Source organism: Flavobacterium adhaerens, from assembly GCF_040045115.1.
Lineage (GTDB): Bacteria > Bacteroidota > Bacteroidia > Flavobacteriales > Flavobacteriaceae > Flavobacterium > Flavobacterium adhaerens.
On the sequence record NZ_JBDLZX010000002.1, the window covers coordinates 262,862 to 320,532 of the forward strand.

The 57,671-nt window shown below is 33.5% G+C and carries 52 protein-coding genes, 2 tRNA genes and 1 pseudogene (2 of these 55 running past the window's edge); 18 read left to right on the top strand and 37 right to left on the bottom strand.

The window, feature by feature from the left end; all coding sequences use genetic code 11:
- A protein-coding gene (locus ABEB18_RS03830) for a transglutaminase family protein (RefSeq protein ID WP_348797735.1) crosses the window boundary here: on the bottom strand, window positions 1-373 show its beginning. It extends 3,053 nt beyond the left edge of the window; the window shows 373 of its 3,426 coding nt (coding positions 1-373); it begins with the start codon at window positions 371-373; its stop codon lies off the left edge, out of view.
- A 371-nt stretch (window positions 374-744) separates the two neighbouring features.
- Here ABEB18_RS03830 and ABEB18_RS03835 point away from each other — a divergent pair, with 371 nt between their 5' ends.
- Window positions 745-1,302, top strand: a complete 558-nt coding sequence (locus ABEB18_RS03835; protein WP_348797737.1) for a sugar O-acetyltransferase — start codon at window positions 745-747, stop codon at window positions 1,300-1,302.
- A 2-nt stretch (window positions 1,303-1,304) separates the two neighbouring features.
- On the opposite strand, the gene ABEB18_RS03840 is transcribed toward ABEB18_RS03835, so the two are convergent.
- The 12 genes from ABEB18_RS03840 to ABEB18_RS03895 all read right to left on the bottom strand — a co-directional run bounded on the left by ABEB18_RS03840 (window position 1,305) and on the right by ABEB18_RS03895 (window position 13,703).
- The gene (locus tag ABEB18_RS03840) at window positions 1,305-1,712 is read right to left on the bottom strand and encodes an OsmC family protein (RefSeq protein WP_348797738.1); all 408 of its coding nucleotides are present in this window, start codon (window positions 1,710-1,712) and stop codon (window positions 1,305-1,307) included.
- An 8-nt stretch (window positions 1,713-1,720) separates the two neighbouring features.
- Window positions 1,721-2,005: a GNAT family N-acetyltransferase gene (locus ABEB18_RS03845; protein ID WP_348797739.1), complete on the bottom strand. Its 285-nt coding sequence runs from the start codon at window positions 2,003-2,005 to the stop codon at window positions 1,721-1,723.
- Window positions 2,006-2,115: 110 nt separating this feature from the next.
- A complete protein-coding gene (locus tag ABEB18_RS03850; RefSeq protein ID WP_348797740.1) occupies window positions 2,116-2,832 on the bottom strand; it encodes a pirin family protein in 717 nt (238 codons plus the stop codon).
- Window positions 2,833-2,984: 152 nt separating this feature from the next.
- On the bottom strand, window positions 2,985-3,560 hold the full coding sequence (locus ABEB18_RS03855; RefSeq protein WP_348797741.1) for a Crp/Fnr family transcriptional regulator: 576 nt from the start codon (window positions 3,558-3,560) through the stop codon (window positions 2,985-2,987).
- 139 nt (window positions 3,561-3,699) lie between these two features.
- Window positions 3,700-4,875: a sialidase family protein gene (locus ABEB18_RS03860; RefSeq protein WP_348797743.1), complete on the bottom strand. Its 1,176-nt coding sequence runs from the start codon at window positions 4,873-4,875 to the stop codon at window positions 3,700-3,702.
- A gap of 101 nt (window positions 4,876-4,976) precedes the next feature.
- A complete protein-coding gene (locus tag ABEB18_RS03865) occupies window positions 4,977-5,894 on the bottom strand; it encodes a bestrophin family protein (protein ID WP_348797745.1) in 918 nt (305 codons plus the stop codon).
- A gap of 47 nt (window positions 5,895-5,941) precedes the next feature.
- The gene (locus ABEB18_RS03870; protein WP_348797746.1) at window positions 5,942-6,664 is read right to left on the bottom strand and encodes an adenine nucleotide alpha hydrolase family protein; all 723 of its coding nucleotides are present in this window, start codon (window positions 6,662-6,664) and stop codon (window positions 5,942-5,944) included.
- A 75-nt stretch (window positions 6,665-6,739) separates the two neighbouring features.
- Window positions 6,740-8,134, bottom strand: coding sequence for a sensor histidine kinase (locus ABEB18_RS03875; RefSeq protein ID WP_348797748.1), 1,395 nt, complete (start codon window positions 8,132-8,134; stop codon window positions 6,740-6,742).
- Window positions 8,127-8,810, bottom strand: coding sequence for a response regulator transcription factor (locus ABEB18_RS03880; RefSeq protein WP_348797750.1), 684 nt, complete (start codon window positions 8,808-8,810; stop codon window positions 8,127-8,129). Before ABEB18_RS03880 ends, ABEB18_RS03875 begins: the two co-directional genes overlap by 8 nt.
- A gap of 163 nt (window positions 8,811-8,973) precedes the next feature.
- Window positions 8,974-10,848, bottom strand: a complete 1,875-nt coding sequence (locus tag ABEB18_RS03885) for a peptidase U32 family protein (protein ID WP_348797752.1) — start codon at window positions 10,846-10,848, stop codon at window positions 8,974-8,976.
- A gap of 539 nt (window positions 10,849-11,387) precedes the next feature.
- Window positions 11,388-12,578 carry a pyridoxal phosphate-dependent aminotransferase gene (locus tag ABEB18_RS03890; protein ID WP_348797753.1) on the bottom strand — a complete coding sequence of 397 codons (1,191 nt, stop codon included), beginning with the start codon at window positions 12,576-12,578 and terminating at the stop codon, window positions 11,388-11,390.
- A gap of 33 nt (window positions 12,579-12,611) precedes the next feature.
- A complete protein-coding gene (locus ABEB18_RS03895) occupies window positions 12,612-13,703 on the bottom strand; it encodes a fatty acid desaturase family protein (RefSeq protein ID WP_348797755.1) in 1,092 nt (363 codons plus the stop codon).
- 107 nt (window positions 13,704-13,810) lie between these two features.
- On the opposite strand from ABEB18_RS03895, the gene rsmG reads away from it, so the two are divergent.
- The 3 genes from rsmG (at window position 13,811) to ABEB18_RS03910 (ending at window position 16,671) form a co-directional block, all read left to right on the top strand.
- On the top strand, window positions 13,811-14,440 hold the full coding sequence (rsmG, locus tag ABEB18_RS03900) for a 16S rRNA (guanine(527)-N(7))-methyltransferase RsmG (RefSeq protein ID WP_348797757.1): 630 nt from the start codon (window positions 13,811-13,813) through the stop codon (window positions 14,438-14,440).
- Between the two features lie 45 nt (window positions 14,441-14,485).
- Window positions 14,486-15,163: a DUF2490 domain-containing protein gene (locus ABEB18_RS03905; RefSeq protein ID WP_348797759.1), complete on the top strand. Its 678-nt coding sequence runs from the start codon at window positions 14,486-14,488 to the stop codon at window positions 15,161-15,163.
- A gap of 92 nt (window positions 15,164-15,255) precedes the next feature.
- Window positions 15,256-16,671: an alkaline phosphatase gene (locus ABEB18_RS03910; protein WP_348797761.1), complete on the top strand. Its 1,416-nt coding sequence runs from the start codon at window positions 15,256-15,258 to the stop codon at window positions 16,669-16,671.
- Between the two features lie 300 nt (window positions 16,672-16,971).
- Here the strand turns inward: ABEB18_RS03910 and pruA are convergent, their stop codons facing one another.
- The 12 genes and pseudogenes from pruA to ABEB18_RS03965 form a co-directional block, all read right to left on the bottom strand.
- On the bottom strand, window positions 16,972-18,600 hold the full coding sequence (pruA, locus tag ABEB18_RS03915; RefSeq protein ID WP_348797762.1) for an L-glutamate gamma-semialdehyde dehydrogenase: 1,629 nt from the start codon (window positions 18,598-18,600) through the stop codon (window positions 16,972-16,974).
- Between the two features lie 99 nt (window positions 18,601-18,699).
- The gene (gene apaG / locus ABEB18_RS03920) at window positions 18,700-19,086 is read right to left on the bottom strand and encodes a Co2+/Mg2+ efflux facilitator ApaG/CorD (RefSeq protein WP_348797763.1); all 387 of its coding nucleotides are present in this window, start codon (window positions 19,084-19,086) and stop codon (window positions 18,700-18,702) included.
- Window positions 19,087-19,166: 80 nt separating this feature from the next.
- Window positions 19,167-20,414, bottom strand: a complete 1,248-nt coding sequence (locus ABEB18_RS03925) for a type IX secretion system plug protein (protein WP_348797765.1) — start codon at window positions 20,412-20,414, stop codon at window positions 19,167-19,169.
- Window positions 20,415-20,493: 79 nt separating this feature from the next.
- Window positions 20,494-23,400 (bottom strand): DEAD/DEAH box helicase, encoded by a 2,907-nt coding sequence (locus ABEB18_RS03930; RefSeq protein ID WP_348797766.1) that lies wholly within the window; start codon window positions 23,398-23,400, stop codon window positions 20,494-20,496.
- Window positions 23,401-23,507: 107 nt separating this feature from the next.
- Window positions 23,508-24,272 (bottom strand): methyltransferase domain-containing protein, encoded by a 765-nt coding sequence (locus ABEB18_RS03935; RefSeq protein WP_348797768.1) that lies wholly within the window; start codon window positions 24,270-24,272, stop codon window positions 23,508-23,510.
- A gap of 84 nt (window positions 24,273-24,356) precedes the next feature.
- Entirely contained in the window at window positions 24,357-24,731 is a 375-nt protein-coding gene (locus tag ABEB18_RS03940) for a GxxExxY protein (protein ID WP_348797770.1), read from the bottom strand.
- Window positions 24,732-24,792: 61 nt separating this feature from the next.
- Window positions 24,793-25,611, bottom strand: a complete 819-nt coding sequence (gene map, locus ABEB18_RS03945; protein WP_348797772.1) for a type I methionyl aminopeptidase — start codon at window positions 25,609-25,611, stop codon at window positions 24,793-24,795.
- A gap of 43 nt (window positions 25,612-25,654) precedes the next feature.
- Complete coding sequence (locus ABEB18_RS03950; protein ID WP_348797774.1) at window positions 25,655-27,046, bottom strand: TolC family protein; 1,392 nt, start codon at window positions 27,044-27,046, stop codon at window positions 25,655-25,657.
- Window positions 27,043-28,389 carry an HlyD family secretion protein gene (locus tag ABEB18_RS03955; protein ID WP_348797776.1) on the bottom strand — a complete coding sequence of 449 codons (1,347 nt, stop codon included), beginning with the start codon at window positions 28,387-28,389 and terminating at the stop codon, window positions 27,043-27,045. The genes ABEB18_RS03950 and ABEB18_RS03955 overlap by 4 nt, the downstream gene beginning before the upstream one ends.
- Before the next feature lie 5 nt (window positions 28,390-28,394).
- Window positions 28,395-29,039, bottom strand: a complete 645-nt coding sequence (locus ABEB18_RS17485; protein WP_438861432.1) for an ATP-binding cassette domain-containing protein — start codon at window positions 29,037-29,039, stop codon at window positions 28,395-28,397.
- Window positions 29,040-29,204: 165 nt separating this feature from the next.
- Window positions 29,205-30,053: pseudogene (locus ABEB18_RS17490) on the bottom strand (ABC transporter transmembrane domain-containing protein); the annotation flags it as partial.
- A gap of 8 nt (window positions 30,054-30,061) precedes the next feature.
- Window positions 30,062-30,736, bottom strand: a complete 675-nt coding sequence (locus tag ABEB18_RS03965) for a TetR/AcrR family transcriptional regulator (RefSeq protein WP_348797778.1) — start codon at window positions 30,734-30,736, stop codon at window positions 30,062-30,064.
- A 183-nt stretch (window positions 30,737-30,919) separates the two neighbouring features.
- Between ABEB18_RS03965 and ABEB18_RS03970 the strand changes: the two genes are divergently transcribed.
- Window positions 30,920-32,170, top strand: coding sequence for a DUF445 domain-containing protein (locus tag ABEB18_RS03970; protein ID WP_348797779.1), 1,251 nt, complete (start codon window positions 30,920-30,922; stop codon window positions 32,168-32,170).
- 73 nt (window positions 32,171-32,243) lie between these two features.
- Here the strand turns inward: ABEB18_RS03970 and gpmI are convergent, their stop codons facing one another.
- Window positions 32,244-33,761, bottom strand: coding sequence for a 2,3-bisphosphoglycerate-independent phosphoglycerate mutase (gpmI, locus tag ABEB18_RS03975; protein WP_348797780.1), 1,518 nt, complete (start codon window positions 33,759-33,761; stop codon window positions 32,244-32,246).
- 328 nt (window positions 33,762-34,089) lie between these two features.
- Here gpmI and ABEB18_RS03980 point away from each other — a divergent pair, with 328 nt between their 5' ends.
- Window positions 34,090-34,839 carry a murein L,D-transpeptidase catalytic domain family protein gene (locus ABEB18_RS03980; protein ID WP_348797781.1) on the top strand — a complete coding sequence of 250 codons (750 nt, stop codon included), beginning with the start codon at window positions 34,090-34,092 and terminating at the stop codon, window positions 34,837-34,839.
- On the opposite strand, the gene ABEB18_RS03985 is transcribed toward ABEB18_RS03980, so the two are convergent.
- Window positions 34,828-36,384, bottom strand: a complete 1,557-nt coding sequence (locus tag ABEB18_RS03985) for a L,D-transpeptidase family protein (protein ID WP_348797782.1) — start codon at window positions 36,382-36,384, stop codon at window positions 34,828-34,830. The genes ABEB18_RS03980 and ABEB18_RS03985 overlap by 12 nt on opposite strands.
- Window positions 36,385-36,753: 369 nt before the next feature.
- Between ABEB18_RS03985 and ABEB18_RS03990 the strand changes: the two genes are divergently transcribed.
- Together ABEB18_RS03990 and ABEB18_RS03995 are read left to right on the top strand one after the other, a co-directional pair.
- A tRNA-Gly gene (locus tag ABEB18_RS03990) sits at window positions 36,754-36,826 on the top strand.
- Between the two features lie 43 nt (window positions 36,827-36,869).
- A tRNA-Gly gene (locus ABEB18_RS03995) sits at window positions 36,870-36,942 on the top strand.
- A 104-nt stretch (window positions 36,943-37,046) separates the two neighbouring features.
- Here ABEB18_RS03995 and ABEB18_RS04000 read toward each other — a convergent pair.
- Together ABEB18_RS04000 and pepE are read right to left on the bottom strand one after the other, a co-directional pair.
- A complete protein-coding gene (locus ABEB18_RS04000) occupies window positions 37,047-39,476 on the bottom strand; it encodes an arylsulfatase (RefSeq protein ID WP_348797783.1) in 2,430 nt (809 codons plus the stop codon).
- A gap of 222 nt (window positions 39,477-39,698) precedes the next feature.
- Window positions 39,699-40,406 (bottom strand): dipeptidase PepE, encoded by a 708-nt coding sequence (gene pepE / locus ABEB18_RS04005; RefSeq protein WP_348797785.1) that lies wholly within the window; start codon window positions 40,404-40,406, stop codon window positions 39,699-39,701.
- A 159-nt stretch (window positions 40,407-40,565) separates the two neighbouring features.
- Between pepE and ABEB18_RS04010 the strand changes: the two genes are divergently transcribed.
- The 7 genes from ABEB18_RS04010 to ABEB18_RS04040 all read left to right on the top strand — a co-directional run bounded on the left by ABEB18_RS04010 (window position 40,566) and on the right by ABEB18_RS04040 (window position 46,887).
- Window positions 40,566-41,327: a carboxypeptidase-like regulatory domain-containing protein gene (locus ABEB18_RS04010; RefSeq protein ID WP_348797787.1), complete on the top strand. Its 762-nt coding sequence runs from the start codon at window positions 40,566-40,568 to the stop codon at window positions 41,325-41,327.
- Entirely contained in the window at window positions 41,324-42,046 is a 723-nt protein-coding gene (locus tag ABEB18_RS04015) for a carboxypeptidase-like regulatory domain-containing protein (protein WP_348797788.1), read from the top strand. Before ABEB18_RS04010 ends, ABEB18_RS04015 begins: the two co-directional genes overlap by 4 nt.
- A 160-nt stretch (window positions 42,047-42,206) precedes the next feature.
- The gene (gene bamP / locus ABEB18_RS04020; RefSeq protein WP_348797790.1) at window positions 42,207-42,959 is read left to right on the top strand and encodes a BamP family beta-barrel-assembly machinery protein; all 753 of its coding nucleotides are present in this window, start codon (window positions 42,207-42,209) and stop codon (window positions 42,957-42,959) included.
- 56 nt (window positions 42,960-43,015) lie between these two features.
- Window positions 43,016-43,459 (top strand): DUF6702 family protein, encoded by a 444-nt coding sequence (locus ABEB18_RS04025; RefSeq protein WP_348797965.1) that lies wholly within the window; start codon window positions 43,016-43,018, stop codon window positions 43,457-43,459.
- Window positions 43,460-43,524: 65 nt separating this feature from the next.
- Window positions 43,525-45,774 (top strand): M1 family metallopeptidase, encoded by a 2,250-nt coding sequence (locus ABEB18_RS04030; protein ID WP_348797791.1) that lies wholly within the window; start codon window positions 43,525-43,527, stop codon window positions 45,772-45,774.
- Window positions 45,775-45,919: 145 nt separating this feature from the next.
- Window positions 45,920-46,318, top strand: a complete 399-nt coding sequence (locus ABEB18_RS04035) for a twin-arginine translocase TatA/TatE family subunit (RefSeq protein ID WP_348797792.1) — start codon at window positions 45,920-45,922, stop codon at window positions 46,316-46,318.
- Entirely contained in the window at window positions 46,318-46,887 is a 570-nt protein-coding gene (locus tag ABEB18_RS04040) for a phosphatase PAP2 family protein (protein ID WP_348797793.1), read from the top strand. Before ABEB18_RS04035 ends, ABEB18_RS04040 begins: the two co-directional genes overlap by 1 nt.
- A 38-nt stretch (window positions 46,888-46,925) precedes the next feature.
- On the opposite strand, the gene ABEB18_RS04045 is transcribed toward ABEB18_RS04040, so the two are convergent.
- The 7 genes from ABEB18_RS04045 to ABEB18_RS04075 all read right to left on the bottom strand — a co-directional run bounded on the left by ABEB18_RS04045 (window position 46,926) and on the right by ABEB18_RS04075 (window position 53,354).
- Window positions 46,926-47,567, bottom strand: a complete 642-nt coding sequence (locus tag ABEB18_RS04045) for an O-methyltransferase (protein WP_348797795.1) — start codon at window positions 47,565-47,567, stop codon at window positions 46,926-46,928.
- Window positions 47,568-47,694: 127 nt separating this feature from the next.
- Window positions 47,695-48,249 carry a YceI family protein gene (locus ABEB18_RS04050; protein WP_348797796.1) on the bottom strand — a complete coding sequence of 185 codons (555 nt, stop codon included), beginning with the start codon at window positions 48,247-48,249 and terminating at the stop codon, window positions 47,695-47,697.
- 3 nt (window positions 48,250-48,252) lie between these two features.
- Complete coding sequence (locus ABEB18_RS04055; protein WP_348797797.1) at window positions 48,253-49,635, bottom strand: hypothetical protein; 1,383 nt, start codon at window positions 49,633-49,635, stop codon at window positions 48,253-48,255.
- A gap of 29 nt (window positions 49,636-49,664) precedes the next feature.
- On the bottom strand, window positions 49,665-50,228 hold the full coding sequence (locus tag ABEB18_RS04060) for a YceI family protein (protein ID WP_348797799.1): 564 nt from the start codon (window positions 50,226-50,228) through the stop codon (window positions 49,665-49,667).
- Window positions 50,229-50,825: 597 nt separating this feature from the next.
- Complete coding sequence (locus ABEB18_RS04065; RefSeq protein WP_348797800.1) at window positions 50,826-51,380, bottom strand: hypothetical protein; 555 nt, start codon at window positions 51,378-51,380, stop codon at window positions 50,826-50,828.
- 4 nt (window positions 51,381-51,384) lie between these two features.
- Window positions 51,385-52,767, bottom strand: coding sequence for a hypothetical protein (locus tag ABEB18_RS04070; RefSeq protein ID WP_348797802.1), 1,383 nt, complete (start codon window positions 52,765-52,767; stop codon window positions 51,385-51,387).
- A 17-nt stretch (window positions 52,768-52,784) separates the two neighbouring features.
- Window positions 52,785-53,354, bottom strand: a complete 570-nt coding sequence (locus tag ABEB18_RS04075; protein WP_348797803.1) for a YceI family protein — start codon at window positions 53,352-53,354, stop codon at window positions 52,785-52,787.
- A 558-nt stretch (window positions 53,355-53,912) separates the two neighbouring features.
- Between ABEB18_RS04075 and rlmN the strand changes: the two genes are divergently transcribed.
- Window positions 53,913-54,956 carry a dual-specificity RNA methyltransferase RlmN gene (gene rlmN, locus ABEB18_RS04080; protein WP_348797804.1) on the top strand — a complete coding sequence of 348 codons (1,044 nt, stop codon included), beginning with the start codon at window positions 53,913-53,915 and terminating at the stop codon, window positions 54,954-54,956.
- A 72-nt stretch (window positions 54,957-55,028) separates the two neighbouring features.
- Here the strand turns inward: rlmN and ABEB18_RS04085 are convergent, their stop codons facing one another.
- Window positions 55,029-55,889 (bottom strand): hypothetical protein, encoded by an 861-nt coding sequence (locus ABEB18_RS04085; protein ID WP_348797805.1) that lies wholly within the window; start codon window positions 55,887-55,889, stop codon window positions 55,029-55,031.
- Between the two features lie 334 nt (window positions 55,890-56,223).
- Between ABEB18_RS04085 and ABEB18_RS04090 the strand changes: the two genes are divergently transcribed.
- On the top strand, window positions 56,224-57,201 hold the full coding sequence (locus tag ABEB18_RS04090) for a polyprenyl synthetase family protein (protein WP_348797806.1): 978 nt from the start codon (window positions 56,224-56,226) through the stop codon (window positions 57,199-57,201).
- A 92-nt stretch (window positions 57,202-57,293) separates the two neighbouring features.
- Window positions 57,294-57,671, top strand: partial view of a DNA primase gene (dnaG, locus tag ABEB18_RS04095; RefSeq protein WP_348797807.1) — the start only. 1,599 nt of this gene lie beyond the right edge of the window; 378 of the gene's 1,977 nt are visible here — the first part of the coding sequence; the start codon lies at window positions 57,294-57,296; its stop codon lies off the right edge, out of view.

Consider the following 57,671-nt stretch of genomic DNA (forward strand, 5'->3'; position numbering starts at 1 on the left):
GACTTTCCTCTGTCAGTTTTAGATACGGAACTAATTCTTGTTCGAGTATATCGTCATATTTGAATGGATATTTCTGAGCATATTCTTCGACAAAATAATCGAAGGGATTGATGACTTGTAGTTTTGCGAGGACTTCGACTTCGACTTTTAATTCTTTGATTTTTTCCGGAAAAACAATTCTTGCCTGATAATTGCCAAAAGGGTCTTGTTGCCAATTGATAAAATGTTCTTCGGGACTGATTTTAAATGAATACCCTTCTATTTGTGTTCGGGAATGTACAGCTGGTCGAAGTCTAAAAACATGGGGATATAGGGTAACGTTGCGGTCAAACTTATAAATTGTTTTGTGCGAAATGGCTATTTTTATGGACATAAGAAAGGTTTTTTTATGACATAATTTTACATATACAAATATTGAAAAAAAATCATTGTTTAACGAATTTTAATGAAAATAATTTATTAAAAATATCTTTAAATACTCGTAAATAAGTAATTTTATGTCTTTTTATTGATGATTTGTTAACAATTTGGTTTTAATTTTTTATTGTTAAATTTTGAAATGCTTACTAAGATGCCAAATGTTTTATCTTTAGCCCCGACAGAAGTGGAAAACCTTATTGTTCGGGGTTCGAACAATAAGTTTGAAACGTATGGCGGGACTAATGTTTTGGAAAATGCCTTTTGTTTGCTGCTTCTAATAATTAGTAATAATCCAATTTGGATTTAAAATATCTATTCTAAAAAATGACTGAGAAAGAGAAAATGCTATTGGGCGAAATTTATTTTGCCAATGATAAACAACTTGTTGAAGAGCGTACCAAAGCCAAAAGGTTATTGCACAAACTGAATGTAACTGAATATTTGATGAACGGAAGAGCGCGTGCGATTTTGCGGGAGTTATTGCCCAATTCGCATAAACGATTGTACATAGAACCACCGTTTCATTGTGATTATGGGTACAATATACATGCGGGGGAGAATGTGTATTTTAATGTGAATTGTGTGGTTTTGGACACGATGAAAGTGACGATTGGTAATAATGTTTTTTTTGGCCCGGGCGTGCATATTTACACAGCGACACATCCGCTTAATGCTATTGAACGAAGAACAGTCGAGAGTTCTAAACCTGTTTCGATTGGTGATGATTGCTGGATAGGAGGGAATGTGGTGATTTGTCCAGGAGTTACTATTGGTAATTGTTGTGTGATTGGTGCAGGATCGGTTGTGACCAAAGATATTCCCGAAAACTCATTGGCCGTTGGTAATCCAGCCCAAGTGATTCGGAAATTGAATCAGGAGTAAAACTATATAGTAGTATTGATTACGATTTTATTTTTTAGAATTTTAGAAACGGGACATTTTTCGGCAATAATCAATAATCGGTTTTTGATGTCATCTTCAATTGTGTTTGAAAAAGTGATTGAACGTGTAATGGTTGTAGTGAATTCGGGATCATTTTCTTGAAAAGCATTCAGAGAAATATTGATTTCTGGAATATCCCAGCCTTTTCGGTCAATATACATTCGTAAAGTAGATAGTGTACAGCCTGCTAATGAGGCTAAAAGGGTGGTGAAAGGGTCTGGTCCCAGGTCATTTCCGCCAATGTTTTCAGGCTCATCCATCAACAATTTACCATTACGCCACGAAATGGAACACAAATATTTTTGAGTTCCAATTGTTCCTGTTATGTTGTTCTCTAATAAGTTTTCCATAATGCTAATTATAAAACGTCCTGAATTTCTGGAGTCTTGTCAAAAACTTTCTTAGCAAATGGACAAAGTGGAACAATTTTGATGTTATTTTCTCTGGCATATTCTACGGCTTTGGTTACCATTTTTTTACCAAATCCTTTTCCGTTATTGCCTTCGTTTACTTCGGTGTGATCGATAATGATTTTATCTGGACCTGCAAAAACAAAAGTCATTTTGGCTTCAGTTTTGCCATCAACATCAATATAGAAAAAACCTTTTCTGTCGTTGATTTCTAATTGTACTTCTTCGTTCATTTTTTTGAGTTGCTAAGTTACTAAGATATTAATTTTCTATGTTTTAGATTCTGAGTTCTTTGTCTCGGAGACTTAGAAACTCAGAATCTTAGAATATTTTATTTAAAAAATTATTGATTCATCGGAATTTCCATTACCAAAAATTTAGCAGCAGTATTGGCTTTAATTTCAATTTCGGCGGTATCCCAAATTCCTATCGCGTCTCTGGTTTCTAGTTTTTCGCCGTTTACTTCAATTTCGCCTTCGATGTTCATGATGTAAAAACCGTTTCCTTCTTTTTTTAGAGCCAATTTTTTTGAGAAATCAGTATCGAAATCGCTCATATAAAACCAAGCGTCTTGGTGAATCCAAACACCAGCATCGTCAGGATTTGGAGATAATATTTGGGCGAAATCATTTTTCTCCAATGATTTGTCTAAGGTAATTTGTTGGTAACGAGGTTCTACGTTTCTGTATTTTGGGAACAACCAAATTTGAAAAAGTTTGGTACGTTGATCTGCATTTGGGTTGAACTCGCTGTGTTGAATTCCAGTTCCAGCGCTCATTACCTGCACATCTCCAGTTTTAATGGTTGCGGCATTTCCCATACTGTCTTTGTGAGCCAAATCGCCTTCGAGCGGAATGGTAATGATTTCCATATTGTCGTGAGGATGTGTGCCAAATCCCATTCCAGCTGCAATGGTATCATCGTTCAAAACGCGAAGCATCCCAAATTGAATTCTATCTGGGTTGTACCAACTTGCAAAACTGAAGCTGTGATGAGCGTTTAACCATCCGTGATTTGCGTGTCCTCTTGTATCTGCTTTGTGAAAAACTGTAGTTGCCATGATTTTGTGTTTTATTGATTTTTATAGTACAAATTTACGTTCGATATAAACAAAAATCACTTAATGTAGATTAAGAAAAGTAGTTTTCAGTATTCAGTGGCCAGTATTAAAAAATATTAATTTCTGATTACTAATAATCTGAACACTGAATATTACTTCCTCAGCATTTTACTTTTCATCTTACTAAAAAACTCCGGTGTTACTCCCAAATAGGAAGCAATTTGTTTTTGAGGTACACTATAAATTAAATTCGTATGTTTTTTGCAGAATTTTTCAAAACGTTCCTCTGCGGTCAAGCTCAAATTATCCATTAATCGCTCCTGATGGGCGACCAATGAATTTTCGATTAGGATTCTGAAAAAGCGTTCTAGTTTTGGGATTTCCTTGTACAACGTATCTTGGTTTTCTTTGGTCAGTACAATTACTTCGGCATCTTCAATTACTTGAATAAAAAGATTTCCTGGTTTTTGCGAAAGATAACTATACATATCGCTAATCCACCAGCCACTACAGGCAAAGCTCAAAACGTGTTCTACAATATTGTCATTGATATTGAAACTTCGCAAAACACCAGAATTGACGAAATAGGATTCTTTGCAAATTTCACCAGCGTTGAGCAAAACGGTTTTGGCTTTGTACTGACGGGTTTCTGTTTTGGACAAAAAAAGTTTCTGTTCTTCAGGAGTCAAAGCAACGTGTTTGTGTATGTTTTCGAGAATAGCATTCATTTTCTAAAAATACAATTATTTTTGTTGATTGGCTTGTAATGGCTGTTTGGTTTTTGAATTTTTATGGTAAACATTCAAATGTTTTTTTTAATGAAATAGAAGTCTCAGTGAATAATTATTTACAAGAATTTATAGATTCTTAATAGTATAAATTTTTTAGCGGAATTCTAGTTATTTCAATATCTTCTTTGTTGGTGGCATATCCTATATATAGATAATCTCCAACGACAAAACTTTTAGGATAACTATATCCAATTCTTTTGTATTTTCCTTCGTATTGCATTGGTTGTAAGTCTTTTTCTTTGCCGCTTCGGATTATATACGCTTTGTCAAAAACATAACCATCTTTGCTTAGCGTAATAACCAATGGATATCTATTTTTATTTCCAGAAGGGTTATTTACCATGAATGCTGTGCCGTTTGGTAAATTACCAGCACTTTGTTTGGCTCTTGAGTCAGGAGTGTCAATAATGGTGGGAGTTGTCCAGGTTTTTCCATTATCACGACTAACGGAAGCTAGTTTTTTGAATGTGCTGTTTTGATCTCTAAAAAGCATTACAATTTCGCCATTTTTTTGATAAAACCAACTTGGTTCCAGTTCTCTGCTAATAGCTGAATCTTTTGACGGGAGATTTTTCATTTCACCTGCTTTCCATCCAGAAATTCCAGAGGTATTATCAGTATAAAAAGGTGTAGCAATTAGTCCTGGTTGCATATGAAATGCCGTTATTATTCTGCCATTAGATAAATTGCGAAGATCTTGTTCTATGATTCCTTGTATTGGTTCGTTATAGATATTCTTTACAGGTTTAGGAGCTTCCCAATGTTGACCATCTGTAGTTGTTATGAACATGGTTTGCCCTCCTTTTGGCGTGTTGCTTTGTGTTTTCCAAACATTAATAAAAGCAATTAGAGTATCGTTGTGACTCCACCAACCGCCACTTGTTTTTATAATTTGAGGTTCGATCGTAGTTAAAGATTTCGGTTTTTCCCAAATTTTCCCATCAGTACTTCTGCTAAAAAATACTTGTGTATCGTCTGCATCTTCATCGACAGATGAACTTTGCCATTGTGCATACAACACTCCTTTGAAAGCAAATAAAACAACGCCATGATTGTATTTGTTTTCGGTTTCTTTGGGTGAAAATAGGGTAAATGTTTCGGCTCCTTGAGCAAATTCTAATCCTAAAGTTTCAGGTTGCTTGAAATCAAAAAGTGAATTTACCGAAAAAGGCATATCTTTTTGTTGGGCTAATAAATTACTATTAGGTAAAACGAGAAGAAAGAGAATTATACTTTTAAAATTTTTCATCATCTAGCTAAAAATGGTACTCATGGTTCATTCAAATATATTAAAAATAAACCTGTCCAAATTTTCATCAGACAGGTTTTTGGGGGAATATAGAATTGTAGTAGTTATAAAATGTAATAATCTGCCGTTTTTATTTTGACCATTTTAGAATATTTATTCGACTCAAAATGATCTGATGTATTAGAAAATTCATCATTGTATTCGTTGACCATTTGCATCAAGTTTTTCTCAATATTTTTGGCAATTGTCGAAACAGGAGTGTCTGTGGGTTTATTCTCGAACGGGTCTTGAAGATGAATTGCCATTTTTTCGACCAAGAAAAAAGTAGCGGCTATTATGGTAACCAATGGTATCTCAAGAGAACGTAACATTGTTGGCAAACTAAAAGGTAACATCATAATAAATAGATAAATGGTCATATGGATGTATAAACCGTAAGTGGTTGGAAAAACGGTCGATTTGATACGTTCGCATTTGCCCATGTGGTCACAAAATTTAGTCAAAGTTTGATCTATTTCGATTTGTTGAAAGGCATTGATTTTGTTTTCTCTAAAAGCATCTTTTAAATCTTTAGCATGCAAAATTAGTAGGGCATTAGGGACATGCTTGTGCCTTTTTATATAATCATATTCTTCAACCGATAATAGTCCTTTAATGGGTTTGTAAACATTTTCGCCTCTAAGGGAGTTGCCTAAACTGTAGCACCAAGCAGCTTGTCTTTTGGCCATTTTTTCGATAAAATTATTGTTGTCAAAAAAAATAGCATCATTGTAATAGGTTGATATTTGACGGATTAAGGTTCTGGAATCATTAGTTATAGCTCCCCAAATAATTCGGGCTTCCCACCACCTGTCGTAGGCCTGATTGGATTTGAATGCTAATAATAACGAAATTACAGTTCCGATTACAGATGGGATAGCCAATGGAATTTCGGTATTTAATTCGGGGTTTAAACGATGAAACACATCAAAAAGGCAAGTGTAAATCAATACGATGAACAGTTCAAATTTAATTTTACCCAAAATATAGTGTATAGGTATTTTCTTTTTTAGCAACATAGTTTAGAGGATTAAACTGTTTCTTCGTGTAGTGATAAAACTGGAATGTCGATATGCTGATTAACTTCGACTTGTTTTTTGTTTTTGATTTTCGAACGCTCGGTACTACGGGTTTCAATTACAAAATCAATGTCGTTTTTAGACAATACTTCCTCTAATAAAGTGTCTAAAAATTCTGAATTCTCTGGTTCTTTTTTCAATACTTTACTAATTTGTTGTGACGGAAACTGATGCGACAGGTATTGCTGAATGTCGTCTATGTTTAAACGGGAATAAGTATTTTCTACATAGATGGCTTTGTTGAGCCTTGGCGTTTCGTCATTGATGAGGTGTAGAATTGGTTTTTTTTGTTTTTTGATGCTATTTACTAAGTGCGAGTGAACACTTTTGGGGCTAGTGATAATAGATTTAGTTAGCAAAATCAAATCTACTTTATAATACTGTATTAAGTTTTTTAGAAGAGGTGTGTTTATCCCAAATTGGTGTTTGAATTCGAATTTGCAATTGGGGAAATATTCGATAAGGTTTCGGCAGTTGTCCAAAACTTCCATTTCTTTTTTAGAGATTTGATAGTTTTGTTTTCTAAGATAGTGTACTGCTGCAAAAACATCAATTTCTTCAGAAACATATAGAAGAACGATTTTCGAATTTTCATTTTTAGAATGATGGATTGCAGTTTTTACTGCTGAAATGGTATCAGGGGTTAATCGAGTTGGAATTAAAAAGTTTTTCATAAGTACATATTTTGTTTATACTTACAAAGAAACTGTGGCTAGATTAGAGTCGGTTTAAAATGAAATTAGAAAATCTTAAAAATTTACATTAGAATTTTTAATATTGGTTTTCTTGAATAAAATGGTAACAATGGTTCCTTTGTCTTTTTCGGATTGAATCTGTAATTCTCCATTATGCATTCTGATGATTTTCATGGCTAGTGGCAAACCTAATCCGTAACCAATATATTTACTACTGGCTTCTTTTCCTCTAAAGAAAGGTTCATAAAGATGCGGAATATCTTCGGATGGGATTCCGATACCAATATCACTAATTACAATTTTGATAGTATCTTTTGTAGCGCTAAGATTGACAAAAACTTCCTTGTTGTCTGAGTATTTTACACCATTTGCTACAATGTTGTTTATGGCTAATTCTAATAAGTTTTTGTTACAAGGAATGAATAAATAATTACTGTCTTTTACCGATGCGTCCAGTTTGATGCTTACTTTATTGTCGGGGAAGAAATTGTCTAAATCAGTTTTTACTTCAAATAACAAATCGTCTATTCGAACCACATTTTGTACCTGCTTGGTTCCGTCATAACCAGTTTGGGTCAGTTTTAAAAGACTTTCTGTTAGACTTCCTAGTTTTGAGGATTGTCTGTGAATGTTTTCTAATGAAGCGACATATTCTTCTTTCTCACGATCTTTGAGCAACATGATTTCGGCTTCGGCAATGATGGTAGTGATTGGGGTTTTCAATTCATGCGAAGCATTATTGATAAAATTGGTCTGAATTTCAAATGAAGTTTCCAATCGATCCAACATATCATTAAATGTCGAAGTCAAATCGGCAATTTCGCCAGTATGGCCGTCCGTTTGTAATCTTCGGGACAAATTGGATGCACTGATTCTTTTAACCTCCTTTGCAATATTCGAAACGGGAATTATAACTTTTTTGGCTAACAATCTTCCTAGAAAGAACGAAAGAATAAAGAAAACAATTATTCCAAGTGTCATGATTCTTGAAATATAAACCGTTGTTAGATGTCCTTTTCTATCGACGGCAGCAATGATTACAATATATTTTTGGTTGTTTTCGGTAAAAATTTGGCCTAAATAATATTTGTTATCCCGTTCAAAGGATTCTTTACCATTTTTTAAGACATTGGTGTAAAACTCATTGGGTAAATTTAATTCAGTATTGTACTCAAAAGTATTCTGACTGTTTACTTTCAGTACAAAATCTTCTTCTTGAATTAACTCTTCTAAACCATTTTTTTTAAGTTGTTTGTAATATTTAATTTTTTCAGGATCTTTTTGAAAATGAATCGAAGCAACAATTTTCGCACGATCTTCCAATCGTTTCAAAAAATAATATTGATTATTGCTTCGGAATAAGTAGAAGACCAGTACACACAATAATATCGTGCTGATAGACGATAGAATAACGTACGAATAGGTGATTTTCTTTTTGATATTATTCATTTTCAGCTTGCAATATATATCCAAAACCTTTGATGGTCTGAATCATTTTGGTTTTATACGGTTTGTCAATTTTTTTTCTCAAATAATTAATATAGACATCTACTACATTGGTGTTCATATCAAAACTAATATCCCAAACATTGTCTAGAATTTGATTTCGTGAGACTATGGTACCCTTATTTTTGGCTAAATAATATAATAATTTAAATTCTTTGTAAGTTAAAACAATTAGTTCACCATTTATATGAACCAACTTGGTTTTACCATTAATTTCTAAATTGTTAATTTTTATTATGTCTGGTTTGTGAGTATCCAAATTGGCTCGTCTGGCCAAAGCCATTACTCTAGCATTGAGTTCACTAAATTTAAATGGCTTTACCAAATAGTCATCGGCTCCGTTTTCTAGTCCGTTTACAATGTTTTCAGAAGTTCCTAACGCAGTTAACAGGAGAATGGGAACAAAGTTTTTGATGCTTCTGAGTCTTCTGCAAATTTCAATTCCGTTTATTTTTGGAAGCATTACATCTAAAACTACCACATCAAAATCATTGTTTTGAATCATTTCTAGCGCCGTTTCTCCGTCTAGACAAACACTTACCTCGTAGTTATTTTCGGTAAATCCTTTTCGTAAAACAGATAACAGGTTAGGTTCGTCTTCAACAATCAATAATTTCATGGTGTAATTATTAGTTTCTACAAACTTATAAAAATGAAAATTGATTTTGTAATGAAGTTGTGTTTTCTAATGATTTTCTAATGCATTTCATAGAAATGGACAGCTCGCAAGCTGTCCACATTTATGACATTACGAAAAGGTTACGACCTGTCCCTACAAAATTTTAATGAAAATGATCTTCCTCGATTTCAAATTCGGCATCTTTTTCCCAAATTTCCATTTCACATGGTTTGCAGTTGAATTTGAGTTTGTATTCCAATTCGCCTTGTTTTAATACCAAAGGTTCTTTGACTTTCTTGTCCATGTTTTCTCTGTGGTATTTCGGACATCGTTCTAATTCGTATTTGATGCAGTATTTGGTAGTCATCACTCGCGATTTTCCTGGATCCCATTGTAATTCGAAGGCTTTTTCGATTTCGGTAACACCGTGGCGTTCGTAGAATTTGCGAGCCGTTTTGTTCGAAACGTTGTACATGAAATCCAATTTTGTTTCAGGAAATGGGTGTGAAGTTTTGACCAATTGGTGTTCTTCACGAACGTAGTTTGCCAAACGAATTTCGGATAATTGTTCGAAAACATTTCTTCGCATTTCGTTTATTTTTGAAATCGGAAGGAACCAGTTTTGCGAAAACATAATCGTAATTTCATCAGCTGTGTAAGGGGTGAAACCAGTTTTAGCTAATTGGGTTTTGATGTTTTCTTCGATAGATTCGCCTGTTTTAGTTTGCTCTTTAGCATGATCTAAAGTTACAATACTTACATTTCCATCCTCATCTGTAGCGATTAGTTCAAAACCGTTTTCATTTTCTGTCAATAACAAAGTTGTGCTGATTTTACGAACGGCACTATCTTCTCTTTCTACAAGTTTGATGAAAGCGGCGTCATTGTTTCGGTAAATAAATGTCCCTTCTTTAATTTCTTTCAAAACGTTTGGATAAGCCAATCCGTTTTCAACCTTGTTCACATAAATCCCTTCGGCTTCATTGTTTTCGTTGATGAAACAAAGTCCGTCACCATTATTGAGCCATTCTCCGTTTTCGATTTGGTAAGCGTTTCCAATGGTTTTTATCAATTTTCCGATATATTGCCCTTTTGATTTTGGACTTTCCCAAGAACCGATAGATTGGTGTCTTTCGTTGACGAAATAATCGGTATAACCACGATTGAAACTTTTGTTTAAAGCAGAATCAAAAAGATAGGTACATTTTCCTGATGAAGCTTTGGTGTATTTTTCACTTCCTTCACCTTCTAAAAAGTGATCTAATTTTTGACGCAGATAAGAAACATTGTTTTTGACGTAAACCACATCTTTCAAACGACCTTCGATTTTAAAAGAAACAATTCCGGCTTCAATCAAACTCGGAAGTTGATCGGATACATCCAAATCTTTAATAGACAGCAAGTGACTGTTTTTGATTAAAGTTTCTCCGTTTCCGTCGATTAAGTTGTATGGCAAACGACAGTTTTGAGCGCAAGAACCACGGTTGGCACTACGCTCTCCGTTGGCCACACTCATATAGCAGTTTCCGCTAAAAGACACGCACAAGGCACCCGTTACGAAAAATTCTAGTTCTACATCGGCGTGGTCGTAGATTTCTTTTATTTGATGCAAATTCAACTCGCGTGCCAAAACCACACGCTTGATTCCCGCATCTTTTAGGAATTTAATTTTATCGGCATCGCGGTTGTTGGTTTGTGTACTGGCGTGCAATACGATAGGAGGTAAGTCCATTTCCATAATCGCCATGTCTTGAATAATCAAGGCATCAACCCCAATTTTGTACAAATCCCAAATCATCAATCGGCAGGTTTCTAGTTCGTTATCGTACAAAATAGTGTTGATAACCACAAAAACCTGAGCATTGAATAAATGCGCATATTTTACCAAAGCCGCTACATCTTCGATCGAATTGTGTGCATTAGAGCGGGCTCCAAATTGAGGAGCGCCAATATAAACCGCATCGGCACCACTATTGATGGCTGCCATTCCGCCAATTAAATCTCTAGCAGGTGCTAATATTTCTATTTTCTTCTTCATTTCTAAAACGTTAGACTTTTGCGGTATTCCCGCAAAAAAAAGTGTGCAAAGGTCTGATAAATTATTTGAGTTTACTAACGATGAAGGGATTTTTTTGAAATTGTTAACGTAATGTGATTGATAGTAGTTGAGGAACCGAGATTTTACAATATTGTAGAATGGGAATTTTGAAATTTATATTTTGTTTATTTTTAGATTTAAGGCTCCAGCTTTAGCTGGAGGAATTTAAATTGATTAGGAATGGGCTTTAGCCAAATGTGTAGTTTGGCTAAAGCCTTTTTAGAGAGCTTAATTTTAACGTCCAGCTAAAGCTGAAGGTAATTAAATTTTAGTTCTTTTGAAAATAAAAGTTTTTTGTTTCTTGTTTTGCGTGAGGGATAGAAACGGCATCCTTTTGTGGTGGGGTTCACCACAAAAGATAGAGAGGATAGCCCGACCCGAAGGGGTACGCCCAAAATGAACACATAAAAAAAACAGCTTAAAGTAAAAAGTGATGAAACTTTGAACCTTAAACCGTTTTACTAAAACTTAGAATATGTTTATGCCGTCAAAGCTTCTTTGATTCTGCGTAATGCCTCTGTTAATAAAGCTTCGCTGGTTGCGTAAGAGAAACGGATACAGTTCGGGTTACCAAAAGCGTCTCCTGTTACGGTAGCAACATTTGCTTCTGCTAATAAATACATAGAAACATCGTTTGCATCTTTAATTTCTTTTCCTCTTAATGTTTTTCCAAAGAAAGATGAAACGTCTGGGAATACGTAGAAAGCTCCTTCAGGAACGTTAATTTTTACACCTGGAATTTCTTTCAATAATCCAACTACCAAGTCTCTACGACCGTGGAAAGCTTTTACCATATCGTTTAATACGCTTGGATCAGCATCTACAGCAGTAATCGTAGCTCTTTGTGCAACTGAGTTAGCTCCAGAGGTTACTTGTCCTTGAATTTTTGTACAGGCTTTAGCGATAAATTCGGGTGCTCCGATATAACCAATTCTATATCCTGTCATAGCAAATGCTTTTGCCACTCCGTTTACAGTTATCGTTTTGTCTAACATTCCTGGGATAGAACCGATACTGCAGAAAGTTCCTGAGAAATTGATGTGCTCATAGATTTCGTCAGCAACTACGTAAATATTTGGATGTTTTTCTAAAACTTTAGCCAAAGCTGTTAATTCTTCTCTGCTGTAAACTGATCCAGAAGGATTACATGGAGAAGAGAACCACATCATTTTGGTTTTGGGTGTGATAGCAGCTTCTAATTGCTCAGGAGTGATTTTGAAATCAGTATCTACAGAAGTTGGAACTTCTACTGGCACACCTCCTGATAATTTTACAATTTCGAAATAAGAAACCCAGTATGGTGCTGGTAAAATAACCTCGTCACCATCGTTTAACATTACTTGAGCAATGTTGTATAATGATTGTTTTGCTCCTGTAGATACTACAATTTGAGACGGTTTGTATTCCAATCCGTTGTCTCTTTTGAATTTTCTGCAGATAGCTTCTTTTAAATCTTGGTATCCATCAACTGGTGAATAAGTACTGTAGTTTTCATCGATTGCTTTTTTGGCTGCTTCTTTGATGAAATCAGGTGTGTTAAAGTCTGGTTCTCCTAAACTTAAGCTGATAATGTCTTTTCCTTGCGCTTTTAATTCACGTGCCAAAGCTGCCATTGCTAATGTTTGCGATGTAGCTAGATTGTTAATTCTGTCTGAAAGTGGATTACTCATTAAATTGTAATTTTTTAGTTTTTAGTTAAATTATTATAAAGCTGGTTTTAATCCCAGCGTTCTTAAATGTTTGAAATGTGCAATTACAGCAGCAGTCATCGTTTTGTATTCATAATACGGCAACTGACATTCTTGGGCTGTTTGTTTTACAATTTTTGCAATTTTTCCATAATGTACGTGACTAATATGAGGGAAAATATGATGCTCGATTTGATGATTTAATCCTCCGGTGTACCAATTGATGATTTTGTTTTTTGGAGCAAAATTAACGGTGGTAAATAACTGGTGAATTGCCCAAGTGTTTTCCATTTCGCCTGTTTCACTTGGTTGCGGATTGGCAGCTTCATCCACAACATGTGCCAATTGAAATACAATACTTAGGATCAATCCAGCGGTATAATGCATAACAAAAAAACCAACCAAAACTTTCCACCATGTGATTCCAATAAGCATTGGCAAAACCATCCAGATCATCAAATAGATAATTTTTGTAATGATCAATGTAGTCCAAAGTACTTTTGGACTTTTAGGTTCACCATAATATAATTTTCGTTTTAAGTAACGGCTCATTTGTTTAAAATCGGTAGTGAGAGCCCAATTGAATGTTAGCAAACCATATAGAAACACTGCATAGTATTGTTGGAATTTGTGGTATTTATGCCACTGAGCTTCTTTAGAAAAACGCATGATTCGACCAGCTTCAAGATCTTCGTCATGTCCAATAATGTTGGTGTAGGTATGGTGTAAAACGTTGTGTTGTACTTGCCAGTTATGAACGTTTCCAGCTAATACATATATGGTTCCGCCCATGATTTTGTTGACCCAAGTTTTTTTAGAATAGGAACCATGATTGGCATCGTGCATAACATTCATGCCAATTCCTGCCATGCCAAATCCCATAACAATTGTTAAAAGTAAATGTATCCAAAAAGACATGTCTAATGTTAATATTAAAAAATAAGGCACAAGAAATACCGTGAATAAAATCACCGTCTTTAAATGAATTTTCCAATTACCCGTTTTCTCGATGTTGTTTTCTTTGAAATAACTGTTTACTCGAGAATTAAGTGTCCTGAAAAATTTTAAATTGTCTTGCTTGGCAAATGTGGGAGCGGTGTTATTCATATTAATTTTAAATAGTTGTCAAAGGTAATTATTATAAATTCTCAATTTGCAAAAATGAGTTAAATATTTCAATCGTAAAGTAGTACTTTTGTTAAAAAATTAGACCAATGAATGAGATATTGAAATATTTTCCAGATTTGACTCCTACTCAAATCGAACAGTTTCAAAAATTAGACTTTTTATACCACGATTGGAACGAAAAAATCAATGTGATTTCTAGAAAAGATATTGATTCATTATATACAAAACACATTTTACATTCTTTAGCTATTGCCAAAGTCAATAAGTTCGAACCTGGAAGCTATGTGCTGGATGTTGGTACTGGTGGCGGATTTCCTGGTATTCCGCTGGCTATACTTTTTCCGGAAACCCGTTTTTATCTAATCGATGTTATTGCTAAAAAAATAAAAGTAGTCAAAGCTGTTGCCGAAGCTTTGGAGTTAAAAAATGTAAAAGCAGAACAAATTCGTGCCGAAAATGTAAAGGGAGATTTCGATTTTATTGTGAGTCGTGCCGTTACCAATATGCCAGATTTTGTATCGTGGATCAAGACTAAAATAAAAAAACAACACAAGCACGAGTTAAAGAACGGAATTCTCTATTTGAAAGGAGGAGATTTGACCGAAGAATTAAAAGATTTTCCTAAAGCTACCTTATATAATATCGCTGATTTTTTTGATAACGAATTTTTTGAAACCAAAAAAGTGGTGCATTTACCCTTAAAGTTTGTAGTGTAAAAACAATAAAAAGCCTGATTTTAAACCCTAATAAATAATATTATAATGAATAGAATACAATCATTTTGTGTTTTGTTGACACTTATTGTGTCTTTTAATAGCCATGCGCAAGATTCAGAAGTTGGAAATTGGTTTTTGTATTTTGGTAACCAAAAAATAAATAGCCGTTGGAATTGGCATAATGAGGTGCAATACCGAAATTACAACTTTGCTGGTGATCTTGAACAATTATTATTGAGAACTGGAATTGGATATAATTTGTCTGAGAATAATAACAACATCTTGTTAGGATATGCTTATATCAATTCGGAGCCTTATGTTCCGTTGACTGATGATAAATTAAGTGTAAATGAACATCGAATATTTCAACAATTTATTACAAAACAAAATTTTGGAAGAGTAAATATTCAACATCGATATCGTTTTGAACAACGATTCATAGAAGAGGATTTCAAAATGCGTTTGCGATATTTTCTTTCACTAAATGTTCCAATTAATAAAAAGGAAATGGATAAAAATGCCATTTACGCTTCAGCTTACAATGAAATTTTTATCAATACTGAGGCTGAACCTAATTTTTTTGATCGGGATCGTATTTATGGAGGAATAGGATATTGTTTTAATAAAAGTCTAAAAATGGAAGTTGGTGTAATGTCGCAAATTTTGAACAATTCTAGTCGAACTCAATTTCAAATTATGTTTTTTAACAGTTTGCCTTTTTAAATTTTTGTACGCTTAGGATGTAAGTATAATATTGTGATAATCAATAGTGAGTCTAATTTTTTTATATTTGAAAATACTTAAATAAAGTTAGGATGAATAGAAGGAAGTTTTTTAAAAACGGCTCGTTGTTTACAATTGGAGCTGCAATTGTAAATCCGTTTGAAGGAGCTGCAAATGTTTTGGATTTAAAGGCAGCAAATAAAAACAAAAAAGCAAAAAACATTATTTTTTTGGTTAGCGACGGAATGAGTACTGGAACACTTAATATGACCGACTTGTTTCTGAATAGAAAAAACGGAAAGACTTCCAATTGGATGCAGTTATATAAGGAAGGTAAGGTTACTAGAGCTTTGATGGATACAGCTTCTGCTAGTTCTATTGTAACTGATTCTTCGGCAGCGAGTTCTTCTTGGGGAGGTGGTTTTCGTGTTAATAATGGGACTCTCAATTTTAGTCCACAAGGAGAACCACATTTACCAATTTGGCAAAAATTTAAGCAATCAGGAAAAATGGCGGGATGTGTAACGACTGTTCCAATCACGCATGCAACACCAGCGGGTTTTTGTGTTAACAGTAAAAGCCGAAATGCTCAGGAAACTATTGCTGAACAATATTTAGAATTGGGTTTTGATATTATGATGGGAGGAGGCGCTAATTATTTTAGTCCGGAATTAAGAAAGGATAAGAAAGATATATTTGCTGCTTACACTTCAAAAGGATACCAAGTTGTAAAAACAAAATCCGAAATGGACGGGGCATCAAATTCAAAACCTATTTTAGGGGTATTTGCAGATGATGGACTTCCGTATTATGTGGACCGAAATAACAATGAAAATTTAAAAATGTCCGTTCCAAGTTTGGCAGAAATGGCTCAGAAAGCAATCGACAGAATGAAAAATCATAAAAATGGTTTTGTTTTGCAGATTGAAAGTGGTAAGGTAGATTGGGCAGCTCATGGTAATGATATTGCTGGTTTGATAAATGATCAGATTGAATTTGATGAAGCAATAAAAGTGGCTATTGATTTTGCAGAAAAAGACACAGAAACGTTAGTAATTATTACCACCGATCACGGTAATGCCAATCCCGGTATCATCTATGGAAAAAATGCTAATGACAATTTTGATAGCATCCAGAAATATACACAGACGAACGAATGGATCCTGAATCAGATAAAAAAGGATACTTCTATTACTGAGGTAAAGGAAATTATCGAAAAAGCAAATGGTCATGCTGTTTCAGATCAGGAAGCCAAAACCGTCTTGGGCTATTACGACGGACTGTATAAAGATGAAGGTTTGTACAATTACAAAAAATTGCCTTTTAAAGCATTTGCAGAAATGCAGGGGAAAGTAAATTCCGTTGGTTGGATTAGTATGGATCATTCTGCTGATTATGTCGAATTGGCAATGTATGGTCCAGGAAGTGAGCTTTTAAAGCCTTTTGTAAAAAATACCGATTTGCATTATCTTATGTTACAAGCGGCAGAAGTAGAAAATAAGTTTTAATATTTAAGTAAATCCGTTGGGTGTAATTTTTAAAAAGTGTCAGTTCGAGTATTTTTTGTGGAGAGAAACAGAACAAAACTTCTCGATGCGTTCCGTACTCGAAGTGCCCTGTATTGAGAACCTTTTTTAATGATAGTTTTTCTGTTCTTGATACAATTTTCTATCGAAAACTACTCGAACTGACGAAAAATCATCATCAAAAACTATCTCACAAACAAGGTTTTACATAAACTAAAAATAAGTAAAAGCCGAATCTTTCTGAAAAGATTCGGCTTATTATATTAACAAAGCCCTTTAAGACTATTCTCCTAAAAATGGGTATCTGTAATCTACTGGAGTTACAAAAGTTTCTTTGATTGTTCTTGGTGAAACCCAACGCAATAAGTTCAATGCAGAACCTGCTTTGTCGTTTGTTCCAGAAGCTCTTGCTCCACCAAAAGGTTGCATTCCTACGATTGCTCCTGTTGGTTTATCATTAATGTAGAAGTTTCCGGCAGCGTTTTGTAAAGCAACTGTTGCTTCTTCGATAGCGTAACGGTCTTGGCTGAAAACTGCTCCAGTCAATGCATACTCGGAAGTAGTATCAACTAGTTTCAGAGTTTCGGCCCATTTAGCATCTTCGTAAACGTAAATAGTAATTACTGGTCCAAATAATTCGGTTTCCATTGTAGTGTATTTTGGATCTGTAGTTACGATAACAGTTGGTTCTATAAAATACCCAACTGATTTGTCGTAGTTTCCACCAACGATAATTTCGGTATTTGCATCTTTCTTTGCTTGATCAATATAACTAGCCAATTTATCGAAAGAACCTTCGTGAATTACGGCAGTAATAAAATTTCCAAAATCTTCTGGAGATCCCATTTTCATTGATTTTACATCAGTAATTAATTGTTCTTTAACAGCAGGCCATAAACTTTCTGGGATATAAGCTCTAGAAGCGGCAGAACATTTTTGTCCTTGGAATTCAAATGCCCCACGAACAATACCTGTGGCAACTTGTTTTGCATTTGCGCTTGGATGTGCAATGATAAAATCTTTACCTCCAGTTTCTCCAACAATTCTTGGATATGTTTTGTATTTGTGAATATTGGTTCCAATTTTTGCCCAAATGTCTTTAAACACATGAGTAGATCCAGTAAAGTGTACTCCAGCAAAATCAGGACTTGCCAAAACTGTATCGGTAATCATTAAAGCATCTCCAAAAACCACATTGATAACTCCGTCAGGAACTCCAGCTTCTTTGAAAACATCAATAATTACTTTTGCAGAGAATACTTGGCTATCACTTGGTTTCCAAACCACAACGTTACCCATCATGGCTGCACTTGCAGGTAAGTTGGCAGCAATAGCTGTAAAGTTAAATGGCGTAACGGCATAAATGAAACCTTCAAGAGGTCTGTATTCTAAACGGTTCCACATATCTGATGCAGATTTTGGTTGGTCTGCATAAATTTGAGTCATAAATTCTACATTGAAACGCAAGAAGTCAATTAACTCACAAGCGGAATCAATCTCAGCTTGGTGAATATTTTTAGATTGACCAATCATAGTCGCTGCATTTATCTTTGCTCTATAAGGCCCTGCAATCAATTCAGCTGCTTTAAGAAAAATAGCTGCTCTTTGTTCCCAAGCCATATTAGCCCATGCAGTTCTTGATTCTAAAGCATTGGCAATGGCTTTTTCTATATGTGATTTTTCAGCTAAATGATATGATCCAACGATGTGTTTGTGATCGTGTGGAGCTGTAATGTTTTTGGTGTTTCCTGTTTTGATTTCTTCACTACCAATGTATAACGGAACATCAATTTTAGAGTCCCACATTGCTTTGTAAGCTGATAAAACAGCTGCTTTTTCGGGTGAATTTGGTGTGTATCCTTTTACAGGTTCATTAACCGCTTTGGGCACATTAAAAAATCCTTTTAACATAACTTTGTATAATTAATTAGTAAGCAATTATATAATTTGATGCAAAAGTACAAAGGAATGATTTAAATTATGCTAAAAATGTCATAATAAAAGTCAATTTTAATTAAGAGCAAAGGGAGCACACATTCTAAAAGTAGGAACAATTACTCTGAATGATTTTGTAGTGGTGAAGTTTATCATGTTGAAATATCCTTTCATCGCACCGTAAGGGGATGATAATAAACAACCTGAGCTATATGTGTGTCGTTCTCCTGGTTTTAAAACGGGTTTTTTCCCAATAACGCCTTCTCCATCTACAAATTCTAAATCGTTTAAGGAATCGTAGATTTCCCAATGACGTGAAGTCAGTTGTACTGAATCTTTACTGTGGTTTTCGATGGTAATTTCGTAACTAAAAGCAAAATGGATTTTGTAGTTTTTGAAGTACGTGCCTTCAAAACTAGTCAAAACTGAAATTTTAATGCCTCTAGTTATTTGAGTAACCATGATAATGTGCTAATTAAGTGCTATTTGAAAGCAAATCTACGAAAAAAATGAATCATTTATGTTAAAATAACCAAAGTTTTCTAATTTGTAATATTTAATGAATTGGCTGTTCCTTTTCCGATGACTTTTTCATACCGATCAATAGAATTTTTGTAATATACCAAAACCGTATAGTCATTCTCGGTTTGATAAAAATTTCCGTCTGGAGCATTCTCAAGATCAATGATTCCTTTACTATTTACAGTTAGATATTGATAATTTGTAAATCCTTGTTTGATCAAAATGGCTTTCTCGTATTGCCCTGTTTTGGTATTAAAATCCATTTTGTTTTCTGGAGTCATGCTGTAGTTGTTGAACATTCCAACCACATAAATAGACGAACTTGGACTGATTAAAGGAGCAGACAACGTAAAATAGACCCAAGAATAATCAGATTCAGTAATGTTGTTTTCGGCATTAAGCTGTCTTACACTAAAGTTTCCATTAAGATCCTGATAAGTAGAGTATGGAAAACTGGTTTTGGCTTCATTTCTAAATAAATGGGTGTTGTAAATACCATTGTCTGAATTAACAAAACTCACATAATTATTGGGGCTTTTGATGTCTTTTGAATCAAAATTTAAAAACTCATTTCCTGCCCAAAATTGCGTTTGTTGATCGTACTTGTAAACATAGACATTCCCAAGGTTGTATTGCGGAACAATGTTTTTGATGGCGGTATTAAAATTACTGTTTTGCAATAAAACCACTTTTAGATTTTGAGTTGGATTTTGAAGCAAAAGTTGATCGGCATTGATTTCAAAATCTAAATTGTGTTTCGTATAAATGTTTTTTACAGTTCGGGGTCTTTTTATTTTTAAACTTACAGAGACTTGTTCTTCGTACAAAATAAAATAGCGTTTCATGACAATTTCTTTGTCCGAATTTAAGATCGTTAATACGTAATTACCACTAAGTTTTATTGTGGTAAAATTATTAGGAAGTGTTAATTGATAGTGTGTAAAAATTTGTAAAGTGTTGAATGAGTTTTCTAGTGTCTGAATTTTCTGCCCATCAAAACCAGATAAATATTCACTTTTAGGAATGTCGGTAGGAACCCAGTTGTAATCGCAATGGGTGATTTCGTAATAATAGTCGGCTTCGTTGCCAAATAAATCGTCAAATTCGAAATTGAATGTATCGCCTAATTTGAAAACAGGGACAATATTACTACTGTTTTGAGTGAAAGAAGCTGTTTTGATGTTATATGGCGGAGCTACTTCGGTTTGGATTTGTGCTGAAATGGAAAGGCAAAATAAAGAAAGAAGTAATATAGCTATTGATTTCATTATAGATTCTCGTTGATGTGGGGTAAATATACAAATTATAGAAGACCTAACAGGTTTTTAAAACCTGTTAGATCTAAAACTATTCTAATATAAATTCCAAATTCTCCTCAATTTCATCGCCAATGAAATTTTCATCTAAAAGCGAATCCGATAATAGTTTTTTGCTTTCTTGTAATCGAATGATTTTTTCTTCGACCGTATTTTTAGTGATAAATCGAATCACGTTAACTTTGTTCATTTGTCCAATTCTATGCGCACGGCCAATTCCCTGTTTTTCGGCAAAAGGATTCCACCAAGGATCTAGGAAGAGCACATACGAAGCTTTGGTAATATTGAGACCGACCCCACCAGCTTTCAACGAGATAAAAAACAACAAAGGTTTTTCCTGATTCTGGAAACGATTCACTTGGTATTCTCGCTCTTTCAAGTCTGTTTCGCCAGTAAGTTCACAAAAATCGATTTTGTTTGCCGCGCACCAGTTTTTGTAAAAATTCAAGTTAGAAACGAACGAACTGAAAACAATCGTCTTTTGGTTGGATTGTACCAAAGTCTCCAAATATTGAGTTACCGCAATATATTTTCCAGAATCCATTTCTGATTTTGAATCCACCATTTTTGGGTGGTTGCTCAACTGTCGCAAACGCATTAGGGTATTGATAATACTGATTTTATCAACAGCATTTCCATCGGTTTTCAAGAGTGAATTGCGGGCTTTGGATTTTTCCTCTTCGTACAATTTCTCTTGTTCGGGTTCCATTTCGCAATAAAAAATCTGCTCGGAAAGCTCGGGCAGGTCTTTTAGAACCTGTTCTTTGGTTCGTCTTAAAATAAAAGGAGCTATCAGATTTTTTAATTCGGATAAAGCATTTTCATCTTGTTTTTTCTCAATCGGGACTTTATAATTTTCGGTAAAAAAAGAATGGCTTCCCAAAATATTTGGATTGATAAATTGCATCTGCGACCACAAATCATCTAGCGAATTCTCTATGGGAGTACCGCTTAACGATATTTTATAACTCGCTTTGATTTGATTAATTGCTTTGAAAATTTTAGAGTTTTTGTTTTTGATGTATTGGCTTTCGTCTAAAATCAAATACCTGAAATTGTATTTTTCCAAAATCGAAATGTCTCTCGAGATGACTGCATAACTCGTGAAAACCAAATCGTATTTTTCTAGTTTTTTGGCAATCAGTTTTCGGTCGTTGCCAATGTATTGCACTCGGCGAAAATGCGGTGTGAATTTTCGAGCTTCGTTATACCAATTGAAAACCAATGACGAGGGAAGTACAATTAGCGCTTTGAAATATTCTTTTGGCATTGGAATTTCGTTGCCGAACAAATCCAACTGAACGTTTTCGACTCTTTCAAAATCCAATTGCTCTTGTACCGCAACCAAAGTTGTCAACGTTTGCAATGTTTTTCCCAATCCCATATCGTCGGCTAAGCAGGCGCCTAATCCGTTGTTAAAATGTTCTAAAAGCCACTGGACTCCCTGAATTTGATAAGGGCGTAATGTTGCTTTTACCAATGGCGATGGCTGATATTCTAGTGTGGTTGCTGTGGTATTTGTGCTTTTGAATTCGGATATGTTCTCCAAAACAGCAAAATTGCTTTTGAGCAACATCAGATTTCTATTTTCTACTTTAGCCAATTTTACCAACGGACCGTATAATGTCATCCATTCTAATGGAATTAAAAAATAACTTCCATCGGGTAACAAAAACAACCGATTTCTGTTTTTGATGTTGGCAACAATTTCACTAAAGTTAAATTCAAATGAATCGCAAACTACTGTCATTTTAATATCAAACCAATCATTCTTTAGTTCATTTGAAAATTGAATAGTTGGTTTTTGAGTGTTGATTTTTTTACTGTCAATTTGTAATTCATTTGTCGAAAAACCTAAAGAGTTTAAAACTTCCTGATTTTCAATTATCCATTGAATATTGCTGTATGGATCTTGTTTTTCATTCTTTGGCGAAAGCCCAAAAAAACCATTTTCTGTTTTAGATAAACCTAATTCTATTAGCTTATCAGCAAATGAGGATTCGGCTTCACTGCGTTTGTATTGGGTAAGTTTGATGTTGTTCAAATCATTCAAATCAATCGCAGAATGTGTTTTTTTTGTTGAAATTGAATCAAATGCATAACCGTTATAATCAAATCGAAAATTGAGATAATAACAGTTTTTGAAAAAATCCAAAACCGGCTGAATCGAACAGGAAACGATTGTGTTTCGATTTTCGATTTCAAAACCAGTTGCCGAAATTGTTGACTTTTTGGCAATATCCTTAATGAACTTTTCAAAAAAATCTGGAATCAATTTTGATGGAATCTCAACCGATTTTTTGGTCAAAAAAGGAGTGATTTTTTTGGTGTTAATGTCTTTTAATTGATACAATTTATGGTATGCTACTAGCCATCCTGGCTCATCTAAAAGTAATGTGATGGCAGTATTTGAGGGATGAAATACGGTTGTTTCGTCTTTTAAAAGTAAGGTGTACGTAATTCCGTTTTCGTGCTTGTCAAATTGAAGACTAGTTTCTAATGGTAAATTTTTAGTAGAAATTCTACTAATACGGAAATCTTTTTCTTTTCCTAAATTCAACGAAAGTGGAAAATCTTCTTGTGTGATTAAAGTATAAAATTGTTCTAAATTCGTTTTAATGAATTGCCGAATTCCAAATTCTAATTTGCTGTCTTTAAATAAATCTTCAATTGTTTTGGCAGATTTACTGTTTTTTCTGAATTTCTTAAAAATGGCTTCAGGTTTGAGCACTTCACAAACGGATAAAATCTTTTTGGTGTTTGTGTCTAAATTTTCAACAGCGATACCAAAACTTTCAAGTACCTCATTACTCGCTTTCTTGTCTAAATAGGTTATAGCTTCAGAATGTTCGACAATATAAGCTGTCGGAATATAGGTGTTTAGTTTTTTTTCTAAGCTGATGTCAAAGCAGAACTGAAAGGAGTTTTTAGTTTCCAAAAGCAAAAGTAGGTTTAATGGTTAGGGGATTTTAAAACACGAATTTCACTAATTAGCACGAATGAATTAGTGCTAATTAGTGAAATTCGTGTTTATTTTTGAACTGTTTATTTAAAACAAACGGGAATGATTTCGCCTTTTGCCAAACAATATTTTTCTACCAATTCGGGAGCGATTTTGTTGGTGTAATCTTCTTCGACAACTGTAAAACCGATACTTCTTAGTTTGTCAAAATAATCACGACCGTAAATACGAACATGGTCGTATTGCCCGAATATTTTGGCGCGTTCTTTTTGGTCGGTAATCGTGTCATCTGCAAAAGTGACTTCTCTTTTTAAATCCTGTGGAATCTGAAGAATTGCCATTCCGCCCGGTTTCAAAACGCGGTACAATTCCTGCATTGCTTTGGTATCATCTGGAATGTGTTCTAATACGTGATTGCAAAGGATTACGTCGTATTGATCGTCCTCGAAAGGTAAATTACAGATGTCTGCTTTTACATCTGCCAAAGGGGAAAGCAAATCAGTCGTGGTGTAATCCAGATTTTTTTGCTTGCGAAACAATTTGTAAAAAGCCTGCTCTGGCGCAAAATGCAATACCTTTTTTGGTGCCGTAAAAAAATCGGTTTGTTCGTTTAAGTACAGCCAAAGCAAACGGTGTCTCTCTAACGAAAGCGTACTTGGCGAAAGCACGTTGTTGCGTTGTGTTTCGTAGCCATACGGCAACATCGATTTGAAACTTTTTCCGTCGATAGGATCTGTGAATTTATCTCCTTTTAATGAAAATGCGATAATGGGTCGCGCCACATAACTCAAACGAATTAATAAAGGACGAGGGATTGTATTGAGTACTAGTTTAAACACAGATTTCATTTGATAAAAATTTAAACACGAATTTCACTAATTTACACGAATGAAGAGTGTGTAAAAAAAAGAATTTCACGAATTATGATATGATTAAAGAATTATTCTTTTGTATTTTAGGCTGTCTTCCCCAAAATTGACAAGTAATCCTAGCTTGTTTTGCGATGCGGCAAGATAGTTTAATGTTTGTTTAATTTCACTACTTGAAAGTTCTTGAATTGCTTTTATTTCTAAAATAATTTCATCAAAAATTACAAAATCAGCAAAATAATAAGTTGGTAAAATAATCTCTTTATATTCGATGTTGAATTTAGACTCTCTTGAATAGGGAATATGGTTTTTCTTAAATTCATATTCTAAGGCATCTCCATAAACTTTCTCACTATGGCCTTTTCCAAGGATTTTGTGAACCTCCATACAAAGTCCAATAATTGTATAAGTCTCTTCTTTTAAATATAAATCGTGCATTTTTTGTAGTTAGTGAAATTTTAATAGATTCAGAATTCGTGCTAATTCGTGAAATTAGTGTTTAAACCACCAACGGCACTTTCCTAAATTCATCCTCTTCGTTACTCACGATTCCTAACTCTTTATAGATATAGTAGAAAGTCGAAAGAATCTCTGGTTTTCCATCGATGATGGCAACGTCGTGTTCGAAATGAGCAGATGGTTTTCCATCGGCGGTAGTAATTGTCCAGCCGTCTTTATGTTGTTTGATGTTGCGAGTTCCCATATTTATCATCGGCTCAATAGCAACTACCATTCCTTCGATTAAAAGTTTACCACGACCTTTTTTACCATAGTTTGGCATTTCTGGGTCTTCGTGCATTTTTTGACCAACACCGTGACCAACTAGTTCACGAACAACACCATAACCGTGTGCTTCTGTGTATTTTTGGATAGCATTCCCAACGTCTTCTACTCGGTTTCCAGCACGCAATTCGCGGATTCCAACGTATAAAGATTCTTTGGTAACCTGAAGTAATTTTTTGGTTTCTGGAGCGACTTCGCCAATTTCAAAAGAATAGGCATGATCTCCGTGAAAACCATTTTTGAAAGCCCCACAGTCAACCGAAATGACATCACCACTTTCCAGAGGTTTGTTGTTTGGAATTCCGTGTACTACCTGAGAATTTGGACTCATGCAAAGTGAATTTGGGAATCCATAAAGTCCTAAGAAACTTGGTACAGCGCCGTGGTCTCTAATGAATTCTTCGGCTCTTTTGTCTAGATATAATGTAGTGACTCCTTCTTTTATTTCAGAAGCAATCATTCCTAATGTTTTTGATACGATTAAGGCACTTTCGCGCATTAATTCTATTTCCTCGCGGGTTTTTTGAATAATCATGTTTTCGAATTTTCAGAGTGCAAAAATACACTTTTAAAATTATTTAATTTGGATTTGCAATAATTTTAAAAAGAAGTGAATTCGAAATAAAATATCTGTTTTCTAAACTGATTTCTGCCAATTTTGCACTAACCGAATTATTTTCTCTAGTATTAATTAAAAACAAAGAACTTTCGCCAAAAGAGAATAAACGTTCTTCTGATTCCAACATGGTTTTGTTGTCTTTTGATAACGCTTTTACCAGTTGAAGTTGTTTTTGAAGAGAAGTAATTTCTGTTTTTTGCGCTGTTATTTTATTACTAATCTGTACTTTTTCTAACCCCAAAGTATATTGTGATTCTTGAATTTTAAATTTGGTTAGCTTTAGTTTGCCTCTTTCTTTTCTTAAAAAAATGGGAAACGAAAAGTCAACACCAATTTTGTAATCATCATTGTTAAACTGATTTAAATAATTTGATTCGGTTAAATAAGAATACCCCAAATTGATTTTTGGCAATAATTCGTTTGCACTTAATTTTCGTTCAACATCCAGAATGTCGATTTTGTTTTGAAGTGCATTTATTTTGGGGTGATTTTCTAAATCAAAATTAGAATCAGTAAGATTATTAGTTTGTAATGTAATTTGAATGGTGTTTTCTAAATTGGTTTCAGGTATCAATTCATCCGAAATTTCCATAGGAATAGCATTGTCAAGCCATAAATAATTGGATAGTTCTAGTTTTGCTTTGACCAATTTCAGGTTTGAATCTTCTAAACTTAATAGGCGATTTTTTACATTGATTCCAGCTTCAATACTATCAATTGCGGGTTTGTCTCCATTTTTGATTAGAGACAAAATTCCTTCGTATCTTGATTGCGCATTTTTGGTGTAGTTTTTATACAGTTGGACTTCGTCGTAATTTTTTTTCCAATTAAAATAAGCCACCGAAGCATCATAAAGTATAGCAGCTGCTTCGAGTTGGACTTCGGATTTAGTTTGTTCGATTTGCATTTTTGCTTTGCGCAAATCGGCCATTCTTTTATTGATCCATAAACCTTGCCCAACAGGAATGCTGATTCCTAAAGATGTTAAACCATCTGTTGGAGTAGTGTGTTCTGGGTTGAGGTAGTAACCGTCATTGTTTTCGAACCCAGCTTTTACCTCAATACCATACCAAGTTGGAATTTTGAAACTGCTATTCAACAGCGAATAATATTCTTTCCCTTTAAATTGTTTTTCGGCATAATCTAATTCAATTTTTGGGTCAAAAGCACCACGCGCCATCATCAAATCTGCTTGAGCTTTGTTGAGTTCTAATTGGGCGTTTTTTACCAGTGGGTGAAACTTTTTTACAAATCCTAAGAACTCATTATAGCTCAGTTCTTTTGAAATCGTTTGTTGCCCATTTACTCCTATTGTAGCAAACAAAATTAGGTATAGAAGCTTTTTTATCATTTTTTATCTTTTGATGTTTTTGTTTCTTGTTTATAGTAATTTGGTGGGAATCCGTTTAAAACCCTCCAGATTTCGAACCAAATTGGCACATTGTCTAATAAGGCCAATGTTTGAGCACCAGAACCAATGCTCAGTTCTTTAGGCCATTTTGCTTCGTCTTTGTCGGGAGCAATTAGAACTCTGTATTTTCCGTTTGGACTAATGAAATTTTCGATAGCAACAATGGTTCCGCCAAAAGTTCCGTAGGAGATATCAGGCCATCCTGAGAATACAATAGTTGGCCATCCATCAAACCACACACGAATTTTTTCTCCTTTATGTATTAAGGGTAAATCTATTGGATCTACATACGTTTCAACAGCTATTTCATATGAAGCTGGCATTATGGTTGCAATTGCAGTTCCTTCCTTGATGGTTTCGCCAATTCCGGATTGTAATGCTCTATTGATGTAACCGCTTTGTGCTGCCTTGATATAGTACATGTGATTACGAATACTGTAGTTGGCATGTTGATTTTCTAGTTTGTTAACTTGTGCTTTTGCATCGTATTGGCTACTAAGCGCAGTGAATTTATCACTTTGTGATTTTGATACTTTCTCGGAGTATTCAGCATTTATACGGCTAATTTCGACTTTGGCATTGATTAAGTCATTTTTGCTACTCAATAATTTATTTTCTTGATTGATGATTTTAGCTTCAACTTCTTGGAGTTTTAATTTTTTTTCTTCAACATCTGTTAGGGGTTTCAAGCCTTCTTTATTGAGTTGAATGGAACGGTTAAATTGTGTATTGGCGATTTTTAATTGTGTGTTTGCTGCAACCAAATCAATGCTATCGCTTTTTATTTTTAGTCGGGCTTGTCTGATTTTGTTTTGAGCTTGCTCTAATTTCAGTTTTTTCTCGGCTTCAATAGCTTGTAATTGATTGTTTAAACTAACCACTTTGGATTCATAGGATTCGACAGCACTTTTCTTGGCCTCTACTTGGTTTTTGGTGTTTTCAACCAAATTCGGATCCATATAATCTTCTTTGATCTCGGATATGTATAAAATAGTATCGCCTTTTTGAACAAAATCTCCCTCTTGTACATACCATTTTTCTATTCTACCCGAAATTACACTCTGAATAGACTGAGGTCTTTGGTTAGGTTTTAAAGTTGTTACAGCTCCAGAACCCGATATGTTTTGGGTCCAAGGCAAAAACAAAATCGCTATGGTAAGTATCGAAGTGCCCACGATGATTTTATTTAAAATCGTGTAATGCGTTTTATTCTCTAGGGATCGAATCGTTTGAAACTGATCTAAAGATTGTTTGGGTTTATTATTATTTGAAATATTTAGCATCTTTCTTAATTTTTTGAGTCTGATATTATTTTACCATCTTCCATCGTTATGACACGATTGCATTTTGTTTTCCAATAAGGATTTTTAGACGAAACAACAATAGTCCAACGATGCTCTTTAGAGGTTAAAAAATCAATAATTTCGTTGGCCACATTTTCGTCCATAGTATCGGTAGGGTCTTCGTAAAAAAGAATTTTTGGTTTGTGAATAATACTGCGAGCCAATAGTATTTTTTTGACATTTGATGAAGAAATTTGTTTGGCTTCTGGATAAATAGACGTTTCTAATCCATTTGGTAATGATTTGATAAAACGGCTCATTTGTAATCCGTTAATTGCCCATTTTAAATTATCCGAATCGATGTTTGGGTTGTTAAAAGTTATGTTATCTCGTATAGATCCTTCAAACGGTGTTTCTCCATTAATAATACACCCAATTTGTGAGCGGTATTGTTTTAAATTTATTTTTTTGAAACTGTCATCGTTTATATAAAATGAACCTGCGGTTTGTTGCAATAAACCTGAAAGAATTCGGATCAACGTGGTTTTTCCAGAACCATTTTTTCCGTCCAAAAAGATGTGTTCTCCTTGTTCGATTTTTAGATTGATCATACTCAAGGTTTTTTGTTTGGATTCAGGAAACCTAAACATTAAATTATCAGTTTCTATACTTATATTGGTATAGCAATTATCGTACGGATCTGTAGTTTCTTCTTCTAAACTCATATCCGAAACTTGTCCGATTTTCTCAGTAGCAGTCAGTACATCATAAAATGTTTCTAGACCCAAAATGATTTTTTCGACAGAGGTGATGACCAATAGAATAATGATTTCGGCTGCCACAAATTGACCAATATTCATTTCTTGTGAAAGAACCAAATAGCCACCAACTGAAAGCAAAGTTGCCGTAATCAAAATTTTGAAACCAATCAATTGGATAAATTGTTTCTTGATGACATTAAAATGTTTTTCTCTGTAGTCTAAATAGCCCGTAACAATTTTGTCGTTCTTTTTCAACGCATAACTGTAGTTCAATTCACTTCGGAAACTTGAATTGTTTCGAGCAACTTCTTGTAGCCAACCCGCTACTTTGTATTTGAATTTGGATTCTTTCAAACTGGTTTCGATTCCAGTTTTGTATGAGAATTTGAATATGAAATATAACAAGAAGAATAACAAAATACCGAATACGATAAAAAAAGGATGGTATAAGGATAAGAGTATAATTCCGAATGCGATTTGTAGTATGGCAGCCGAAAAATCGATTAACAATTTTGAAGTCCCTTTTTGAATGGTTAAAGTGTCAAAAAAACGATTGGCAATTTCTGGAGGATAGGAGTTGTATAGCTCTTCAAATCTAATTTTGGGTAATCTAGTTGCAAATTCAAACGAGGAACGAACAAATATTTTTTGTTGTAAATTTTCGGTAATTCGTAATTGCATTAACGATAATAATCCAACCAAAGCCACTCCAATAAGAACAATAATTATCAATACAATCCAAGAAACGCTGGCATGCCCAGATTGAATAAAGTTGATTATCGCTTGGATTCCCAAAGGCAAAGATAGACTAATGAATCCAGCAAAAATGGCATAAAAAAATATTTGAATAACATCTTTTTTATCCAATTGGAGCAAATTATAAAAACGTTGTAATGGTGTCATATATGAAATTATTTTTTTAGAATTCGGGTAACTAAATCATTATAGAAAGAGGTTACAGTTTTGGTTTCATTGCAATCCGTTATTGTTTTTAAATGGTCATTCAAAAAATGTTGATGCAAACTACCTTCTACTATTGTTGATGCTAAACTTTTGGAATAAGAATATTCGGGATTTACTTCCAGAATGAAACTAGCCAAAAGGTTAATGATGCTTTTATAAACCAAAAAATAACCGTATTTGTTATCCTCATCTACATCTTTGGTGTATAGCGCTTTGTTGAATTCGAATATGATTATTTTGTTTAAGATTGATTCGTTAATGTGTTTTGTGCTATCATCATCAATAATTTTTTCGGTAACAACTATCAAAGCTCTTTTTAATTTTTCGGTTGGATTTTCAATAGAATCTGTTGCCTGAATGAGTTTGTTTTCTATCCATGACCAATACCAAGTTGATAAATAAATTACCAATTTGTGTTTGTTTTCAAAATACCTGTAAATAGAACTTTCGTTGGATTGTATTCGTTCTCCAAGTTTTTTAAAAGTAAAATGCTCTAATCCGATTTCGTCAATTAATAAGATACTGTTTTGGATTATTTTTTTACCCAATTCTGAAGTTTCAGGATCTTTTAGATACAACTTTTGGTTTGTTTTTATTTTTGATTTTTCTGTCAAAATGCTCATTTTTAGTGCGTTTCTGTAACAAAGTTAATAGTATTACTTTTAGTATTTTAGTTTTAACATTAAATTATGCAAAATGAGAATGTTTTCTAATGTTATTTTAATGTTGGAGTTGTTTAAGAGACATTCTGCGTGTAATTACTGATAATTCTTAAAAGAAATTGGTAAATTAGCTAGAAAAACACAATGAATATTTCTACCGATACTACAGTCAAAAAAAGAAGTTTGGCTAAAATGAAAAGTCTTGCTCTAGGCATTTTAATTTTGGCTATAGTTTGTTTTTTTGTAGCCAATCATTATAAAATTGGGTGGTTGAAAGCAATGAGCGAAGCTGCGATGGTTGGTGGTATAGCCGATTGGTTTGCAGTTGTTGCTTTGTTCAAACATCCATTAGGAATCCCAATTCCCCATACTGCTTTGATTCCGAGTAATAAAGATAAGATAGGGGAGAATTTGGGAAGTTTTGTTTCGGATGAATTTTTAACTCGCGAAAAATTAGAGGTAAAAATAGAACAATTCAATGTTGCTCAGAAATCTTCGGATTGGTTAATTGATGAAAAAAATGCTGTCCTTGTAGCTGATTTGATTGTGGCTAATGTGATTCCTCGAGTTTTAAAAACTATTGACGATGAACAGGTGAAAAATTTTATTCAAAAACAGTTTAAGGCTAAATTAAGTAAAGTGAATTTTGCCGAATGGATTGCTTTGGGTTTGGAATCTTTGGCAAAAAGCGAAAAACAGGAAATGTTGGTTACCAATGTTCTTAAAACGCTGATTGTAGAATTGGAAAATAATAAACATTTGATAGAAGAAAAAGTAAAAAAATCTACACCGTTTCTTTCTTTTGGATTGGCTGATAAAAAAATAACGGAAGGTGTTTTTAACGGCTTGTATGATTTCTTGGTTCAAGCCAGTATGAAAGATAGTAGTATTCGATTAAAAATTAACGATTATGTAATGGGCTTTATTTCTGAGTTGGGAGAATCTCCAGAGATGCAGCAAAAAGTGAATGATTTGGTGGTGGGATTTGCCCAAAAAAATGAAGTTCAGGATTATATTGCAGGGATTTGGTTGGAAATAAAAACAGCCATCGAAAATGATTTGGCCCTACAAGAGGGATCTTCTATTAGAAATAGTATTTCTAATATGATTCAAAGTTTTGGTAAGGGAATTCAAGATGATGAGGTTATGATGACAAAAGTTAATGATTTTGTTAAGAATGATGTTTTGTCTGTATTGATTAATAATAAAAAGATGATTGGCGATTTAATTTCGTCAACCGTAAAAAGCTGGGATACCGATGAGGTTTCTCAAAAACTAGAACTTGAAATAGGGGGAGACTTGCAGTTTATTAGGATAAACGGAACGTTGGTGGGAGGTTTGGTTGGACTTTTGATTTATGCTTTTGAATGTATATTGGCACAATTTATTCGATAATTTCAGAAAAGGATTAAAATAAAAAAAGGCTATCTGTAATTGGATAGCCTTAGTTTTGTATAGAAAAAGTTTCTTATAATAAAGAATGACTGGTCATTGCTGCTGGTTGTTCAACTCCCATTAAGGCAAGAATTGTTGGAGCAATATCTCCTAAAACACCATTGTTAATGTTTTTCAATTCTTTATCTACCAAAATAATTGGCACCGGATTAGTAGTGTGAGCTGTGTTTGGTGAGCCATCAGGATTAATCATTGTTTCGCAGTTACCGTGATCCGCAATGATGATGGTAGTGTAATCGTTGGCAAGAGCAGCTTCAACCACTTCTTTTACGCAAACATCAACAGCTTCACAAGCTTTTATTGCAGCCTCCATAACACCTGTGTGACCAACCATATCTCCGTTGGCAAAGTTTAAACAAACGAAATCAACTTCCCCGTTGTTTAATTCAGGAACCAAAGCATCTTTCAATTCGTAAGCACTCATTTCTGGTTGTAAATCGTAAGTAGCTACTTTTGGGGAATTTCTCAAGATTCTGCTTTCGCCTTCAAATGGTGTTTCTCTACCACCTGAAAAGAAAAAGGTTACGTGTGGATATTTCTCAGTTTCGGCAATACGGATTTGTTTTTTTCCAGCTCTCTCTAAAACTTCCCCTAATGTTTCAGTGATGTTGTCTTTGTTGTACACTACTTTTACATTTTCATAAGTTTCATCATAATTAGTAAGCGTCACATAGTACAATTTCAATTTATGCATGTTTTGCTCATGGAAATCTTTTTGCGAAAGCGCTTCAGTCAATTCACGACCTCTGTCAGTTCTAAAGTTGAAAAAGATAACAACATCATCTTCTTGAATAGTTGCTAGAGGTTGATTTTTGTCATTAACCATTATTATCGGGCTGATGAACTCATCAGTCACTTCTTTTTGATAGCTCTCTTTAATACTAGCTACAGCATCGGTAGAGTGTGTTCCCTCTCCGTTTACCACCGCATCGTAGGCTAATTTTACTCTTTCCCAGCGTTTATCTCTATCCATTGCATAATAACGACCTGTGATAGAAGCTAATTTTACAGTAGTTTTTGAAATGTAATCTTGTAAATCTTGTACGTATTTTTCACCTGACTTTGGATCTACATCACGACCATCTGTAAAGGCATGTACAAATACATTTTCCAATCCATACGATTGTGTGGCATCAATTAATCCACGCAAATGGGAGGTGTGCGAATGAACTCCACCGTCTGAAAGTAATCCTAAAAAATGTACTTTTTTGTTGTTTCGTTTTGCGTATTCAAAAGCATCAATAAGTACTTGTTCTTTGGCTAAGGTTTTATGTTCAACAGCAAGATTTATTTTGGCCAAATCTTGGTAAACAATTCTTCCTGCTCCCAGATTCATGTGTCCTACTTCACTATTACCCATTTGTCCATCAGGAAGTCCAACATTTAATCCATCTGTACGAAGTTGTGCATTTGGATATTTTGTATAAAGGCTATTTATAAATGGAACATTTGCATTGTCAATTGCAGAAACTTTAGGGTCAGGTGATTTCCCCCAACCATCTAAAATCATTAAAATTACTTTCTTATTCATGATGTGAAATTTTTGTCAAAGATAAAATTTTCTAAAAAAAGATGTTGCTTAAAACTACGATTAAATAGGAAAATAATAAAGTGCAACAAATCATCAAAATTGTGTTGTAAAAATCAGGTTGCGATTTGCACTGTTTTAGATATACAGAGTCTTGAGAGTTAGATACAATGTCTTTTTTTGGTTATTAACTTTCTTGTTTTAGTTTGAATTTTAGGAATTGTCAAAACCGAAAACACCGATGAAATGTTAAAATTTACCGACAAAGTGCATTTTTTTTCTTTATGGGTTGATATTCTTTGTATATTTGGCGCAAATAAATATTTAGGTAATGGGTAGATATACAGTGTTTTACAAGTCAATTCTTGCAATGGGAGTTGTATTTGTTTTATTTGCATTTACTGCAAATTTTACTAGTGTTTCAAAAGTAGGTGTAGAAAAGAAAATTGTAAAAAAAGAAACAGTCGTTGATGAAAACACGGTTGTTGATGACAAAATTGAAAAAGCCTATAAAGAGTTGTTTGCAAACAACTACGAATTACCTAGCCATGAGTGTTTCGTTGAAGGTGTAAAAGGATTTTATTCGTTAAAAGATAAAGGAATCTTTAAACAAGATGTAATAACTTTAATCGATTTTAGTTTGGCTTCAAGTCTCAAAAGACTTTGGATTGTCGATTTATCTAATAATAAAGTTTTGTTTCAAACCTATGTAGCGCATGGTATAAATACAGGCGATGTATTTGCGACAAATTTTTCAAATGCCCCTGAATCCTTCAAAAGCAGTTTAGGTTTTTATGCGACAGGAGAGTCTTATAAAGGAACTCATGGACTTTCACTTAGATTAGATGGTTTAGAAAAAGATGTTAATGATAATGCCCGTAACAGAGCTGTTGTACTTCATGGTGCTAAGTATGTGTCTGAGTCCTATATTAAAAATTATGGAAGAATTGGCAGAAGCCTTGGTTGTCCTGCAGTTCCTGTAGAATGTGTTGCTAGTATAATTTCGATGATAAAAGGAAAGTCTTGTCTGTTTATTTATCATCCTTCCACTGTTAAACAAGATGATAAGCTAGTTTCGTAACTGATTGTATAAACCAGCATCTAGGTTATAGATGTCGTTTCTAAATATTAATTTATTATTTTCACTCCACGCTGTCCAATACCAAAGGTAAATTGCATAGCGTTTTTTTATGCCTATAAATAATGTTTTTTTGGTAGCAATAATTGAGTCGATTTTTGCTTTCGAAAATTGTTTTGGGTTGTCTAATAATAATTCAACTAATTCTAAAGGGGTTTGTATTCTAACACATCCAGAACTCAAAGAGCGATCGTTTCTGTCAAACAAGTTTCTGTGATTGGTGTCGTGCAAATAAACGCTATGGTGATTTGGAAAGTTGATTTTGACAACTCCCAATGAATTGTAATAGCCAGGTTCTTGAACATATCGATAACCATTGGGTCTTTTTTCGTTCCATTTTAGAGGATCAACTTTTCTGTTTTTATAATCGTAGATGGCAATGTTTTTGTTTTTTAACGAATTTCTGTTTTTAATAAATTCGGGTAATAGGTCTTCCTTTAAAATTGTTGGAGGTACTGTCCATGTAGGGTTAAAAACAATGGTTTGTAATATAGAAGTAAGGACTGGTGTTTTTCTATCGGCCTTTCCTGTTATTATTTTTTTGGTCATGACCTTGCTTTGATTTTCAACAACATTTAAGTTGAAATCTGGAATATTGATTAAGACATAGTTTTGAGCAAAAGGTCTAGAAAACCATCTCCAGCGCTCCAAATTTGCAATAATTTGGTGTTTTCTTTCTTCTTTGGTAAGGTTTAAAGCTGTGATTGTGTTTTTGTTAATAACTCCATCAGGTTTTATCCCATGACGAACCTGAAATTTTTTGACAGCATCAATTGTTTTTTTATTGAAATATGGGCTAATACTGTCTGTTTTATTTAAATCTCCCCAATACATTAGTTTTTGTTTTAATGTGATAATAGAAGGATTGCTGGTAAAAGGCTCAATTTTTTCACTGCTGTTAATTGAATCAGTTTTGTCATTTGGCAATTGATTGATAATAGACAATGCTTTAATTAATTTTTGATACGTTAATGCTTTTGGCTGGCAGTTCTTTATTTCATTTGATAATGAATTGTTTTCTAAAGCATTTATTAAAACAGTTTTAGTATCTAGTTTTTTAATTTTTAAATCCCAATTATGATAGAGTTTTTTTGGATTCAATTTTCCATTATGAAGGTGGGCTAGGTATTTTTGAAAGTTGTACGTGAGTGCCAAATCATAATGGATGAGCTCTTTTTCGTCAAGATCATCTATTTTCCTCTCTAATTTGAGTAATCTTTGAATGTTGTAATCGTCAGGATTTAGTCCTTCAATGTCACAATTACGAATGGTTTCTAAAATTGTGTCTCTGTTTTTTTTAGATTTCCAAACCGTTTGATTGTTTTTGAAATTATAAAAATCAATGAATGATTTGTTTTTGTAAAGACGTATTATTGCTTTGTTGATCTTAATAGTTTCAATTTCCCCATTGTTAGTGTTTACTATGGTTTCTTTTTTACAACCAAATAGTATGATAAGGATAATAATATTTAAATAATACTTTTTCATCTCAATCTTTTATTGCTTCAATTTGAATTCTAATTAGAATTTCATTCGATTTTTTAAAATGATTTCGATTTGGGTTTGCAAAGATGTTACTAATATTTTAATTACGGTATAATTCTTACTAATTTTTTTTTGGTTTTTTTAATTGAAATGAAATTACGTCCGAACTATTCTTTATAATTGATTATTCATCGCTTTTTGAGTCAATTTGTAATGTAAAAACGCTGTGATAAAATAAAACATGAAATCATTTAAAAGTATAACGTTTTAATATTAAATTGGTTGTGAGTTTGGGAAAAAAAAAGGAAATATTTTTTTGAAAAAAAATTTGCAATTAACTGTTTTTATTATTTATCTTTGCGCCACAGTAATGCGAAAGTAGCTCAGTTGGTAGAGCTCCAGCCTTCCAAGCTGGTTGTCGCGAGTTCGAGCCTCGTCTTTCGCTCTAAAATCAAAATTTTGATTTAAAGGTTATCTTAATTATTAATGCGGAAGTAGCTCAGTTGGTAGAGCTCCAGCCTTCCAAGCTGGTTGTCGCGAGTTCGAGCCTCGTCTTCCGCTCATAAAACCTCAAACATTGTTTGAGGTTTTTTTATACAAAAAAGTAAATAAAAAAAAGAGGCACTATAAAATTTATAATGCCTCTTTTGTGGTTTAGATAAGATTTATTGGCTTTTCATTATTCTTTGAGCCTCTTTATTTAAGTCTTCATAGCTTTGTTCGCTAATGTCCACTCCAACACCTAAGATCTCTCCACCTTTGAATGTTCCAGGAGTTGTATATTGACTACTAACAGCATCTCCACTATCAAAACCTACGCAAAGACCATCTCCTGAAAGTGTGAATTTGCCTGGTTGGGTTTTCATAGGGCCGCTAGCCACTTCTTTACCATCGATATACAAATGGCCAGTTCCTATTTGTTCTCCGTGTTCCCCTGTTTTTTCTCTAATAAATTCAAAACCTAAAGCATGTTTTCCTTCTGTAAGTGTAGAAGAGGAAACAAAAGTTTGCTCTGGTTTGATTCCTAAGAAGTTATATACGTAGTACAATTTGTTGTCTTTGATGAATAAAGAGTGCCCTCCAAATCGAGATCCGTGTGCAAAAATTACTCCGGAAGCTCCTGATTTAATATCTACATCACCCACAATTTTGTATGAACGTCCACGAACATTTACCGCTACACCTTCTGGTACCGCTGCCGTTCCAGGGTAGTAAATATATCGTGTTTTAGGTTTTTCTTGAGAAGGACGTTCAGCACCAATGATTTCCATTGCAGAACGATCATCTAATGGTAATACTAAGTTTTTATCAGCCTCTGCAAACCAAACGTCAACTAATTCTTTTAATTTTTCAGGATTCTTTTTAGCCAAATTATTAGCTTCAGCTCTGTCCACATCCGTATTGTAAAGTTCCCAAACGTCTTTGTCAAATTTGCCAGTTCCTGTTAATGGAGCGTGTACAGCTACTGCTTTCCAACCGTCTTTCCAAATCGCTCTGGTACCTAACATGGTATAGTATTGAACGTGTTTTTGAGTTGGTCCATCTGGTTTGGCATCAAATGAGTATTTCATAGAAACACCTGATAGTGGATATTGTTCGATACCATTAACGACTTTAGGCATTTCAATTCCGCAAATATCTAAAATAGTAGGCACAATATCGGTAGAGTGATGGTATTGGTTACGAACTTCTCCACGTGCTTTAATTCCTTTAGGCCAAGAGATGATTAATGGATCACAAGTACCTCCTGCATAATTACTGTAACGTTTGAACATTTTGTAAGGAGCAGAGAAAGCAGCAGCCCATCCAGTTGGGTAGTGCTCATAGGTGTCAGGACCTCCTAATTTGTCAATGTACTGTAGGTTTTCAGATAACTCATCTGGGTAACCGTTAAAGAATTTGTTTTCGTTTACCGATCCAGTAGGAGAACCTTCTCCCGAAGCACCATTATCAGCAGCATACATTACCACTGTGTTTTCTAACTGACCTGTTTTTTCTAAATAGTCAATTACGCGACCTACTTGAGCATCAGTATATTCAGAGAAAGCAGCATATACTTCCGCGAGTTTGCAGAATAATTTTTTCTCATCAGCACTTAGTTTGTTCCAAGGTTTTACATAATCATCTGGATTAGATATGTTTGGAGGTAAGAAGTTAAAATTTGTATTTTTTGTTCCAGCTGGTAAAATGCCTTTAGCAATCATACGAGGTAAAACCCATTCGCGGTACGCATCGTAACCGGCATCAAATTTTCCTTTGTATTTGGCAATGTAATCCTCTGGTGCATGGTGTGGTGCGTGGTTTGCTCCTGGACAATACCACATATACCAAGGTTTAGAAGGGTTGGTTGCTTTTTGATCTTTGATGTATTCAATAGCTTTATCGGCTAAGTCTTTGGATAAGTGATACCCTTCTTCTGGGCTGTATGGTGCTTCAATAAAATGATTGTCCTCTACTAAATCTGGATACCATTGGTTGGTTTCACCACCTAAGAATCCGTAATAGCGGTCAAATCCCATTTGAGTAGGCCATTGTGCTTTAGATCCTCCAGAAGAAACATCTTGTTCTGGAACATTATGATTTTTTCCAATCCAGAAAGTACTCCATCCCGCTTGTTGCAATACTTGACCAATAGTTGCACATTGCGCAGGAATTTGTCCGTTAGCACCAGGAAAACCATCTGCAGTTTCGGTGATGGATGCCATACCATTTAAGTGGTGGTTACGACCCGTTAATAAGGTAGAACGAGTTGGAGAACAAAGTGCGGTTGTGTGCCATTGGGTATAGGTCAGGCCATTGTCTGCTAATTTTTGCAGCGTTGGCATATTAATGGCTCCTCCATAAGGTGACCAAGCAGCCTGTCCTGTATCGTCATATAAGATAAACAATACGTTGGGCGCCCCATCTGGAGCTGATTTTCTAGTGTAGGCACTCCAGTCTGATTTTGAATTTCTGATGTCAAGTTCGATGACACCTTTGAAATTCTTTTTTACATCTTCCCGAGGGTCGGCTTGTGAATATGCTTTCTGAGAGATATTCGTCAAAAAGCATGCTAAAATCAGTAGTGGGGCTTTTTTTAGCAGTAATTTTTTCATTGCTTTCATTGTTTAAAGTTTACTTAAATTTTAGGAATTAAGTTTGTTATTAGTTTTATAATATTACTAATGATAGTAATAAATACTTACTAATTTAAGTAAAAAAAACAAATGATTTGTAAAACTGATTTTTTTTTTTTTTTTTTTTAAAATAATTGTTAATTAGTTGATTGCGTGTAAGTAATGTAGGGGGTTGTTTTATAGTTTATCCGTTTTGTGTGCTTATTTTAAGTTGCTTAAATCACTTCCGGGTTTTAGTTCTTCTGGTGTGTAATTTTGTCTGAAAAGACGGGCGGACAGTTCTCCTTTGAGGGTTATGCTATTTCCTTTTACTTCCAGCCAACTTCCTTCTCTAAGTCCTAATACAGGTAAGGAATTGAATGCGTGAAATTCTTTTATCCTTGTTTCTCTCGTTTCTCCCATATGTTTGGATTGGTCGTCAGCATTCAGATAATGCGGATTTAAATTGAAGGGAATAATCCCTAAGGTTTGAAAACTTGGAGGATATACTATTGGCATATCATTGGTTGTTTGCATCGTTAGGCCACAAATATTACTCCCTGCGCTTGTGCCCAAATAAGGAACACCTTTTTTTACTGTATTGGCAAGAGTATTCATTAAGTCATTTTTATATAATTGAGAAACCAATAAAAAGGTATTGCCTCCTCCAGTAAAAATTCCTTCTGCGTTTTGAAGGGCTTCTTTTTGGTTTTCAAAGGTGTGAATTCCTTTTATTTCAATGTTTATTTTGTTAAAAGCTTCGGTAACTTTTGAGGTGTATTCATCATGACTGATTCCGCTTGGTCTTGCAAATGGTAGGAATATAACAGTCTTGCAATTCTTGAAAAGGATCTGTAATTCAGGTAACAAATATTCTAAATAGCTCCCATTGTATAGGGTTGAAGTACTGGCAATAATGCAATTTTTCATGTGTTCAATATTTTAGGTAAAGGTATGAAATGATTACCCTTTAATTAACAAACTTTTACAAATGCCTTAGTAATAAATTAGGATGGCTTTGAGATATTTTTACAATCTGTTGAAGGGATTGTCTTTGGATGCTTTCTTGTGATAATAGATTGATTGCTTATGGGATGTAATTTTACTATTTTCTTTGTTTCCTTTTTTATGGTTCAGTTGGTAATCGCACAGTCGGGCGACGTTAAATTGATAAGTGGTCAAGTAACTTCTGGTAATTTATCTTCTATTGAAGGTGTAACTATTACCAATACTTCTAGTAAAATAATGGTGGTTTCAGATCAACAAGGGAATTTTTCTATTTTGGTCAATGAAGGTGATATTCTTAGCTTTTCAGCAATCAATTATGAAACGTTGCGCAAAATCATCAATAAGAAAGATTTTGAAGTTGCACGTATTGTTGCTGATTTAACTCCTAAAAACATCGAATTGAAAGAGGTAATTGTGAACCAGTACTCTACTATAACAGCTAAAAATTTAGGAATAATTCCAAAAGATCAAGTTTCATTGACAACTGCCGAGAGAAGATTGCAAACTGCTGGTGATTTTAAGCCGATTCATTTGTTGGGGCTTTTAGGAGGAGCTTTGGCGGTAGATCCGATTTTGAATGCTATAAATGGGAGAACCAAAATGTTAAAGAAAGAATTAGCAGTCGAAAAGAAAGAATTTTTAATGCAAAAATTAGAACATTTATTTGAGGATAAATATTATATCGAAAAACTGAAAATTCCCGAGGATATGATAAGAGGGTTTCAATATTATTGTGTCGAAGATCTAGATTTTGCAAGGTCTTTAAATGATAAAAATAAAACAATGAGTATGTTTTTGATTGTTGGATTAGCATCAAGATTTAATGAAAATATAAAAAAATGATGAAGAATAATTTAATAATTATGTTTGTTTTTTTTAGTCAATATCAATTCTTGATGGCTCAAACAAATCCTGAAAAAATTATAAAGGGGACTGTTTTTTCTGACTCTACAAAGCTTGAAGGTATTAGTGTAATCAATTGTATGAATAAAATGATGGCCGTAACTGATAAAGAGGGGTGTTTTTCTATTCAAGCCAAACAAGGTGATATTCTTAATTTTTCGGGAATCGATTATAAGTATTTGAAAAAGTTTATTTATAAACACGAATACGCAGCTGGAACATTAGAGGTTTATATGATTTTTAATAGCGTTGAGTTGGATGAGGTGGTTGTCAATAAAGATTCAGGTATCAATGCTGTTTCTTTAGGAATTATTCCAAAAGCGATAAAGAAATTTACACCTCAAGAGCGAAGGTTATATTCTAATTCTGGCGGATTTATGGGGGTAATTAGCACTCTTTCTGGGCAGAAGAGTATTCTAAAGGAGAATGTAGAACTCGAAAAAAAAGAAATAATATTAAAAAAGATGGAATATTCGTTCAAGGATGTATTCTATACAAAAACTTTGAAAATACCTGTCGAATTGATAAAAGGATTTCAATATTATTGTGTCGAAAATTCCGAGTTTGTAAAATATATGAATCTCCAAAACAAGGAGATGTGTATGTTTTTGATGACGAACTTAGCATTGGTTTACAATAAGAATAGAATTGAAAATTAACTAACTAAAATAGATGATTTTTTAATTTAGTTGTTAATCATTTAAAATTACAGCGTTTATACGGCTTAAGTTGCTAATAAAATTGTAAATTTATTAATTATTAAAGTGTAGTTTTGAGTATAAATTCTCATAAGTCTAATAATCTTTTAAGTAATTGTAAATGAAAACGCTATTAAAAATATTTATTTTACTGTTCTGTAGTCAGTTTTGCTTTGGTCAAATGTTAACACGCAAAGCATTGCATGGAAAGTTGCTAAATGAATCTGGTCAGCTCGAAAGTGGTTTGGTTTTTAATATAAATTCACAATCTGGAGATGTTGTAGATGGTAGAGGGAATTTCAGTATTTTGGCTAAGGTAAACGATACTTTATTAGTAACGAGTTTAGGATTTAAGAGTGAAAAAATTGTACTTAAAGAATCTGATTTTTCATCTCCCTATTATTCAATCAAACTTAAGTCTGTAGCCAATGAGCTGATGTCTGTTATTGTTTATGCAAAGCATGTTCCGCAATTTGGCAATACTCAGTCTATCGTAGATACCCAGTTTTATGATGATGCTCAATCAACACCTAACAATGTATTGATGATGCCTACTGGGACAGGAAATCCCAATGCGATGGATGTAATACGAGTTTATAACAAAGTATTTAAAAGTTTGTTCAAAGATAATCCTGGTAAGGAAGATTTTGTAACCGAAACCAGTTTTACTGATGTGGCTATGCATAGCGTGAGTTATTCTTTTTTTACAGATACCTTGAAAATGGAAGATGATAAAATAGCTCTTTTTTTGATGTATTGTGAAAATGATCCCAAATCAAGAAATTTTGTAGATACGAAACAAAAAATTGAAATAATGGATTTCTTGATAAATAAATATGATGTTTTTAAAAATATTACGACCATAGAGAAATGAGAAAAAAAGTAATTCTTCTATTTTCAATTTTTTCCTTTGGTTTATTTACTAGCTTCATGGTGCATAAGTTTTATATGGCTATTTATCAAATAAATTATGCTTCCGAAAAGAAAATGCTTCAAATTACAACTCGAATTTTTGCAGATGATTTGGATAAAGCGATAGAAAAAAAATACAATAAAAAAACTTTTTTAGGTACCGAAAAAGAATCGAGTGAGTCGGTCGAACTGCTTAAGAAATATTTGTCTCAAAAATTTACACTTCAAGTCAATGGACAAGCTAAACCCATGATTTTTATTAGCAAAGAAATGGATGGTGATGTGTTAGTTTGCTATTTTAAAATTACAGATATTTCAAAAATTAAAACAATCGAAATTTACAATTCGGTTTTGACCGAATGTTTTGCAGAACAACAAAACATTGTGCATGTTTTGGCATTAGATTCTAAAAAAAGTATTCTTTTTACAGAAAGTTCCACTAAGCAAATGTTAAATTATTGATAAGTAAATGCGGATTTGTTATAAATTCCTATTTTCACCGCTGAAAAACAATTCCGTTTTATTATATGAGAAAATTTTTATTATTCGCTGTTCTTCCAACATTTTTATGGGCACAAGAAAAAACAGAAACGCCTGCAGTTAAACAAGCTGGTAAAACTGATACTAATAAATTTAGTCAAATGTATGATTTATTGGCTACGCCCAATATGTTTCGTACGGCAGCTGGTGCGCCTGGTCCTGCTTATTACCAGCAACAGGCAGATTATAAAATTGATATAGAACTAGACGATAAGAATGCTAAGTTAAGTGGTTCTGAAACCATTACTTATTATAATAATTCTCCTGATGTTTTAGAGTATCTATGGCTACAATTAGATCAAAATCAAGGGGCTAAAAATTCTCAAACACCATTGGCTGAAAGCGACAAAATCGAATCAGTTTTAACTCCAGAGAAATTTTCAAATGAATATTTAAGACCTGCTTTAGAACGCGGTTTTAATATAGAATATGTAAAAGATGCCAAAGGAAATCCGATGTCTTATACGATTAATCAGACCATGATGCGTATCAATTTGGCGACTCCTATGAAGCCAGGTGATAAAATTACATTTTCGACAAAATGGTGGTACAATATCAATAATTATCAAAAAGAAACCAGTAATAGTCGTTCAGGATACGAATTTTTTCCAAAGGACGGAAACAGGCTCTATGTAATAGCACAATTTTATCCTAGAATGGCGGTTTATAATGATGTCGAAGGTTGGCAAAATATGCAATTTTGGGGAGGAGGCGAATTTGCTCTGCCTTTTGGGAACTTCGATGTAAATATCACTGTGCCAGCCGATCATATTGTAGATGCAACTGGAGAGTTGGTTAATAGAAGTGAAGTGTTTACGTCAGAACAAGTAAAAAGATACGAAAAAGCTCAAAAATCTTTTGACAATCCGGTGGTGATTGTGACTCAAGCAGAAGCAGAAGCAGCAGAAAAAGGTTTTTCGGATAAGAAAAAAACATGGAAATTCAGTGCTAAAAATGTTAGGGATTTTGGGATAGCTTCTTCTCGTAAATTTATTTATGATGCAATGGCTGTACAATTAGAGAGTAAAGTGGTTATGGCAGAGTCGGTGTATCCAAAAGAAGCCAATCCGCTTTGGGGCGAAACTTCAACAAGAACCGTTGCTCATACTCTAAAAAGTTATTCTTCTCATACTTTTGATTATCCGTATCCAAAAGCGGTATCGGTTTCTGCAGAAGATCAAGGGATGGAATACCCAATGATTTGCTGGAACTACGGTCGTCCTGATGAAAATGGAGTAACAACTACTCAAATAAAAAACGGAATGATAGGCGTAATTATTCACGAAGTGGGACATAATTTCTTTCCAATGATTGTAAATTCTGATGAGCGCCAATGGACTTGGATGGACGAAGGGTTGAATTCTTTTATGGAATATATGGCGGAGCAAGAATTGGGGACTAATTTTCCTTCTAGACGTGGCCCAGCCAAGAATATTATTCCTTACATGAGTGGGGATCAAAAAATGTTAGAGCCTATTATGTCTAATTCTGAAAATATCATTCAATTTGGAAACAATGCATACGGAAAGCCTGCTACAGGATTAAATATTTTAAGGGAGACTATTATGGGGCGTGAGTTGTTCGATTATGCTTTTAAGATTTATGCTAACAGATGGAAGTTTAAACACCCAACTCCAGAAGATTTTTTTAGAACAATGGAAGATGCTTCGGCAGTAGATTTGGATTGGTTTTTTAGAGGATGGTTTTATACTACAGACTTTGTGGATATTGGTATTAATAATGTGAAACAATATTTTGTAACCGAAACGCCTACTGCAGCTTTGAAAAATGCTAAAATAAGAAAAGGACGTTTTGGATTTGAAACAGGTCCTTTTGTTTATCTAGTTGATGGTGAAAATAAAGAGTTGAATCCAGCTGATCAAAAAGGACTAAAACTAGAGGAAGTAAAATTACTTGCCGATTATGTTAGTCAAAACCTATCTCCTGAAGAAAAAGCAAATTTAAAAAACCCTAAATATTTTTACGAAGTAGAATTTAATAAACCAGGAGGAATGCCAATGCCTATCATTGTTCAGATCACTTATGAAGACGGTACGATTGATGATTATAAATATCCAGCTCAAATTTGGAGAAGAGGGAATGAAACGGCAAAAAAAGTATTTGCTACTTCAAAGGCTATAAAACAAATTCAAGTTGATCCTAAATTGGAAACCGCAGATATTGATGTAACTAATAATTCATGGCCAAAAGTAGAGGTGAAATCAAAATTTGATTAAGAAATAAGGATTATATATTCTAAAGTAGTAAGTTACTAAGCTAAAGGATGCTAAAATTTGGAAGTTAAAAAAAACTTAGAATCTTAGAATCATAGAAGCTTAGTAACTTTTTTTAATATCTTTGCCCATAATAAACACAAAAATTATGTTTGGAATAGGAGGAGGCGAATTAATTTTTATTCTGTTCGTTGTATTAATGCTTTTCGGATCTGATAAAGTACCTGAAATTGCTAGAACAATGGGGAAAGCAATGGCGCAGCTTAAAAATGCAACCAATGATATTAAAAGCGAAATTCAAAAGGGGGCCGAAGAAAATGGTTTTGATAAAGCATCATTGGATAATTTAACAGGTGGAATCAATTCAGAAATTAATAAAGTCAAATCAAATCTTTTGGGAGACACTACTAACACACTCGATAATATTACCGAAACATTCAATTCTGAAGTCATCAAGACTAAAGAAAGTGTTGCTAGTGGAGCCACAAATCCAGATGGAACTACAATCCTAGATGATTTAACAGGTCCTATAAAACGTCATAGATAATGCTCGAAAAACTACTTTCTCTTGATACTCAATTACTAATTTACCTTAATAGTTTCGGTTCCGAAACTTACGATGGTTTATGGGGTATTATTACCAAACAGGAATATTGGACTCCAATTTTTTTGTTTTTATTGTATGTTATTTATACCAAAATTGGACTTAAGCAAACGCTTTATGTGTTGTTGTTTATTGGGGTTTTGGTTTTTGTAACGGATCAAATTACCAATTTTGTTAAGGACACAATTCAGCGCCCTAGACCATGTAATAATCCAGAAATCAACACAATCATTAGAGCAGTTCAAACACGTACCTCTTTTAGTTTCTTTTCTGGACATGCAGCCAATTCATTAGCAGTAACTACTTTTTTATATCTTATTTTTAAAGATAAAATTAAGTATTTCGGATTGTTTTTTATATGGCCATTAGTGTTTGCTTATAGCCGAATATACTTAGGTTTGCATTATCCTTTGGATATTTTTACTGGGTATGTGTGTGGTTTTATACTAGGTTTTATAACGTATAAAGCATATCAATATACTTTTAAAGAAAAAATCCCGAACAACATTTAGTTGATTCGGGATTTCTTTATAAAGTCATAATTTGTATATCACAAGACTCTACTTACGGTAAGTCCATCACGAATAGGTAACAAAACAGTTTCTACTCTCGGATCATTTTTGAGCATCAGATTGTATTCTACCAGTATCTTGGTGCTAATATCATTTGGATGTATTGGTTCAAGAACTTTACCGCTCCATAAAACATTGTCGGATAAAAGGATTCCTCCTTTGTTCATTTTTGGTAAAATCATTTCAAAATAATTGATGTAATTTTCTTTGTCGGCATCAATAAAAACTAAATCAAATTTTAAATCTAAAGTTGGGATAATGTCAATTGCTTCTCCCAAATGTTGTGTGATTTGTTTCCCCCAAGGTGATTTGTCAAAATGCTTGCGCTGAAAGTCAATCAATTCTTCTTTGATGTCAATTGTGTGTAATTGCCCGTTTTCTTGTATTCCTTCGCATAAACATAAGGCAGAATAGCCAGTGTAGGTTCCAATTTCAAGGATGTTTAATGGTCGAATCAGTTTAGAAAGCATACTCAGAACTCTTCCTTGAAAATGACCGCTTAGCATTCTAGGTAATAATATTTTCTGAAAGGTTTCTTTGTTAAGAGCTGCTAATAATTCAGGTTCTTTTTCAGAATGTTGTTCGATGTAATCTTCTAAATCTTGAGAAATGAAATGCATTTTTGATGAATATTGAATTTTGTGCAAAGATATTCATTTGATATTCAAAAAAGAGGTTTTTGTTTTTTGGATTTAGACTTGCTGGCTTAGATTTGGAAAATGATATGCTGAATGTAATAATCGTGAACTATGACTTGTATAAAGTGAAGTGAATTACAAATTCGTTCTTTACTTTTATAACGCCACCCATTTTGGTTGGAGGTTCTAGCGCTAAATCCGAAAATTTTACGCTTACTGTACCTTCTAAGGAATTTTTAGTATTTTTCAATGCCAAGTTGTTGTAGCTAAGAGTTTTGTCGGTTATTGTTAATTTCAAATTGCATTTGTAGTCAACCCCAGAAGACTTAATGTTGGTTATCGAAACTGTACTTTTAGGAAATTTGGTTACTTTGATCGTGGTTTTTAAGTCTTTATTCATGACTCTGTTGCCGCAATCAAAATTGTTAGTTGCGATTTCAGATTTTAAACTATTCTTGGTATGGGAATTTAAATCAATTGTATCTGTAAAAGTGTGAGGACAATCGCATCGATATTTTCCAACTGTTGAGTTACCCAGTATTTCAATTTTAATTTCCTTAATAACGATAATGTTTTGAGGAGGATTTAGTGAAATAGGTTTAGCACTTCCTGCTAAAAACGAAAGCGCTAAACCTATTAATGTAATAAGAAACTTTTTTTTCATACTTTAGAATGAAATTGCAGCTTCAAATACTAAACCATTGAATTTACCTCCATAAAAATTGTTTGCGTTTCCAGTTGGTACGTTTCCAATAAATTGTGTGTAGTTTTTGTAGCTTTGATTAACGTAATCTAATTTGGCAATTATGTTTTTAGTCATAAACCAACCAATGCTTGATTCGAATCTTTCTACAGTAACTTTTTGAGCATCCGAATTTAATTGTTTTCCAGATACGGTATTGTATTTTCCAGCAATATAAAATTGTTCTTTTTTTCCAAATCTGTAAACAAGGTCTCCAGCATATTGGTTAGCAGTACGTTCGTCATCATAACCAGCTTTGTCTCCTCCAGATGCTATTTCTACTGTTCCAAAAAATTCAAGACCTTTGTATTTTACAAATGGGTTGAACATATAGGAAGTAGCCCAATTTTTAAAGTTTGGATTGAATGTCGCTTCTGGTGTAGAAGTTGAACTAAAACTTGTAGGAACGTCAACTCCATTATTTTTATAGGCACTATTGTTCAATACTCCCCAAAAACCAAATCCTGATCTAGAAGAAGCATATAGGTTTGAGTTGCCTAAGTTTGCATTATGATAGAGAGAACCTGTAAGTCTGACTCTCAAATCTTTATTAAGTTGTTTGTCGTAACCCAGTTTAGCTAATATTGTTGGGCTCACTCCAGTATTGGTATCTGGACCAGTCGTAAATGTAACTTCATTGGTGCTTTGATTTAAGTTGCCGTTTGTGGCACCAATCATACTCACTAATCCATTTCTGTTATAGTACACTTCAATACCCATCTCTGTAGTAAATGCATTCATAATGTTGTTACCAACGAATGGGTTTCTAAGTGTGGCACCGTTGTCTGAACTTCTAAAATGAGCATCTCCGAAGTTGTTTTCCATTTGTCCAATTTTAATTGTAGCATATTGCATTATATCAGACAAGAAACCTTTTTGGATGAAGTCTAGCTTATCAATTTGTAAGTATCCACCTCTTGCATACGTATTATTGTGATGTCTTGATGCTAAATAAATATCAAGGTTTACTCTTATACCATCAAATAATTGTGCTCCTATGGTCAAATCGGCGGCAGGAAGGACAAAGTTGTTTTCAGTATTCATTAAACGATATCCTGTAATTTGCGAAGGAGCTGGGAAATCTGTTGGTTGGTCATTGAATGAATTTATTGCTTGGAAATCCATATTAAATGCACCTCCGATATCAATGCTAAGACCTTGGAATTCTACATCGTCTTTTACAACATCAAATACATTGATTCCATTTTTATCTCTAGGTATTCTGTTTTGAATGTGTCCGAAAGATACTTGTGCTTGTGCAATCGTAATTGAAAAAAAGGCTATTATTAAAAGTTGAAATTTTCTCATAGGGTTATAGTTTTAGTTGTTGTTTGGATCTATTTGAATTTGATTGAAAACGTAATAGTCAAATCTTCACCCGTTTTTATGGTACCTAACATTGCGGTTGGTGATTTCATTCCAAACTCTTTAAAAGTAATTTTATTAGTTCCTTGCATCGAAATAATACCATTGGTAACTGTTGTCTTTACTTCTGTTTTTATTTCTTTTGTAACACCAGCTATTGTGTAACTTCCTGTTAGGCTCCATGTGGTTTCGTTGATTTTGGTTGCTGATTTGAGGACATACTTAATGGTTTTGAATTTGTCTGTTTTTAAAGCTTCATAAGCTACTTTGTCCATAGATTTTTTCTCACTTTTAATGGTTTCTGCGTTGAGAGTAACAGTCAAACTTGTGATTTTTTCGAGTTTAGAATTTGTTACAGTTAGATTGGCAGAACCAGTTCCAGATGTAGATTTCATTGTCCAATCATGCATAGTGGAAGTACCTGATACCGAAAAGCTAGGGTTGGAGTCTAAGGTGTAAGTCTTTTGAGCGTTTGAGGTAAACGCTAAGGTAAACATCACTAGTACTGTCAAAAAATTTTGAATAATTGTTTTCATAGTTTGTTAATTGAATTAGTTAAAAATGAATTAAAATTTATTTCATATAGTTTTTCTGTGGGTAAGCTAAGAATGTGTTTGTGGTAATTATTGATACAAGCGTATTGGGCAATGATTCTTTTCTTAGTTGTCTTATTTTTTTTAAAAGGCTATTATTTTTTGAGAATTTAGTTCAAATTTTATTTCGATCTCTTAAAGCTTTGTTTCTTTGAGTATAAATGTAATCTTGTTTGCTTTTTTAATTAATTTTTTATTTTTGTAAGTGTTTGATGTTTAATTATTCAAGTGAAATTTAGTAAAAGAATTTTGAATAAAAAAATGTTCTGATATTTTTATTAAAGATTCTTCGGTGTATTAACAAAAACATTGATTATTTGTTTGTGTTTTTGTTTTTAGTTAAAAATATTCGATATAATTAATGGTTTAGTGTGTTTTAAGTTATTTTATTGTAAATTTTTTGAATGATAAAGTTTTCATTTTTTGATAAATCGATGTAGTAAAAGTTGTCTCGATTATAATTAAAAAAAAACGAATCGTATAAGCATTTGCATACGATTCGTTTTGAGTTGAATTGAATAATGAAATTAAGAAGAGAAATTATCCTTTGTAAAGGTTGAAATAAATTACAAACTCATCTTTTACTTTTATAATGCCTCCCATTTTAGTTGGAGGTTCAAGATCAATATTCGAGAAATTTACATTTACACTTCCTTCGAGAGATTCTTTGTTGTTTTTTAAAACGAGATTTTGATATGAAATTACCTTATCTGTAATTCTAAAGTTCAAACTGCATTTATAATTGTTTCCAAAAGGTTTTATATTGGTAATGGTTACGCTACTTTTTGGGAATTTGTTTGCCTTTACTGTGGTTCTAAGATCCTTTTCCATTATTTTATTACCACAATCAAAGTTATTCATGGCTATTTCGGATTTTAGACTGTTTTTTATATTTGAATTTAAATAAATTGTATCTCGATAAGAAAGTGAATTCGAACAATTGTATTTGCCAATAGTAGAATTTCCTTGAATCTCGATTTCAAGTTTCTCAATAATAATTGTGTTGTTTTCTATTATGGGAAGGATAGGTTTAGCACTTCCAAATAAAATTAGAAGTACTAAACCTAAACCTATTATTGAGATTCTTGAATACATTTTTTTAGAATGAAATGGTAGCTTCAAATATTAAACCATTAAAATTACCACCATAGAAGTTGTTTGCATTTCCATCAGCTGGAGTTCCTACAAATTGAGAGTAATCATTATAGTTTTGATTTACATAATTTAATTTTGCCAAAATGTTTTTAGTCATAAACCAACCAGCACTTGTTTCAAATTTATCTACAGATACTTTATTGGCATCGGCATTAGATAGTTTTCCAGATACTGTATTGTATTTTCCACCTAAATAGAATTGTTCTTTTTTACCAAATCGGTAAACAATTTCTCCAGCATATTGGTCAGCAGTACGTTTATCATCATATCCTGCTTTGTCTCCTCCTGAGGCGAATTCAATAGTTCCGAAGAATTCCAAACCTTTGAATTTTACAAAAGGGTTAATCATATAAGAAGTAGCCCAATTTTTGAATCCAGGGTTGAATGTTCCTTCTGGTGTAGCAGTTGTGCTATAGTTACTAGCAACAGTTGCACCATTATTAGTATAGGCACTATTGGTCATTACACCCCAATATCCAAATCCTGAACGGTTTGCAGAATAGATATTTCCATTACCTAAATTAGAACTGTGGTAGTAAGAACCAGTAAGTCTTACTCTCAAATCGTCATTAATTTGTTTGTCATACCCTAATTTTGCTAAGATTGAAGGGCTAACTGCTGTTTGGTGGTCAGGACCTGCAGCAAAAGTTACTTCGTTATTGCTTTGATTTAAATTCCCATTTGTAACCCCTAACATGCTCACCCATCCGTTTCTTAGGTAGTAAACTTCTGCTCCCATTTCAGTAGTGAAGGCATTCATAATATTGTTTCCAACAAAAGGATTTCTAATGGTATTACCGTTGTCAGAACTTCTAAAATGAGCATCACCATAGTTGTTTTCCATTTGACCGATTTTAATAGTTGCATATTGCATAAAATCAGACAAGAATCCTTTTTTGATGAAATCTAACTTGTCAATTTGTAAATATCCTCCTTTTACATAACTGTCATTATGATGTCTAGAAGATAAATAAACGTCTAAGTTTACTCGTACACCGTCAAATAATTGAGCCGCTATAGTCATATCAGCTGATGGAAGGGTAAAATTGTTTTCAAGATTTACTAATCGATATCCAGTAATGTCTGAAGGAGCAGGAAAATCTGTTGGTTGATCATTGAATGAATTTATAGCTTGGAAATTCATATTGAATGCTCCTCCTAAGTCAACGCTTAGCCCTTTGAATTCGGCATCATCTTTTTTAACATCAAATACATTGATTGCGTCTTTGTTTCTAGAGATTTGATTTTGCATGTCCCCAAAGGTTACTTGGGCATTTGCTGCTGTTAAAGATAACAGACCAGCAGCTAAAAGGTATATTCTTTTCATGGTTTAGGTATTTATTATTAATTAAAATTTAAATTAAATTTGATAGTTAAGTCTTCTCCAGTTTTTATGGTGCCAAGCATAGCTGTTGGCGATTTCATTCCAAATTCTGTAAAAGTTATTTTGTTAGATCCTTGAAGGGTTACAACTCCATTTGAAGCTACAGTACTTTTTACTTGTGTTTTAAATACTTTCGAAACCCCTGCTATGGTATATGTTCCTGTTAGATTCCAAGTGGTTTCATTTACTTTTTCAGCAGATTTTAAAACGTATCTGATGTTTTTAAATTTGTCTGTTTTTAATGTTCCATACGCTACTTTATCCATACTCTTTTTTTCGCTTTTGATGCTCTCGGCAGGAAGTGTAATATCGATGTTGTTGATTTGTTCTAATTTAGAATTGTTAACAGTTAGATTAGCAGTTCCTGTTTTTGCTGTAGATTGCATAACCCAATCATGCAAAGTCGAAGTTCCTGAAACCGAAAAACTGGTTTTTATATCTAAATTGTATGTTTTTTGAGCCTGAGTAGTAACAGAAAAAAAGAGTGTTAAAATAATTAGGTTGACGAATGCTTTGATTTTTGATTTCATGACCTTTTAAAGTTTTGATAGTTATTAACTGGTAATTTTTTACAACAAGATTTTTTAGTTTAATTTATGTTAATCTTTTCATCTTTTTTGATAGTACGAAGGTAGAACTGAATAGAAAATAAGGATATGATAAAAATCATGTTGTATTAAATATATAAATTGTAATTTTTTTAAAATTTTATATGAATTATTCAGCTATATCGTTTTCTTTCTTTTTTGAAACAGATAGTGTTTATTTATAACACTGTCAAATCTCTTGTGAAATAGGCTTTTGTAGTTTTTTGAAGTGTTTTAATTAAGGATAAATAAGTCTTATTTAAAGTATTGTTTTGAGTTATATTATTTGGTGATTTTTTAATATTTTTTTACGAATTGTAGTTTATTGCTGGTTAAAATAACAAGAAAGGTTTTAAGGCTGATGGTTGTAACATTTTGGGTAGTTGTTGTTATCTTTTTTTTAGAAGTTCTTAGTATTTGTACTTACAGTTAAACGTTTTTTTGGATTATTAAAATGACTAACTAAACGACTATTCGATAAATTGTCATTAAATTTGCAACATGCAAATCGATAAAAAAGACATTAGAGCCTTATCTAAAGATCAGTTGAGAGATTTTTTTGTCTCAAATGGGGATAAAGCTTTTCGGGGTAATCAGGTATATGAGTGGTTGTGGAGTAAAGGAGCACATAGCTTTGATGATATGAGTAATGTTTCTAAGCAAACACGCTCAATGTTAGAAGATAATTTTGTTATCAATCATATCAAGGTAGATACCATGCAACGTAGTGAAGACGGAACTGTCAAAAATGCTGTCCGTTTGCACGATGGTTTGGTGGTAGAAAGTGTTTTGATTCCAACAGAAACTAGAACGACAGCTTGTGTTTCTAGCCAGGTAGGATGTAGTTTAGATTGTAATTTTTGTGCTACAGCACGATTAAAAAGAATGCGTAATCTGGAACCTGCCGAAATTTATGATCAAGTTATTTCTATTGATAAAGAAAGTCGTTTGTATTACAATCATCCATTATCCAATATTGTATTTATGGGAATGGGAGAGCCGCTCATGAACTATAATAACGTCATGAAAGCCATTGAAATGATTACTTCTGATGAAGGTTTAGGAATGTCGCCTAAAAGAATCACTGTGTCAACTTCTGGAATTCCAAAAATGATAAAGAAAATGGCCGATGATGAAGTAAAATTCAAATTGGCAGTTTCGTTGCATTCAGCTATTGATGAGATTCGCTCTAGGATTATGCCTTTTAGCGAAAACTTTCCTCTAAAAGATTTGAGAGAAGCCCTAGAATATTGGTATCGAAAAACTAAAAGCAAAGTATCTTATGAATATGTAGTTTGGAAAGGGATTAATGATAATAAAGCCTCTGTAGATGCGTTGATTAAGTTTTGCAAATACGTTCCCTGTAAAGTCAATTTAATAGAATACAATCCGATTGATGATGGCGAATTTCAACAAGCTTCTGAAGAGTCGATAAATGCATATATCAAAGGACTTGAAGCTATTGGTGTTGTTGTTAAAGTGAGACGAAGCCGAGGGAAAGATATTGATGCTGCCTGCGGTCAATTAGCCAACAAAGAAGCGTAATTTTTAGAAATAAAAAAAGCATTGAAAAGATTTTGTCTTTTCAATGCTTTTACTGTTTTTACTGCCTAAAATCTATTTCTTTAATTCTATTGTAACGGTTGTTTCTGAGGTTGTAACAGTCGCACTATTATCACATTCGCCAGTTCCAAAATCTACAGTTGTTTCAATATCATTTTTAACTTTTATAATAGTACCTGATACAGGGAACGGTTTTTTGCAAGACATTTCATAACGTAATGGTGTTTCAATAGTACTAGACCAACTGTCGCCATTAGGCATTGCTGTTGTCTCGTTTCCAATAACTAGATATACGTTGTCGATCCATTCTCCAGTATCAAAACCTTCAATTTGTTCTTTTGTTCTTATTCCTTTTCTAGTATATATTGATCCGTCTTCAAAAGTTATGGTCATATCTATCGAATATTCATATACGGGATGTGCTTCTTCCAATAATTCAGTTGCTTTTACAGATCTAGTTATGCTTTTTGTGCCTTGAATATTTTTGCCATTGTGATAAAAATTGTCAAATGTATAAGTTATGTTCTGTTCAGTTGTGCCAAAATTTCCTGAAAAACTAAGAGTGATTTTCCCTTTTAATACATTTCCATTTTCTAAAGTACATCCTTCAGTTCCAAAATCAATCGAACCATTAAATACACCATCAGCATAAGTCCATGCAACTGTTACACATGATGGCAACATTGTTTTTGGTTTTGTAATTGACTTGCTAGTGATGCTTTGCCTCATTGTATATTGATCATCAACAATATTAGTGACATCATCTATAGCAGCATCAATTTTAGAATCAGTTGCAATTTGTTCATTTGTAATTGCGCTGTTGGTAGAGTTACTGTCGTTTTTGTCGTTTGAATCACAGCTGAAAAAAAAGCTGATTGCAATTAAAGAAGCAATAATAGAAATTTTTGTTTTCATAATTAATTTAGGTTTAAAGTTTACGATAAAAGGTTAATTGGGATTCTTTGATACAATCATTTGTAAAGGAAAACGATTGCAGTTGTAATGATTCCGAAACTAATCAGATTTTTAAAACAGAATTATTTGTACTTTAGTAATAGAAATTTACTGTTAAAGTCTATTTTTTAAAGTTATAATCATAATTTGTTTTCTGTTGTTGTTTCTAAGGATTGATAGCATTGTCAAATAAAATGAGAATAGTGTTTGGATGTAATTCACATTAAATTTTTAGTTACACTTAACACATATTGTATAACGTTTTTTTATTTAAAATAGTATATTTGGCATCTAGATGAATATTACCACTCAGATAAAACAGCCCATAGTAAACGAAATGGAACTTTTTGAAAAAAAGTTCTATGAATCGATGACTTCCAAAGTGGCTCTTTTAAATCGAATTACCTATTATATTGTCAATCGAAAAGGAAAACAAATGCGACCAATGTTTGTTTTTCTGATGGCCAAAATGGTGTCCAAAGGGACTGTTAATGAGAGAACCTACAGAGGAGCTTGTGTAATAGAGCTCATTCATACAGCAACTTTGGTTCACGATGATGTGGTAGATGATAGTAATCGTCGTCGCGGTTTTTTCTCCATTAATGCACTTTGGAAAAACAAAATTGCTGTATTAGTTGGAGATTATTTGTTGTCAAAAGGGTTGTTACTTTCGATAGATTATGGCGATTTTGACTTATTGAAAATTATTTCGGTTGCTGTTCGCGAAATGAGCGAAGGCGAATTGCTTCAAATAGAAAAAGCTCGTAGACTCGATATTACCGAAGATGTTTATTATGATATTATCCGAAAAAAAACGGCAACACTTATCGCCGCTTGTTGTGCTTTGGGTGCAAGATCAGTTTCGGAAGATGAGGTTCAAGTAGAAAACATGCGAAAGTTTGGAGAGCTTATCGGAATGGCTTTTCAAATCAAAGATGATTTATTTGATTATTCAGAAGAAGCCATCGGGAAACCAACTGGAATCGATATCAAAGAGCAAAAAATGACTTTGCCTCTTATTCATGTTCTAAATAACTGCACTTCAAAAGAAAAAAGCTGGCTCATAAACTCGATTAAAAACCACAATAAGGACAAAAAAAGAGTAAAAGAAGTTATCACTTTTGTAAAAAACAATAACGGTTTGGCTTATGCCGAAAATAAAATGGTCGAATTTCAGCAGGAAGCACTACAACTGCTGAATAATTATCCCGAATCCGACTATAAAGAAGCACTCGTTTTAATGGTGAACTACGTTATAGAAAGGAAGAAGTAATTTTTTGAAATCACAAGCAAAGATTTAATAGGTTTTATATATTCAAAAACATAGTAACTTAGCACCTTGGTAACTTAGCAACTTAAAATAAATTGATTTCACAAGCAACTATAGATTCAGTTTACGAAACTGCTCGAGTAGAGGAGGTAATTGGTGATTTTGTTCAATTGAAAAGAGCAGGAAGTAATTTTAAAGGCTTGAGTCCATTCTCGGATGAACGATCACCATCATTTATGGTGTCGCCTGCCAAAGGAATTTGGAAAGACTTTAGCTCCGGAAAAGGAGGGAACGCTGTGGCCTTCCTGATGGAACACTCTCATTTTACGTATCCTGAAGCGATTCGTTATTTGGCTAAAAAATACAATATCGAGATTGAAGAGACAGAACAATCGGATGCTGAAAAGGCCAATACTGATATCCGTGAAAGTATGTATCTGGTTTCTGAATTTGCGAATAAATATTTTCATGAC

Excerpts from the sequence above, each read along its gene's own strand:
- ABEB18_RS03835 (WP_348797737.1), top strand. The coding sequence starts at position 745 with ATGACTGAGAAAGAGAAAATGCTATTGGGCGAAATTTATTTTGCCAAT.
- ABEB18_RS03840 (WP_348797738.1), bottom strand. The coding sequence starts at position 1,712 with ATGGAAAACTTATTAGAGAACAACATAACAGGAACAATTGGAACTCAA.
- ABEB18_RS03845 (WP_348797739.1), bottom strand. The coding sequence starts at position 2,005 with ATGAACGAAGAAGTACAATTAGAAATCAACGACAGAAAAGGTTTTTTC.
- ABEB18_RS03850 (WP_348797740.1), bottom strand. The coding sequence starts at position 2,832 with ATGGCAACTACAGTTTTTCACAAAGCAGATACAAGAGGACACGCAAAT.
- ABEB18_RS03855 (WP_348797741.1), bottom strand. The coding sequence starts at position 3,560 with ATGAATGCTATTCTCGAAAACATACACAAACACGTTGCTTTGACTCCT.
- ABEB18_RS03860 (WP_348797743.1), bottom strand. The coding sequence starts at position 4,875 with ATGATGAAAAATTTTAAAAGTATAATTCTCTTTCTTCTCGTTTTACCT.
- ABEB18_RS03870 (WP_348797746.1), bottom strand. The coding sequence starts at position 6,664 with ATGAAAAACTTTTTAATTCCAACTCGATTAACCCCTGATACCATTTCA.
- ABEB18_RS03875 (WP_348797748.1), bottom strand. The coding sequence starts at position 8,134 with ATGAATAATATCAAAAAGAAAATCACCTATTCGTACGTTATTCTATCG.
- ABEB18_RS03880 (WP_348797750.1), bottom strand. The coding sequence starts at position 8,810 with ATGAAATTATTGATTGTTGAAGACGAACCTAACCTGTTATCTGTTTTA.
- ABEB18_RS03885 (WP_348797752.1), bottom strand. The coding sequence starts at position 10,848 with ATGAAGAAGAAAATAGAAATATTAGCACCTGCTAGAGATTTAATTGGC.
- ABEB18_RS03890 (WP_348797753.1), bottom strand. The coding sequence starts at position 12,578 with ATGAGTAATCCACTTTCAGACAGAATTAACAATCTAGCTACATCGCAA.
- ABEB18_RS03895 (WP_348797755.1), bottom strand. The coding sequence starts at position 13,703 with ATGAATAACACCGCTCCCACATTTGCCAAGCAAGACAATTTAAAATTT.
- rsmG (WP_348797757.1), top strand. The coding sequence starts at position 13,811 with ATGAATGAGATATTGAAATATTTTCCAGATTTGACTCCTACTCAAATC.
- ABEB18_RS03905 (WP_348797759.1), top strand. The coding sequence starts at position 14,486 with ATGAATAGAATACAATCATTTTGTGTTTTGTTGACACTTATTGTGTCT.
- ABEB18_RS03910 (WP_348797761.1), top strand. The coding sequence starts at position 15,256 with ATGAATAGAAGGAAGTTTTTTAAAAACGGCTCGTTGTTTACAATTGGA.
- pruA (WP_348797762.1), bottom strand. The coding sequence starts at position 18,600 with ATGTTAAAAGGATTTTTTAATGTGCCCAAAGCGGTTAATGAACCTGTA.
- apaG (WP_348797763.1), bottom strand. The coding sequence starts at position 19,086 with ATGGTTACTCAAATAACTAGAGGCATTAAAATTTCAGTTTTGACTAGT.
- ABEB18_RS03925 (WP_348797765.1), bottom strand. The coding sequence starts at position 20,414 with ATGAAATCAATAGCTATATTACTTCTTTCTTTATTTTGCCTTTCCATT.
- ABEB18_RS03935 (WP_348797768.1), bottom strand. The coding sequence starts at position 24,272 with ATGAAATCTGTGTTTAAACTAGTACTCAATACAATCCCTCGTCCTTTA.
- ABEB18_RS03940 (WP_348797770.1), bottom strand. The coding sequence starts at position 24,731 with ATGCACGATTTATATTTAAAAGAAGAGACTTATACAATTATTGGACTT.
- map (WP_348797772.1), bottom strand. The coding sequence starts at position 25,611 with ATGATTATTCAAAAAACCCGCGAGGAAATAGAATTAATGCGCGAAAGT.
- ABEB18_RS03950 (WP_348797774.1), bottom strand. The coding sequence starts at position 27,046 with ATGATAAAAAAGCTTCTATACCTAATTTTGTTTGCTACAATAGGAGTA.
- ABEB18_RS03955 (WP_348797776.1), bottom strand. The coding sequence starts at position 28,389 with ATGCTAAATATTTCAAATAATAATAAACCCAAACAATCTTTAGATCAG.
- ABEB18_RS17485 (WP_438861432.1), bottom strand. The coding sequence starts at position 29,039 with ATGTTTAGGTTTCCTGAATCCAAACAAAAAACCTTGAGTATGATCAAT.
- ABEB18_RS03965 (WP_348797778.1), bottom strand. The coding sequence starts at position 30,736 with ATGAGCATTTTGACAGAAAAATCAAAAATAAAAACAAACCAAAAGTTG.
- ABEB18_RS03970 (WP_348797779.1), top strand. The coding sequence starts at position 30,920 with ATGAATATTTCTACCGATACTACAGTCAAAAAAAGAAGTTTGGCTAAA.
- gpmI (WP_348797780.1), bottom strand. The coding sequence starts at position 33,761 with ATGAATAAGAAAGTAATTTTAATGATTTTAGATGGTTGGGGGAAATCA.
- ABEB18_RS03980 (WP_348797781.1), top strand. The coding sequence starts at position 34,090 with ATGGGTAGATATACAGTGTTTTACAAGTCAATTCTTGCAATGGGAGTT.
- ABEB18_RS03985 (WP_348797782.1), bottom strand. The coding sequence starts at position 36,384 with ATGAAAAAGTATTATTTAAATATTATTATCCTTATCATACTATTTGGT.
- ABEB18_RS04000 (WP_348797783.1), bottom strand. The coding sequence starts at position 39,476 with ATGAAAAAATTACTGCTAAAAAAAGCCCCACTACTGATTTTAGCATGC.
- pepE (WP_348797785.1), bottom strand. The coding sequence starts at position 40,406 with ATGAAAAATTGCATTATTGCCAGTACTTCAACCCTATACAATGGGAGC.
- ABEB18_RS04010 (WP_348797787.1), top strand. The coding sequence starts at position 40,566 with ATGGGATGTAATTTTACTATTTTCTTTGTTTCCTTTTTTATGGTTCAG.
- ABEB18_RS04015 (WP_348797788.1), top strand. The coding sequence starts at position 41,324 with ATGATGAAGAATAATTTAATAATTATGTTTGTTTTTTTTAGTCAATAT.
- bamP (WP_348797790.1), top strand. The coding sequence starts at position 42,207 with ATGAAAACGCTATTAAAAATATTTATTTTACTGTTCTGTAGTCAGTTT.
- ABEB18_RS04025 (WP_348797965.1), top strand. The coding sequence starts at position 43,016 with ATGGTGCATAAGTTTTATATGGCTATTTATCAAATAAATTATGCTTCC.
- ABEB18_RS04030 (WP_348797791.1), top strand. The coding sequence starts at position 43,525 with ATGAGAAAATTTTTATTATTCGCTGTTCTTCCAACATTTTTATGGGCA.
- ABEB18_RS04035 (WP_348797792.1), top strand. The coding sequence starts at position 45,920 with ATGTTTGGAATAGGAGGAGGCGAATTAATTTTTATTCTGTTCGTTGTA.
- ABEB18_RS04040 (WP_348797793.1), top strand. The coding sequence starts at position 46,318 with ATGCTCGAAAAACTACTTTCTCTTGATACTCAATTACTAATTTACCTT.
- ABEB18_RS04045 (WP_348797795.1), bottom strand. The coding sequence starts at position 47,567 with ATGCATTTCATTTCTCAAGATTTAGAAGATTACATCGAACAACATTCT.
- ABEB18_RS04050 (WP_348797796.1), bottom strand. The coding sequence starts at position 48,249 with ATGAAAAAAAAGTTTCTTATTACATTAATAGGTTTAGCGCTTTCGTTT.
- ABEB18_RS04055 (WP_348797797.1), bottom strand. The coding sequence starts at position 49,635 with ATGAGAAAATTTCAACTTTTAATAATAGCCTTTTTTTCAATTACGATT.
- ABEB18_RS04060 (WP_348797799.1), bottom strand. The coding sequence starts at position 50,228 with ATGAAAACAATTATTCAAAATTTTTTGACAGTACTAGTGATGTTTACC.
- ABEB18_RS04065 (WP_348797800.1), bottom strand. The coding sequence starts at position 51,380 with ATGTATTCAAGAATCTCAATAATAGGTTTAGGTTTAGTACTTCTAATT.
- ABEB18_RS04070 (WP_348797802.1), bottom strand. The coding sequence starts at position 52,767 with ATGAAAAGAATATACCTTTTAGCTGCTGGTCTGTTATCTTTAACAGCA.
- ABEB18_RS04075 (WP_348797803.1), bottom strand. The coding sequence starts at position 53,354 with ATGAAATCAAAAATCAAAGCATTCGTCAACCTAATTATTTTAACACTC.
- rlmN (WP_348797804.1), top strand. The coding sequence starts at position 53,913 with ATGCAAATCGATAAAAAAGACATTAGAGCCTTATCTAAAGATCAGTTG.
- ABEB18_RS04085 (WP_348797805.1), bottom strand. The coding sequence starts at position 55,889 with ATGAAAACAAAAATTTCTATTATTGCTTCTTTAATTGCAATCAGCTTT.
- ABEB18_RS04090 (WP_348797806.1), top strand. The coding sequence starts at position 56,224 with ATGAATATTACCACTCAGATAAAACAGCCCATAGTAAACGAAATGGAA.